Origin of the sequence: Arcicella rosea (assembly GCF_014204325.1) — a bacterium.
GTDB classification, from domain to species: Bacteria; Bacteroidota; Bacteroidia; order Cytophagales; family Spirosomataceae; genus Arcicella; species Arcicella rosea_A.
This window is the reverse complement of record NZ_JACHKT010000029.1, coordinates 1-57,671: the sequence shown is the minus strand read 5'-3', so window position 1 is coordinate 57,671 and position 57,671 is coordinate 1. Positions and strand designations below refer to the sequence as shown.

General features: G+C 35.6%; 47 protein-coding genes (1 of these 47 running past the window's edge). 19 read left to right on the top strand and 28 right to left on the bottom strand.

Translation table 11 applies throughout. The features are described 5' to 3' along the window. A protein-coding gene (locus tag HNP25_RS16935) for a TM2 domain-containing protein (protein ID WP_229202899.1) crosses the window boundary here: on the bottom strand, positions 1-15 show its 5' portion. The gene continues 345 nt to the left of window position 1, outside the view; only the first 15 of its 360 coding nucleotides appear in the window; it begins with the start codon at positions 13-15; its stop codon lies beyond the left edge, outside the window. Beyond that, on the bottom strand, positions 12-302 hold the full coding sequence (locus HNP25_RS16930) for a DUF2752 domain-containing protein (RefSeq protein ID WP_184136055.1): 291 nt from the start codon (positions 300-302) through the stop codon (positions 12-14). The genes HNP25_RS16935 and HNP25_RS16930 overlap by 4 nt, the downstream gene beginning before the upstream one ends. Before the next feature lie 331 nt (positions 303-633). On the opposite strand from HNP25_RS16930, the gene HNP25_RS16925 reads away from it, so the two are divergent. The 5 genes from HNP25_RS16925 (at position 634) to HNP25_RS16905 (ending at position 4,771) form a co-directional block, all read left to right on the top strand. Further along, positions 634-1,065, top strand: coding sequence for an HYC_CC_PP family protein (locus HNP25_RS16925; protein ID WP_184136053.1), 432 nt, complete (start codon positions 634-636; stop codon positions 1,063-1,065). A gap of 105 nt (positions 1,066-1,170) precedes the next feature. Continuing rightward, positions 1,171-3,429: a TonB-dependent receptor gene (locus HNP25_RS16920; RefSeq protein ID WP_184136051.1), complete on the top strand. Its 2,259-nt coding sequence runs from the start codon at positions 1,171-1,173 to the stop codon at positions 3,427-3,429. Between the two features lie 6 nt (positions 3,430-3,435). Beyond that, positions 3,436-3,999, top strand: coding sequence for a helix-turn-helix domain-containing protein (locus HNP25_RS16915; RefSeq protein ID WP_184136049.1), 564 nt, complete (start codon positions 3,436-3,438; stop codon positions 3,997-3,999). A gap of 66 nt (positions 4,000-4,065) precedes the next feature. Continuing rightward, a complete protein-coding gene (locus HNP25_RS16910) occupies positions 4,066-4,290 on the top strand; it encodes a hypothetical protein (protein ID WP_184136047.1) in 225 nt (74 codons plus the stop codon). A gap of 133 nt (positions 4,291-4,423) precedes the next feature. Beyond that, positions 4,424-4,771, top strand: a complete 348-nt coding sequence (locus HNP25_RS16905) for a heavy-metal-associated domain-containing protein (protein ID WP_184136045.1) — start codon at positions 4,424-4,426, stop codon at positions 4,769-4,771. 66 nt (positions 4,772-4,837) lie between these two features. Here HNP25_RS16905 and HNP25_RS16900 read toward each other — a convergent pair whose 3' ends face one another. From HNP25_RS16900 to HNP25_RS16875, 6 genes are all read right to left on the bottom strand, one after another. Further along, complete coding sequence (locus tag HNP25_RS16900) at positions 4,838-5,347, bottom strand: GNAT family N-acetyltransferase (protein WP_184136043.1); 510 nt, start codon at positions 5,345-5,347, stop codon at positions 4,838-4,840. After that, positions 5,319-5,624, bottom strand: a complete 306-nt coding sequence (locus HNP25_RS16895) for a type II toxin-antitoxin system TacA family antitoxin (protein WP_184136041.1) — start codon at positions 5,622-5,624, stop codon at positions 5,319-5,321. The genes HNP25_RS16900 and HNP25_RS16895 overlap by 29 nt, the downstream gene beginning before the upstream one ends. A gap of 323 nt (positions 5,625-5,947) precedes the next feature. Next, positions 5,948-6,790, bottom strand: a complete 843-nt coding sequence (gene accD, locus HNP25_RS16890) for an acetyl-CoA carboxylase, carboxyltransferase subunit beta (protein ID WP_184136039.1) — start codon at positions 6,788-6,790, stop codon at positions 5,948-5,950. A gap of 214 nt (positions 6,791-7,004) precedes the next feature. Continuing rightward, on the bottom strand, positions 7,005-9,635 hold the full coding sequence (locus HNP25_RS16885; protein WP_184136037.1) for a T9SS type A sorting domain-containing protein: 2,631 nt from the start codon (positions 9,633-9,635) through the stop codon (positions 7,005-7,007). Positions 9,636-9,826: 191 nt separating this feature from the next. Further along, positions 9,827-11,269, bottom strand: coding sequence for a RagB/SusD family nutrient uptake outer membrane protein (locus tag HNP25_RS16880; RefSeq protein ID WP_184136035.1), 1,443 nt, complete (start codon positions 11,267-11,269; stop codon positions 9,827-9,829). 28 nt (positions 11,270-11,297) lie between these two features. Continuing rightward, positions 11,298-14,306, bottom strand: coding sequence for a SusC/RagA family TonB-linked outer membrane protein (locus tag HNP25_RS16875; RefSeq protein WP_184136034.1), 3,009 nt, complete (start codon positions 14,304-14,306; stop codon positions 11,298-11,300). Positions 14,307-14,641: 335 nt separating this feature from the next. Between HNP25_RS16875 and HNP25_RS16870 the strand changes: the two genes are divergently transcribed. From HNP25_RS16870 to HNP25_RS16850, 5 genes are all read left to right on the top strand, one after another. After that, a complete protein-coding gene (locus HNP25_RS16870; protein ID WP_184136032.1) occupies positions 14,642-16,396 on the top strand; it encodes a phospho-sugar mutase in 1,755 nt (584 codons plus the stop codon). A gap of 128 nt (positions 16,397-16,524) precedes the next feature. Continuing rightward, positions 16,525-17,241 carry a hypothetical protein gene (locus HNP25_RS16865; RefSeq protein ID WP_184136030.1) on the top strand — a complete coding sequence of 239 codons (717 nt, stop codon included), beginning with the start codon at positions 16,525-16,527 and terminating at the stop codon, positions 17,239-17,241. Then, complete coding sequence (yidD, locus tag HNP25_RS16860; protein WP_184136028.1) at positions 17,222-17,656, top strand: membrane protein insertion efficiency factor YidD; 435 nt, start codon at positions 17,222-17,224, stop codon at positions 17,654-17,656. The genes HNP25_RS16865 and yidD overlap by 20 nt, the downstream gene beginning before the upstream one ends. Before the next feature lie 68 nt (positions 17,657-17,724). Beyond that, on the top strand, positions 17,725-18,552 hold the full coding sequence (locus HNP25_RS16855; RefSeq protein WP_184136026.1) for a tetratricopeptide repeat protein: 828 nt from the start codon (positions 17,725-17,727) through the stop codon (positions 18,550-18,552). Next, complete coding sequence (locus tag HNP25_RS16850; protein WP_184136024.1) at positions 18,500-19,372, top strand: hypothetical protein; 873 nt, start codon at positions 18,500-18,502, stop codon at positions 19,370-19,372. The genes HNP25_RS16855 and HNP25_RS16850 overlap by 53 nt, the downstream gene beginning before the upstream one ends. A 64-nt stretch (positions 19,373-19,436) precedes the next feature. Here HNP25_RS16850 and HNP25_RS16845 read toward each other — a convergent pair whose 3' ends face one another. The 5 genes from HNP25_RS16845 to HNP25_RS16825 form a co-directional block, all read right to left on the bottom strand. Beyond that, positions 19,437-19,880, bottom strand: a complete 444-nt coding sequence (locus HNP25_RS16845; RefSeq protein WP_229202898.1) for a TM2 domain-containing protein — start codon at positions 19,878-19,880, stop codon at positions 19,437-19,439. 126 nt (positions 19,881-20,006) lie between these two features. Further along, positions 20,007-21,608: a peptide chain release factor 3 gene (locus tag HNP25_RS16840; protein ID WP_184136022.1), complete on the bottom strand. Its 1,602-nt coding sequence runs from the start codon at positions 21,606-21,608 to the stop codon at positions 20,007-20,009. A 154-nt stretch (positions 21,609-21,762) separates the two neighbouring features. Next, positions 21,763-23,241: an APC family permease gene (locus HNP25_RS16835; protein ID WP_184136020.1), complete on the bottom strand. Its 1,479-nt coding sequence runs from the start codon at positions 23,239-23,241 to the stop codon at positions 21,763-21,765. A gap of 223 nt (positions 23,242-23,464) precedes the next feature. Continuing rightward, entirely contained in the window at positions 23,465-26,419 is a 2,955-nt protein-coding gene (gene secDF / locus HNP25_RS16830) for a protein translocase subunit SecDF (protein ID WP_184136018.1), read from the bottom strand. Between the two features lie 126 nt (positions 26,420-26,545). Then, entirely contained in the window at positions 26,546-26,908 is a 363-nt protein-coding gene (locus tag HNP25_RS16825; protein ID WP_184136016.1) for a hypothetical protein, read from the bottom strand. Between the two features lie 119 nt (positions 26,909-27,027). Between HNP25_RS16825 and nadC the strand changes: the two genes are divergently transcribed. Next, positions 27,028-27,882 (top strand): carboxylating nicotinate-nucleotide diphosphorylase, encoded by an 855-nt coding sequence (gene nadC / locus HNP25_RS16820; protein WP_184136014.1) that lies wholly within the window; start codon positions 27,028-27,030, stop codon positions 27,880-27,882. A gap of 102 nt (positions 27,883-27,984) precedes the next feature. Then, positions 27,985-28,974 (top strand): quinolinate synthase NadA, encoded by a 990-nt coding sequence (gene nadA, locus HNP25_RS16815; RefSeq protein ID WP_184136012.1) that lies wholly within the window; start codon positions 27,985-27,987, stop codon positions 28,972-28,974. A 56-nt stretch (positions 28,975-29,030) separates the two neighbouring features. On the opposite strand, the gene HNP25_RS16810 is transcribed toward nadA, so the two are convergent. The 5 genes from HNP25_RS16810 to HNP25_RS16790 form a co-directional block, all read right to left on the bottom strand. Then, a complete protein-coding gene (locus HNP25_RS16810) occupies positions 29,031-29,747 on the bottom strand; it encodes a hypothetical protein (protein WP_184136010.1) in 717 nt (238 codons plus the stop codon). Next, the gene (locus HNP25_RS16805; RefSeq protein WP_184136008.1) at positions 29,744-30,487 is read right to left on the bottom strand and encodes an LVIVD repeat-containing protein; all 744 of its coding nucleotides are present in this window, start codon (positions 30,485-30,487) and stop codon (positions 29,744-29,746) included. Before HNP25_RS16805 ends, HNP25_RS16810 begins: the two co-directional genes overlap by 4 nt. Continuing rightward, the gene (locus HNP25_RS16800) at positions 30,484-31,017 is read right to left on the bottom strand and encodes an LVIVD repeat-containing protein (RefSeq protein WP_184136006.1); all 534 of its coding nucleotides are present in this window, start codon (positions 31,015-31,017) and stop codon (positions 30,484-30,486) included. Before HNP25_RS16800 ends, HNP25_RS16805 begins: the two co-directional genes overlap by 4 nt. Positions 31,018-31,214: 197 nt before the next feature. Beyond that, positions 31,215-31,679, bottom strand: coding sequence for a hypothetical protein (locus tag HNP25_RS16795; RefSeq protein WP_184136004.1), 465 nt, complete (start codon positions 31,677-31,679; stop codon positions 31,215-31,217). 180 nt (positions 31,680-31,859) lie between these two features. Then, complete coding sequence (locus HNP25_RS16790; protein WP_184136003.1) at positions 31,860-34,340, bottom strand: ribonucleoside-diphosphate reductase subunit alpha; 2,481 nt, start codon at positions 34,338-34,340, stop codon at positions 31,860-31,862. Between the two features lie 740 nt (positions 34,341-35,080). On the opposite strand from HNP25_RS16790, the gene HNP25_RS16785 reads away from it, so the two are divergent. The 4 genes from HNP25_RS16785 to hemC all read left to right on the top strand — a co-directional run bounded on the left by HNP25_RS16785 (position 35,081) and on the right by hemC (position 39,069). Beyond that, positions 35,081-35,326 carry a type B 50S ribosomal protein L31 gene (locus tag HNP25_RS16785; RefSeq protein WP_184136001.1) on the top strand — a complete coding sequence of 82 codons (246 nt, stop codon included), beginning with the start codon at positions 35,081-35,083 and terminating at the stop codon, positions 35,324-35,326. Positions 35,327-35,656: 330 nt separating this feature from the next. Continuing rightward, the gene (locus HNP25_RS16780) at positions 35,657-36,811 is read left to right on the top strand and encodes a GlmU family protein (protein ID WP_184135999.1); all 1,155 of its coding nucleotides are present in this window, start codon (positions 35,657-35,659) and stop codon (positions 36,809-36,811) included. A gap of 162 nt (positions 36,812-36,973) precedes the next feature. Next, a complete protein-coding gene (locus HNP25_RS16775; protein ID WP_184135997.1) occupies positions 36,974-38,083 on the top strand; it encodes a DNA polymerase III subunit in 1,110 nt (369 codons plus the stop codon). A gap of 56 nt (positions 38,084-38,139) precedes the next feature. Next, entirely contained in the window at positions 38,140-39,069 is a 930-nt protein-coding gene (gene hemC, locus HNP25_RS16770) for a hydroxymethylbilane synthase (RefSeq protein ID WP_184135995.1), read from the top strand. 108 nt (positions 39,070-39,177) lie between these two features. On the opposite strand, the gene HNP25_RS16765 is transcribed toward hemC, so the two are convergent. Then, the gene (locus HNP25_RS16765) at positions 39,178-39,651 is read right to left on the bottom strand and encodes a GDSL-type esterase/lipase family protein (protein WP_229202897.1); all 474 of its coding nucleotides are present in this window, start codon (positions 39,649-39,651) and stop codon (positions 39,178-39,180) included. Positions 39,652-39,963: 312 nt separating this feature from the next. Between HNP25_RS16765 and HNP25_RS16760 the strand changes: the two genes are divergently transcribed. Both HNP25_RS16760 and HNP25_RS16755 read left to right on the top strand, forming a co-directional pair. Continuing rightward, entirely contained in the window at positions 39,964-40,674 is a 711-nt protein-coding gene (locus tag HNP25_RS16760) for a peptidylprolyl isomerase (protein WP_184135993.1), read from the top strand. A gap of 19 nt (positions 40,675-40,693) precedes the next feature. Next, positions 40,694-41,599: an SDR family oxidoreductase gene (locus HNP25_RS16755; RefSeq protein ID WP_184135991.1), complete on the top strand. Its 906-nt coding sequence runs from the start codon at positions 40,694-40,696 to the stop codon at positions 41,597-41,599. A gap of 131 nt (positions 41,600-41,730) precedes the next feature. Here the strand turns inward: HNP25_RS16755 and HNP25_RS16750 are convergent, their stop codons facing one another. The 7 genes from HNP25_RS16750 to HNP25_RS16720 all read right to left on the bottom strand — a co-directional run bounded on the left by HNP25_RS16750 (position 41,731) and on the right by HNP25_RS16720 (position 53,842). Next, positions 41,731-43,446 carry a GMC oxidoreductase gene (locus HNP25_RS16750; RefSeq protein WP_184135989.1) on the bottom strand — a complete coding sequence of 572 codons (1,716 nt, stop codon included), beginning with the start codon at positions 43,444-43,446 and terminating at the stop codon, positions 41,731-41,733. A 142-nt stretch (positions 43,447-43,588) separates the two neighbouring features. Further along, a complete protein-coding gene (locus HNP25_RS16745) occupies positions 43,589-44,119 on the bottom strand; it encodes a gluconate 2-dehydrogenase subunit 3 family protein (protein ID WP_184135986.1) in 531 nt (176 codons plus the stop codon). 367 nt (positions 44,120-44,486) lie between these two features. Beyond that, entirely contained in the window at positions 44,487-46,730 is a 2,244-nt protein-coding gene (locus tag HNP25_RS16740) for a GH92 family glycosyl hydrolase (protein WP_184135984.1), read from the bottom strand. Between the two features lie 137 nt (positions 46,731-46,867). Beyond that, entirely contained in the window at positions 46,868-48,451 is a 1,584-nt protein-coding gene (locus tag HNP25_RS16735; RefSeq protein ID WP_184135982.1) for a RagB/SusD family nutrient uptake outer membrane protein, read from the bottom strand. 137 nt (positions 48,452-48,588) lie between these two features. Next, complete coding sequence (locus tag HNP25_RS16730) at positions 48,589-51,939, bottom strand: TonB-dependent receptor (RefSeq protein WP_229202896.1); 3,351 nt, start codon at positions 51,937-51,939, stop codon at positions 48,589-48,591. 286 nt (positions 51,940-52,225) lie between these two features. Then, on the bottom strand, positions 52,226-53,230 hold the full coding sequence (locus tag HNP25_RS16725) for a FecR family protein (protein WP_184135978.1): 1,005 nt from the start codon (positions 53,228-53,230) through the stop codon (positions 52,226-52,228). 54 nt (positions 53,231-53,284) lie between these two features. Next, complete coding sequence (locus tag HNP25_RS16720) at positions 53,285-53,842, bottom strand: sigma-70 family RNA polymerase sigma factor (protein ID WP_184135976.1); 558 nt, start codon at positions 53,840-53,842, stop codon at positions 53,285-53,287. A gap of 446 nt (positions 53,843-54,288) precedes the next feature. On the opposite strand from HNP25_RS16720, the gene HNP25_RS16715 reads away from it, so the two are divergent. Next, entirely contained in the window at positions 54,289-55,146 is an 858-nt protein-coding gene (locus tag HNP25_RS16715; protein ID WP_184135974.1) for a sugar phosphate isomerase/epimerase family protein, read from the top strand. 573 nt (positions 55,147-55,719) lie between these two features. Here HNP25_RS16715 and HNP25_RS16710 read toward each other — a convergent pair. Continuing rightward, the gene (locus tag HNP25_RS16710) at positions 55,720-56,484 is read right to left on the bottom strand and encodes a ThuA domain-containing protein (protein WP_184135972.1); all 765 of its coding nucleotides are present in this window, start codon (positions 56,482-56,484) and stop codon (positions 55,720-55,722) included. A gap of 32 nt (positions 56,485-56,516) precedes the next feature. Then, entirely contained in the window at positions 56,517-57,503 is a 987-nt protein-coding gene (locus tag HNP25_RS16705; RefSeq protein ID WP_184135970.1) for an aldo/keto reductase, read from the bottom strand. Positions 57,504-57,671: the final 168 nt, after the last annotated feature.

The following is a 57,671-nucleotide window of genomic DNA, read 5'->3' as shown; positions in this document are numbered from 1 at the left end:
TAAGTTCGGATTCATAGTTTTGTATGTTTAAATGTTGGTAAGTATTTTTTTGTTAATATAATAATTCTGTGAATAATCACAATCAATGCGAAAATGCCAAGTGGATGACTGTCAAATGATTGTTTGAAATTTCCGTGTAATAAAAACGAAATAGCATGACCAATTCCGCAACCCGGACAAAATGAAAATCCTAAATTTTTTATCGGACAAAGCGTAAAATGATTTTCCAGAGGATTATCCAAAAACAACCAGATTAAAGCACCCAGCCAGAAAATTAGTTCGATATTGAATTTGTGTTTCATTGTGAATCAAAGGTGGATTGATTTTCTGAATATTGGCTATAATTATACACCAATTGTCTTTTTCATGGGTGAATACTTCGTTTTTAAGGATGAAAATATTTATACTTCTTAAATCAGAAAATTATGCAACATTATCAGAAACAAATATAAATACTTGTAATGTTGTAAATGTGTATCTTTGTGGAAGCTTTTAGCATTCGGATTTCAGTCGTCGGCTATCAGTTTTAGTTTAAAAGTAAGATTTAGCATCAGGTATAAAAGCAGTTTTCTTTTTATATTTTATCCGAAAGCTTATGGCAGACGACTAATAGCTTTATTCTTAAAGCCAAAAATGAAAAAAATACTCATACGCATATTTTGCCTTTTGATGGCGTTCCAAGTGCTTTTCGCAAGCGTTGGATTTGCTATGTATGAGCATCTTTGTAAAATTAGTGGCAAAAGTAAAATTACTTATACTCAGCCCAAACGCTCTTGTTGTGCCAGTAAAGCTAAGATGACCAATAATTCATCTAAGACTACCATCAAAAGAGCGAAGTGTTGTTCTGATGCGGTTACGCATTATAAAATTTCGCCGAATGCTTCGCAAGGAGTACATTTAGATTTTCATTTCCCTGCTTTCGATTGGCTGGCAGAAACGCCTGTTTTACCTACATTTTCTTGGGCTTCACAGTCGGTTTCTTTTAAAATTCCACATTACTACAATACTGCTCCGCCTTTGTTTGGGCGAGAACGCCTTATTTTCATCCAGTCTTTCTTAATCTGATTTTTTGTTAGAATCTCAAACGTTATCTTTCAGGTAATTGTGTTATCTTATTGTTGATAAATAAGCAAAAGCCTCTTCGTTTTAAAATTTTAACATCAAAAAATCATGAATTCTACTGTCGCTTTAAAAAGACTCTCTGGATTTATTGTCCTTATAATCAGTAATATAGTGTTTAGTTTTCAAACTTTTTCTCAAAGTGGAGAAATTGTTCGTGGAATCGTTTTAGAAAAAAAATCTGACGGGAAAAAAGAAGCCATTATCGGTGCAACACTCCGTTGGCAGAATGTACAAAGAGGTACTTCATCTGATGAAAAAGGAGAATTCTCCTTATCAAAAGCTCCACAAAATCATCAATTAATCGTTAGTTCAGTAGGTTATAAAACTGATACGTTGATGGTTCATTCCTTAGCATTTTTAGAGATTTATCTCAATCCAGAAAATGCGGCTTTGGCGGAAGTTGTTGTAAAAGCCGAAGCTACTTCTATGGATAGAATGAATCCTATTCATACCGAAATCATTACTTCAAAGGCTCTTGCCAAAGCGGCTTGCTGTAATTTATCCGAAAGTTTTGAAACCAACGCTTCCGTCTCTGTAAGTTATTCAGATGCCGTAACAGGGGCAAAGCAAATCCAATTATTAGGTTTATCGGGCAATTATATCCAAACGAATGTTGAAAACATTCCTGCGATTCGTGGATTAAACAGCACTTTTGGTTTGAATTATATTCCCGGTACTTGGATTTCTTCGATTGATGTTGGTAAAGGGGCTGGTTCGGTAGTAAGTGGCTACGAGTCGATGACGGGTGCTTTGAATGTGGAATTAGCTAAACCTGATGCAGCCGAAAAATTGTACTTGAATACTTACTTGAACAGTCAGGGTAGGGGAGAAATCAATTTGAATTTAGCCAATAAAATCAATGAAAAATGGTCTGTTGGTTTGTTGACGCACGCCAGTACTTTGCAAACGAAGTTAGACCCAAACAAAGATGGCTTCTTAGACTTACCACTTTACATACAATACAATGCCATCAATCGTTGGAAGTACCAAAGTGATAAAATGATGGCTTCTTTTGGAATTAAAGCACTTTATGAAGATCGTTTGGGCGGACAAGTAAATTTTAATCCTGATACCGACCGCAATACTGCCAAAGCTTATGGTTTTGGAAGTACTACCAAACGCTATGAATTCTTTAGTAAAACCGCCAAACTCTATCAAACAAAGCCTTATCAAGGTTTAGGATTTATCGTCAATGGAGTTTATCATGATAACGTCTCTTATTTTGGTTTTAAAAACTATTCTGGTACTCAAAAGGGTTTGTACGCTAACTTAATCTATCAAAATATTTTCGGAAATACCAATCATCAATACAAAGCTGGTTTAAGTTATTTGTTAGACGATTATAATGAAAAGTATCTTGATTCTACTTTCAAAAGAACCGAATCTGTACCGGGTGCTTTTGTAGAATATACTGAAACCATTCCTGAAAAATTAACGCTTGTTTTGGGCGGAAGAGTAGATTTTCATAATCTTTATGGAACAAGATTTACGCCTCGTGTGCATTTGAAATATGATATTACTTCTGAAACGCATCTTCGTTTAAGTGCAGGAAAGGGTTGGAGAATGCCCAATGCCATTGCTGAAAACTTCGGGATGTTAGTCAATTCTAGACAACTGTCTGTGCCAGAAGTTATTCGTCCAGAAGAGTCTTGGAATTTCGGGGCGAGCTTGAGTAACGATTTTTATCTCTTTGGCAAAAAAGGAACAGTCATTTTAGATGTGTATAGAACCAACTTCCAAAACCAATTAATCGTAGATATGGAAAATGCTGATTTAGTCCGTTTCTATAATTTAAAAGGTCGCTCATTCTCGAATAGTTTTCAGGCAGAAGTAAATTATGCCCCAAGTAAACGCATCGAAACCAAATTGGCTTATCGCTTATTTGATGTTCAAAACGATGTTTTGACACCAACTGGCGAGCTTACTTTGTTGCCGAAACAGTTTGTAAACCGTGAAAGAGTATTATTCAACATTGCGTATGCCTTGCCTTATAACAAATGGAAGTTTGATTTCACTTGGCAATGGAATGGCAAGCGTCGTATTCCTAATAGTAGCGAAGGACACGTTCATTCTGCGACTTCTCCTTCTGTTTTCGCTCCTGCTTTTTCAAATATTAATGCACAGGTTACGAAGGCTTTCTTGAAATGGGAAATGTATGTGGGAGGAGAAAACCTAAACAACTTTACCCAAAGCAATCCGATTATTGCGGCGAATGACCCTTTCGGTAGAAATTTCGATGCCTCAATGGTTTGGGGGCCAGTTATTGGGCGAATGATTTATGTGGGGATGCGTTATAAAATTAAATAGGCTGTCATGAAATTATACATCAAAAATATGGTTTGTGACCGCTGTAAAATGGCGGTTAGCCAAATACTTACTCAGCTAAATATAGAAGTACAACAAATGGAACTGGGTGAAGTAAGCATTAAACAGGATTTAGACGAAAATATCCAAATTACTTTAGCGAAACAATTAGAAAGTATTGGCTTTGAATTATTGGATGATAAACGTAAAAAGATTGTTGAGAAGATAAAGAATGTAGTGATTGAAATGGTGCATCAGTCAGGTACGGATGTTGATAAAATTACGCCTTCTTTTCTGATTTCAGAACGTGTTGGCAGAGATTATAAGTATTTAAGTACGCTGTTTTCGGAAGTAGAAGGAAAGACGATAGAACAATATTTGATTTTCCAGAAGATAGAAAAAGTGAAGGAATTATTAATTTACGATGAATTGACATTAAGCCAAATTGCCGACCAATTGCATTATAGTAGCGTTCAACATTTATCGAATCAGTTCAAAAAAGTAACGGGACTAACACCCAGTCGCTTTAAAGAATTGCAAAATCATAAAAGAAAAGCCATTGATGCGATTTAGGTTTCTGAACAAGCTCTGTTAGTAAGTTTTGTTAACTTTTGAAAAGTTGACAAAACTAGAAATCGGATGCTTATATTCTCTGAGCGGATGGCTATATTCTCCGAGAAGGTGCTTAGATTCTCCGAGTGGGTGGTCATATTCTCCGAGGAGGTGCTTATATTCTTCGAGCGGGTGGCTATATTCTCCGAGAAGGTGCTTATATTCTTCGAGTGGGTGGTCATATTCTCCGAGAGGATGCTTACATTCTTCGAGTGGGTTGTCATATTCTCCGAGAAGGTGCTTATATTCTAAAAGCGGTAGCTTAAATACTTGAGTTTGAGCTTTGTCAACTTTCAAAAAGTTGACAAAGCTGGGAATAAAAACTCATCAGATAAAACAGAAACAAATTTTAAAAAACATAATAAACAATTAAACAAACAACAACATGAAAAAGAACATTTTAGTATTCGTCCTTTTATTGGTTTCAGTGTTCACTTTTGCAGAAACACCTAAGACAGAAACTGTAAAAATCAAAACTTCTGCCATTTGTGAAATGTGCAAAGAACGCATTGAGAAAAAATTAGCTTTTACTAAAGGAGTATCAGAATCTAATTTGAATGTAGAAAGTAAAGACAAAGTCGTGACAGTAACATTCAATCCAAAGAAAACATCTGTGGACAAAATCAAGAAAGCGATTTCAGAAGTAGGTTACGATGCAGAAGAAGTAGCAGCTGATGCAAAAGGTTATGACAAATTACCTTCTTGCTGTAAAAAAGGTGGTTCAGCTCACTAAGCGATTACCGTTATTACTCATTCCATGTGTCAAGTTCATGGAATGGGTTTTTATGGAAAAATAATTTTAATGCTCATTAAAAATCAAATCCTCAATTGTTTTCATTGGAAGAAACATTTTCCCAGAACTTGGTAGCAAAATAAAACCGTAAGATTCATAAAATGCTTGAGCTTTTGTATCAATGGCATCTACTACCACTGCAATTGTTCCTAATTGATTAGATAATTGATAACATTCATTGAGAGCATCTAAGAGTAAAATTTCGCCAAAGCCTTTTCCTTGAAATGACTTATCAATGGCTAACCTACCCAGTAATATAACAGGTAAATCTTCATAGCTTTTGGGTAGTTTTTTGCTCAATTCTTCTGGCAAAGAGTCTTTTTTGATTGCATTGGCAGATAATGTATAATAGCCTTTTACTGTCTGTTCATCATCCACTAAAACATAGCACACCGATAGTTTCCTTTTTACATCTTGGTTTGCTTGTTTACTTATATAATTATCTAACAGTGGTTGACCACAGCTAAATGTGTCTTTTTTATGTAGATTAGCTAATTTCTGAATCTGAGCTTGCATTTTGTTCTATAAATTTTTTGTAGTTTAATTGAGCTCTTTTCAATTTGCTATTAGGTTGTGGTGGATTTAATATCGCATCAACAAAAACTCTTTTATCTTCAAGCGACTTTAGAATTAAGTTGTTTTCTAATATTATCTCATTTGCTTGTTTATTGATACAATAAATTATAAACTCAGACAAATTTTTAAATCCACTAATTTCAGAAGCGTATTTAACGAACTCTTTTTGTTCTTTGCTAATCCGAACATCAATTCTATCGTTAATTATTGTTCCCATTTTTTTAAATCTTTAAATCTTTAATTCTTGTTTTTTGTTTAAGTTTTTATTTTTCTATCGTTTCTAATTTTTTTTAATCATATTTTTTTGTTTGAAGTTGATTGAGTTATTTCTTTTATTAGCCAATATTGTGCGACAGACGTATGACAAACTGAAAATATTTCAGAATAGACTTTCGAATTAGCAATGCAAATGTACGAATATTCGCCGTACATAATTTGATTATTAAAAATAATTTAGCTTTAAAAATACAAATGGGTTGCTGATTCAAAATCAACAACCCTTTTGTAATTTAAAAGCTCACCACTCAAGGCTTAAAGCTATTACGCTAACATTCCCAATAAAGAAGAAAGCTTATCTTTTAAATCTTTTCTATCTACGATAAAATCAAGGAAACCGTGTTCTAAAACAAATTCTGCACTTTGGAAACCTTTTGGTAAATCTTTACCAATGGTTTCACGAATTACTCTTGGACCAGCGAAACCAATCAAAGCACCGGGTTCAGAGATGTTGAAATCTCCAAGCATGGCATAAGAAGCTGTAACACCACCAGTCGTTGGGTCTGTCAATAAAGAAATGTAAGGAATTCCTGCCTCAGCTAATAGGGCTAATTTTGCAGAAGTTTTTGCCATTTGCATCAAAGAAAAACCTGCTTCCATCATCCTTGCACCACCGGATTTTGAAATCATCAAGAATGGGATTTTGTGTGCAAGTGCATAGTCGATACCTCTTGCAATTTTTTCACCTACAACCGAACCCATCGAACCACCAATAAATGAAAAGTCCATTGCAGAAACAACGATTTCAATATCGTTCACTTTACCGTGTGCAGTTCTAACGGCATCTTTCAACCCTGTTTTCTTTTCAGTAGCCTTGATACGATCTGGATATCGTTTTGTATCCACAAAATTCAAAGGATCACCTGATGAAAGCATGGCATCCAATTCTGTATATTTTGTTTGGTCAAAAAGTAGCTCGAAGTACTCTTGTGAGCCAATTTTCTCATGATAATTACAGTTTGAACATGTATAAGCGAACAAACGATGTTCACGAGTGTGCATTGCTTTTTTGCAAGATGGACACTGATACCAAAGCCCATCTGGAGCTTCACGTTTTGATTCTGTAGGGGTTAAAATACCCTTATCTTTTCTGGTAAACCAAGACATATTTTATGTTTGCTAAATTCAAATGTTAAAGATTGAAAGCCTTTTGTTCCAAGTTTGTGATGTCGCTTTATCCATTTTAGGAATGGAAAAATCTTCGCAAAGATAAGGTATTGCGATTCGACTTATAACATTTTTGTGAAAAATTGTATAAGTCACAACAAAAACGAGCCTGATTGAATACACAAAAAGGCTCGTTTGAATTTGTTCAAAAAGATTATTTTGCTAGAATTATCTTTTTATTGATTACTCCATTTTCAGTTTGAAGTTTCAATAAATAAGTACCATTTGATATTCCACCAAGGTTAATAATATGGTTGAATTCGTTTCCTGAGTTGTTATGTTGCTCGTTGAAAACAGATAATCCAAATATATTTACTACATTGATTGTTACGTTTTTGGTAGCTTTGGCAAAACTAGCTTTTATTTTGTATTCGCCAGTAGTTGATGGATTTGGAGAAATTGCTACTTCAATATCATTACTTATTTCATTACCCAAAACGGTAGGATTGGTTGGCGTAACAGGTTTACCTGATGGCCCTTGAATATTTAAGTTATCTACAGTCCAGCCCCAACCATGAGCTAATGGGTCAGCTAAAAGTCTGAAACGAACTAGAACATTATCACCCGCTCTAAAATCGCCAGAACTTAGCATATTGATTTCTCTTTTTCTGAAAAGATTAGGATTGCCGACTGTCTTAGAGTTTTGGTCTTTATCAAGATTCAATGCCGTCCAAGCTTTAGCCCATTCAGGGTCGTCGTTAGAATCCCAACCTGGTTGGAACCATTGCCAAGTTTTACCACCATCTTTAGAGCCTTCTACAACAACGTAGTCGAAGAACTCTCTATCTGGAAATACAGAACCAGCAGCACCTGTTTCTACTAAAACTACTTCGTCGAAATAGATTTTAGCTGTATCACTTCTCAAAGTAATTGGTCTTAACAATTGAGCAATGTAGTTTGAGAAAAGGTTTCCATCAGATTCAAATACTTCTTCCGAACCATTTTTATAAGGATGATCTGAATTTAAAGCTATACTAGTAAAATTGGTAGGTCTTGAAAAAGTAAAACCTTTCAAATAAAAATCTTCAGGAGCAGCAGGCGAAGTATCGAAATTATTATTGTAGGTATTCACTGCTGGGAATAATTTCAATACTTTGAATTCGTAAAAACCAGTTTCTGGAGAGAATCTTGTATTTCTGGCTTTCGCTTTATCTTTTACGACGATACGATATTTTACAACATCATTTCCTTTGAATTGTGTTGAAGTGAATTTAAAACTGCCATCAAAAGTAATGGTTCTATCTTCAGTGGTGTAGGTCAATAAAATTGGTGCTTGCTTTACATCATTGATATAATATTCTACATAAGCACTATCAATCCCGATGTTATCAAAGGCTTGTCCTTGTGGTAATTTTACTTCTGTATCGGTCGTGTAAATAGAGTAAATATTGTTGGTATAGCCAATAACAGGTTTTACAGTATCAGCACCAATTGTAAATTGATAGAAATTAGTAAAGCCTTTGGTGCTCAATGGAGCTTCGGCTGGTGTCGCTAATTTTCTTCCTGCCAAATCTTCTCCTTGCCAATAATAACTAATTTGTCTTCTATCCGCTGATTTTGGAAGTGTGTAAGAATATAGATTGCCACTTTTAGTTAAAGGTACTTCCTTAGCATCTGCAATAAACTTGGAGGTAGTCATGTAAAGTTTTACAGAACCATCTTTAATAGCAGTATCTCCGAATACTTTAGCGGTAAACACATAATCTTTATTAGTATCTTCATTATCAGTGAATGGGTCATGAGTAATAGAGCTACTTTTCCAACCCATATCTGCAAAGAAATTTAAAATGATTGGTCCGAGGTCACGGGTTAATTCTCCCGCAGAAATGGATGGTGTCATCAAAGCATTTGGGTCACCGATACGATAAGTAGCTTGGTCAACGTGATAAATACTTGAACCTGCACTATAAGTTGTTGGAGCATACAATTTAGCTTGCTTGTTAGCATTAGCTTTTGTGGCTGATGGACTATTTAAAAATAATTTTCCGCCTACAACTTCCTTACGAAGGGCTTCTGAGAAGTTTTCTATTGAAGTAGAGTCGATTAAAGAAACGCCTGTACTGTTTACAATATAATTATCAAAAATACCTGCTGAACCTACAAAACTTCCACTTCCCCAACCTGCTACTGTTTCATTAGCTCCGAAAGTACCAATAAAGCCGAGTCCATGACCAAATTCATGCAAAACAACTGAATAGAGGTCATACTGTAATCGTGTTGGGGTAGATTCGCCAGTGTACCAGTCGGTACGGTCTGAATTGAAAGTAGCTACGATATCAGCTTGGTCTTCTCCATTCAAATCTTTTCTCGCCATTTTTTCAGCAAGAGCAATTGGATACCAAGTTCCAGCTTTTGCCGCCCCAGGAAAATTACGAAAGTAGGTAGAAGCACCCGCCGAACCTAAAACACCCGAAGCAAGACTTCTCCATCGCACCAATATTTTAATAGGCACATCAGAATTTAAAGCATTTGCCCAAGTAGCTGCCGCTCTTTCGAATATGGCTTTTACTTCTGTAGGCAAGTTTGAGCCTTGTTCATAGAATACTTGAAAGTTGGCTGTTTGGCTTGCTGCTTGACGAGTATTGGCTGCGAGCTTTTTGTCGGCTTCTAATTTAGCTTTCATCATCTCAGTATAACCCATTGGCAAAACACGTTCTTTAGCTTGCTCTGGTGTTTGGGCATAATCAACAATTTGAGTACCTGGAATAGACTCAATTTTGATTTTTTGAGAGAAACCTTGAATGCTTCCCACTATAAAGAAGGTAAAAAGTAATAATTTTCTCATATTCAAATGTTTTTAGGAGACTTATTAAATAGAAATTGAAGTGTTTGCTACACAAGATAATAACTATTTTTGATAGAAATTGATAAAGGATTTAGAAACGGTAGTTAATCAAGGAGTAAACAATATTTAAACGAAAAAAAAGGCTTTCTTTTTATATCAAGAAAGCCTTTTTAACAAATTTATTTTAAATATTAATAACCAGGATTTTGTGTAACATTTGCATTTGTACGAATCTCATTAGTTGGAATAGGCAATTGGAATTTAGCATCGCCAGCGGTCAAGGTTTTGAAACCATAAGTTGTTCCTGTTCCGTCGAATCTGTCCCCCCAATTTGAACGAGCAATAGACAATCCTTTACGTTTAATGTCAAAGAAACGATGTCCTTCAAAAGCTAATTCAAGACGTCTCTGTAAATCAATTTCTGTTTTCAATGCAGTACCACCTTCTTGGTTATCATCAGCGACAAAACCAATGTAACGGCTTGCTCTTAAAGTATTCAAATCTCTAAGTGCATCAGCATCTTTATTTAATTGAGCCAATGCCTCTGCACGATTTAATAATACTTCTGCAACTCTGATTACCTTAGGGTCAACTACGTTTGCATTACCTGTAGCACGTCCAAAATATTTGATGATATTGTTATATCTGAAACCACCGAAAGTACTTGAACCAATATATGCCGTTTTACGAACATCATTGTCTTTGTATAACCTAAAAAGTTCAAAATCAACAACATATTCTGAACGTACTCCCGATGCTGAACTTTGGCTGTATTCAACGCCAGGCGATACACCATCTTTGTCAACAATTTGTAATTTCAGTAATACCCCGTCATTACTTGCATCTTTCCAAATACTTGAGAAGTTAGCAAGAGAACCTGGGCTTGAACTTAATGCTAAAGACTGAGTAGCTGCATCAGCTGCTTTTTGCCATTGTGCTTCATACAAATACAAACGTGAAAGTAAGCCATAAACTGCGGCTTTGTTGAAACGATAAATACCATTTCCACTACCGATTAAGCTTGCAGCTTCTACTAAATCAGCTTCAATTTTTGCATAATTAGACTTAACAGTTTCACGAGCTGGTCTGGCTGTTGGGTCAGTACTTGTTACGAAAGGGACGCCTAAGTCAGCATCACTTGCTTGCGTAAAAGCTTTTCCGTATAATTTAACCATGTCAAAATGAGCGAGAGCTCTTACTGCTAAGGCTTCACCTTTGAAGTTATTTTTGGCAGTTCCATCAGGTAATTTATTGATGTTAACAAGAATACCATTAGCTCTACGAATTGAAGAGTATGCTTGTGTCCATAAATCCCAAGCGATGTCGCCATTATATCGCCATTCATGAAAAAAACGATTTGATAAACGACCAGTACGGCTCATGATAGCATTATCAGACATAACATCAGGAAGACTAATTGATGAGCCAGCATAGTATGAACCACCCGATAATCCGGATAATCCACCAACATTACGAGCATACATTCCTCGTGCTGCATTACCAAAATCTGTTTCAGTTTCAAATGCTTGTGAATCCGTTACTGAGTTGTATGGACTTAGTTCAAGTTCTTTATCACTACAACTTGTTACTCCTATCAGAGTAAAAATGCCAAGAGTTAAAATATATTTTTTCATATTTTGAAAGTCTATTTTGTGGATGAATTTAGAAGGTTAAATCAATACCGAATGTCAATTGACGAGCAACAGGATAGCTATATCCACGGAATAAACCTTGCGTTTGTCCACCTGTACTTTCTGCTTGTCCGAAACCAATTTCAGGGTCACCTTTTGCTTCAAATGCGTGATACCACCAGTTTTGAGCTTGTGCATAAATTCTTACAGATTGAATTTTTGCTTTTTTCGTAATACCTGTAGGAATTGTATAACCTAAAGTGACATTTCTCAAACGGATAAAATCACCTTTTTGTAAATAACGGTCTGTTGTATAACTAATGCCTGTTGGAACAGGAAGGACACCAGTATCACCAGCTTTTTTCCAATAATTCAAAGCATCTGCCGCTTGGTTATTATAAATGTATTCACCATCAGACGTTAAGTCATTCCACATAGAGTTGAAGATATAATTTCCACCTGAATAGTATAAATCAGCACCTAACGAAATACCTTTATAGCTAATATCTGTATGGAAATTACCAAAACGAGTCGCCAAGCGTGATTTCCCTTCTAAAATTACAGCATCACTTGGACTATAATTTTCTACAATTTCACCATTGATATTATAAAATTGTTGAGCACCCGTTGCTGAATTCACACCTGCATAACGAGTCATAAAATAAACATCAATTGGTTGTCCGATTTGAAGTTTGCTAAGACCTCCAGGACGGATAATTCCATCTTCTGTTAGTGCTGTAACCTTATTGTTGTTGATAGAATAATTCACATTCACATCCCATTTCAAGTCTTTTGTATCACGAATTTTATAACCAAGGGTAAATTCAACACCTCTGTTTTGTACTGCTCCCACGTTTTCTGTTCTTGATTGAAAACCAGTTGTTGAAGATAAAGGGCGGTCATACAGTAACGATGAATTGTTTTTGTTATACCAGTCTATCGTACCATAAAGACGATTATTCAATACAGAGAAGTCAATCCCAATATCAGTAGCTGCTAGTTTTTCCCAAGTTAAATCAGGGTTTTCTACTTGCGATGGAAAAGTCGCAGAAGTTAAACCGTAGCTATTGTAGCGATATAAACCTAATGAAGTATAATTACCGATACGGTCGTTACCTGTTAAACCATAACTAGCTCTGAGTTTTAAGGAATTGATAAAGGTTAAATCTTCAATGAATGATTCCTTATCTAAATGCCAGCCAGCACTAACAGCTCCAAATAAACCATAACGATTATTCAAACCAAAACGAGAAGAACCGTCACGGCGAGCGGATAAATCAAGGAAGTATTTTTGATTAAAATCATAATTGATACGACCAAATAATGAATACAATGCCCAATCTGATTTACCAGTAGATGCACCCGTTGGTGTTGATGAGTTATCTTGAGTACTTACTTTATCTGATGGAAAGCCTTTTGATGACAATGTATAGGTTTTTAGTCTATCTCTTGTAAATTCTATACCACCTAATACTTTGAAATTATGAGTATCATCAAAAGATTTAGAATAAGTAGCAGTATTAGTAAAAACATAATTAAAGCCTTGTGAACCATTATCTGTTTTTGAGCCTCTCGCTGCTGGGTCCCCAACATACTGATCTAGAATTGAGTTTGGTTTGATATAATATTCTCTGTAATAGTCCGTATAAGTTAAGCCGATTTGTGAACGAATATCTAAATCTTTGATAGGTGTTAAGGCTATGAAAAAACTACCTAATCCATTGACAACTGTTTGCTTTTCTGTATTGTTTACGATTGCCTCCGAGATACTAAATCCATTAACGGTAAGGTTATAGGTACCATCGTCATTGAATTCTGGTTCGTAAGGATTATAAGCATAAATGGCATAAAAAGGGTTTTGCACATTATAACGGTCTCTTTGTTCATTCGATTGGATTGATGCAAACTGTAAATTACTCCCAGTTTTTAACCATTTACTAGCACGGTATTCCAAGTTGATTCTTCCTGTGTTCAAATCAGAGTTAGAACCATTTACCAAACCACCTACTTTAGAAGTTTGTAAAGCGATGTTATATGAAAAAGCATCATTAGCACCACTAATTCCCAAACGATGTGTTCTTAATTGACCTTTCTGTAGTAATGTTTTGAACCAATCTGTTTTACCAGCAGATAATCTTGTTACCTCTGCTTGGTACTCTGCATCAGTCATAGTATTTACATCATCCAGAAAATAACCGTTGGTATAACCCAAGTCTTTTTCATAACGAAGCTTTTCTTCAAAAGTCATCATTTTGAAATTGTCAGGTGTTTTTTCTGAATATCCAGCTTGGAAAGAATAAGTAATTTTTGGTAAACCTTTTTTCCCTTGTTTTGTCGTAACCAGAATTACGCCATTGGCACCTCTTGAACCATAGATTGCCGCTGAAGAAGCATCTTTCAATACTTGAACATCTTCAATTTCATTGGGGTTAATCGTATTTAAAACATTGATACCACCTTGTGCTTCACTATTGGCAACTGGCACACCGTCGATTACGACTAGTGGTTGAGAACCCGCCGTTAATGAACCTTCCCCACGGATACGGATAAAGTTTTGTCCTGAAGGACGACCATTCACCGAAGTAATTTGTAAACCAGCCGCTTTCCCTTGCAAAAGATTGTCAAATGTTGAACCCCCAGCTTTTCCTTCTAAAGCTTTTCCTGAAATATTTGCTTGAGAAGCCGTAAGATTTTGTTTTTTTGTTGTTCCGTATCCAACCACAACAACTTCTTCGATGTCTGTAATATCATTTACTAAAGCAACGTTGATGATCGTTTTTGTTCCAACTGTAATGTCTTGTTTAATAAATCCAACAAACCCAAAGGTTAATGTCGCATTGTTTGGAACGCTAATTTTATACGAACCATCGGCTGCAGAGGTTGTTCCTTTGGATGTCCCTTTTACTGAAATACTCACACCTGCAAGTGCTGCTCCATCCTCAGAGGAGGTTACTTTTCCTGAGATTATTCTGTCTTGAGCCGCTATTTTGAGCGTTAAAGTCAGCATCAGCACAAAAATCATTAGTAATTTTCTGTTCATGTTGTTGATTTGGTTGTTTAATTTGAACGATTAGTTTTAATCTTAACTTTAAATCTTAAACTAGAAGAGTATAATGATGGGAACTAGAGTCTATTCTTAAATTATTAATAATAGATTAGCGAATTTTTATGAAGATTTATCTCAAAGATAACATTTATGGTGATTATTTAACTATGTAAAAACTATAAAACCCTATTTTTTATTTGGTAATTCCTAAAAAAAACCGTTTAATAAATCGCAGAACACTAAAGCAAAGGAACTCTATTCAATACAACAAATAATTTTTATATTTGTTGGTAGAAAAAATCTCAGACTTTAACTTAACAAATAATATTATGATTGCTAGCTTAGACGCACTTACCCAACAAAAGGTTGACACATGGCTTTCGGGAAATTATGATGCCGAAACAAAATCCAAAATCCAACAACTTTTAGATGAAGGAAAAGAAACAGAATTGACAGATTCTTTCTATAAAGACTTAGAGTTTGGAACGGGTGGAATGCGTGGAGAAATGGGAGTAGGTTCAAACCGTATGAATAAATACACTGTTGGCTCTGCCACACAAGGCTTTGCCAATTATTTGAAAGCTAATTTCTCAGGCGAAAGTATTAGCGTAGCGATTGCTCATGATTCAAGAAATAATGCTGCATACTTTGCTCAAGTAGCGGCTGATATTTTTTCGGCAAATGGTATTAAAGTGTACTTATTCAAAGAATTACGCCCAACGCCTGAATTATCATTTGCTGTTAGGTATTTAGGATGTAACGCTGGTTTGGTAATCACGGCATCGCACAACCCACGTGAATATAATGGCTACAAAGCTTATTGGAACGATGGTTCACAAGTGGTTGCTCCTCATGATAAAAATATTGTTGCAGAAGTAAACAAAATTCAGTCTGTAGATGAAATCAACTTTTCGGGAAATCCAGATTTGATTACTTCAATTGGCGAAGAAATTGATGCAGAGTATTTGAAAACAATTCAGTCCAATTCTATCAATCCTGATGTAATTACTCGTCAGAAAGATTTAAAAATTGTTTATTCTTCAATTCATGGAACAGGAATTACACTTGTGCCAAAAGCTTTAAAATTGTTAGGTTTTGAAGATGTAAACGTCGTTGAAGCACAAGCAGAACCAAATGGAGACTTCCCAACAGTAATTTATCCAAACCCTGAGGAAACCGAAGCAATGACTTTAGCCATGAATTTGGCAAAAGAAATAGATGCTGATTTGGTAATTGCTACCGACCCAGATGCGGATAGAGTAGGAGCAGCGGTTAAAAATCCAGCTGGCGAATGGGTACTTTTGAACGGTAACCAAATGGCAAGCTTGATTATTTATTACTTGTTAGATGCTTGGAAAAAAGCGGGTAAATTGACAGGAAAAGAGTTCATCGCAAAAACCATCGTTACGACGAATATCATTGATAAAATGTGTGAAACACAAGGTGTGAAATGTTATAACACTTTGACTGGCTTTAAATTTATCGCTGCGGTAATTCGTGAATTAGAAGGGAAAGAGAAGTTTATTGGTGGAGGAGAAGAATCGTATGGCTACTTAATTGGTGATGCTGTTCGTGATAAAGATGCCATCGCTTCTTGTGCAATGATTGCTGAATTGACGGCTTATGCAAAAGATAATGGCAAATCATTATTCGATTTCTTGACGAGTATGTACATGGAAAATAATTTCTATTATGAAGGCTTGATTTCGTTAACGAAAAAAGGAAAAGCTGGTGCTGAAGAAATTCAAAAAATGATGGCTGATTTACGCAGTAATGTTCCAGCAACAGTAGCAGGTTCAGAACCAGTAACCGTAATTGATTATACGAACCTTACTTCAACCGATTTGAAATCTGGAGCGATTACCAATATTCCAACAGGCTTGGGTATGGAAGCATCCAATGTAATTCAATTGGTTTTAGCAGATGGAACAAAAGTATCTGCTCGTCCTTCAGGAACAGAACCTAAGATTAAATTCTATGTTTCGGTAAATGAGCCTTTAGAAAAAGCAGAAGATTTTGATGCTGTTCTTGCGAAATTGAAACAAAAGGTTTCAGCGATTCAAGAGGATTTGGGTTTAAAGTAAATAAATCATAAAATAATAGTGATGTAAGAACCATCGTTTTTGCATCACTATTGTTTTTATAAATTAGGTTTTGCCTAATTTAATTCTCACCAAGAAACTGAACCTGAAATCCCTATTTCATTTTAACTATGCTTAATAAAAAATCAACCATCGTTTTTGGGTTTCTGATAACCTTCTTCTCACTAGCTTTTATTTCCTCTAGTAATATCAAAAAAATAGGAGCATCGATGATTTCTCGTTCAGTGAGAGCTGGGAAAACCGTTACTGTAAAAGCTGATATTTTTTATCAATTAGCTGGGGGCAAAATGATTAGTCATTATTCTCTACCAAGTAATCAGTATATCATCAATACTTCAAAAGGGGAAATTTCTATTTACGATCCTGTTAAAAATACAGTAATTCAACAAGTGAATTATCTTTTTAGTACAGAGACTTCTCAATTTTATTATTTCCTGAATAACCAAAAAGCAGATTTAGGTTTAAGAGCGATGGGATTTATTAATAAAAATACCAAATTCGAAAAAAACTTAATGATAAGTACTTGGACTGCTCCAGCACGATTGGCGAAAGATATTAAGTCTGTCGAGTTAGTTCATGATGGTGCGAATCCAATTTATACGAAGTACATCGGTGGGAATGGGCAAGTAATTAAAAAGATGTATTACTACAACTATCAAAACTTTGGTGGACTTGATTTCCCGCTTACTGTTACTCAAATAGATTATTTTTCTGCTAAAGATTCTGTCATTGCAAAGACAACATACGCTGACATAAAAGTCAATGAAGCTGTGAATAGCAAACTTTCAGATTTTACGATTCCTGCCAATGCAAAAGTCCTTAAATAAAGTTTCGGTACATGTGATTTTGTTAGCTTTCTTTTTTTTACTTGTTCGAGAAGTTAGGTCTCAAAGTTTAAAAACGGATTTAACATATTTGATTCAAAAAGACAGTAGTGCAAAACTTTTGGTTCAAACACAAAAACCTAAAACATTCAATCCGATATTACTATTTTTGAATGGTTCATTAAAGGTTTATCAGAAAGTAATATCTCCACAATTTTCAGCCAATTGTTTATACGAACTTTCATGTTCAAGGTTTAGCCAATCTGCTATTCAAGAATATGGTATCGTAAAAGGACTGGCTCTTACTGCTGACCGCTTGGCTAGATGTAATAGAATAAGTGGAACTACGATTAATCCATTCAGAGTAAACGAACAAGGTAAAGTAATAGATTCTCCAAAGATGTATAAAATAGAATAATGGAACTACACAATTCTCTTTTTAGAAAATCGGCCTCAAAAAGCATAATCTTAATGTTTTTGGTCTTTATGATGCCTAAAATCGCTTGTTCTCAAATTAAAAAAGATAGTTTGTTTTTGCATTATTTATTAGCCAAAGATGAACATCGTGATGCTATTACTTTAATTTCTCAATTACAAACTCGTTATCCAGATACTACGCAACAACGATTGGAACTTCCATATTGGAAAGGATTAGCTTTTTACTCACTCAAAAAACTTGATTCCTGTACTTTTTACTTTTCAAAAGTAAACGCTTCGAGTCAATACTTTAAAAAATCAGTATTCTTGTCAGGCATATCATATAGTTATCTTCGTAATATTAATCAGGCTCAAAAATTGTTTCTGGCTGTTGATGCAAAAGATAGCCTTACTAGAGCTATTCGTACTTTTGAGTTGGCGGGGCTTAATCTTCTAAACCGTAACCTTAGTGTATTTGATTCTCTTAAGAACCATTTTTCAGAGGAATACTATCCACTCCAAAAGCAACAAAGTAATTTTAGCGATTACAGAGAAATTATTCAGAAACAACAACGGAAGTCGCCATTGAAAGCCGCTTTACTATCTGCTATTTTACCCGGAGCAGGGAAAATATATGTAGGAGGGCAATTAGGACAAGGCATTTCAACATTTATACAAAATGCTATATTGGGTCTGCAAGCTTACGAAGGTTTGCGAAAAGACGGAGTATCAAGCCCTAGATTTATTATTTATGGAGGTTTGTTTAGCTTATTTTATTTAGGCAATATTTGGGGAAGTGCTTTGAGTGTAAAAATCAAAAGACAAGAATTTAACGATAAGATAGATGAACAAATATTATTTGATATGCACATTCCTTTGCGTACTATTTTCAACTAAATCTTATACGCAGAATTTTCGGGAAGGTGATAGCTTGTTGTTGGACAAACAATATGATGTTGCTCTGTTGGCTTATGAAAAGAATTACTTTGAATTAGTAGAATTTCCAGATACTACACTTTCAGCAATTAGCTTACAAGAAGCGAAAAATGCTTGTTTATTGAGGAAAGTCCATTGCCTGAAAGCGATGGGAAAGTTTGAGGAGGCTGGGAAAACAGCTTTGAGATTCGATTTGGCAAACTTATCAGATTCAAGTCAGTTTATTTTGCGAAATGAGTTAATTGTAAATTATTATTTATCAGGATTTTATGAGGATGCACTTAGCCAGATTCAACAATTAAGATTTTTTGTGAAAGATTCTTTACTAACACAAAATAGCAAACTGTGGGAAATACTTTGTTTAACACAACTTAAACGTTACCCAGAAGCAAAAGAAGTATTTGGTGCTTATGCCAGTGCAAAAAATGTAAAAATGAATATAGATTCCGTTTTTGCATTTGAAAAATCAAACAAATTTAAAAGTGTGAAAAAAGCAGCGACATTGGCTACTTTTTTACCCGGAGCAGGAATGCTCTATGTTGGAAATACTACAGAAGGTTTAGTTTCATTAGGCTTACAAATTGCCACACTTGGTTTTGGCTTTCATAATATTTCCAAAGGATATTATTTGTCTGGTTTTTTTACTGGCTTTGGCTTATTTCAAGCTTTTTATTTTGGCGGAATCAGGCGTACAGAATTATTAGCAGAACAAAAGAATCGCCAATTGATAGACTTATATACAACGAAAGTAACGAAGGCATTAATAGCACTTGAAAACTGAAAAAGCCAAGGACAAATACTTGTTCTTGGCTTTTTATTAAGTAAAATATGAAGATTATTAAATTCTACCACATAAAGAATTTAGGATTGTCCTCATATTTTGAAATACCTTCGTCGTTAACTAATGCGATTAACAACACTACCCAGTCAACAAAAGCTACAATACCGCAACCTCCCAAAGTTAGGATATAACCTACTCCAGTTAATGTTGCTGTACCCATGTAGAAACGGTGAATACCCAAACCTCCTAAGAAAGTTGATAATATAAATGCTGTTGCTGCATTTTTACTACCAGCTACTGAAGTTGTAGGTAAGCTGCTTGTTGTAGCCAATACATTGTTAGATGTCTCGGCATTAACAGTTGGTATTAAACTTGCTACTTCAACACCATTGCCTAATGTTGCTTCTATGGTAGCATCATTAGCTAAATATTCACTTGGCGTAGAAGCGAATGATTTTGAACATACTGTTAAAAACAGCATAGAAGATAAGATGACAATTTTTTTCATGGAAAAGACAGGATTTTAAGTGAGTTCTAAATCTTTTAAGACAACAATATAGCTAAAATACTGATAAGTGTTGTTAACAAATTTTTAAAACTTATTATACGGTCGATTTTCTTTGAAAAGTTATAATTATGCTTCCACCGCTCGCTTAAATTCTGAAGTAAAGTGGAATTGAATATCAGGATTATTTTGGATATTCATTCTTAAAATCCATTCTGATTCTGCTAAGAATACAAAGTTTCCATCTTTATCTTGAGCAATGTTTTGTGCTTTTAAGCGAACAAATTCTGTCAGTTTTTTCTCGTCATCAGAAGTTACCCAACAAGCTTTGGCAATATCACGGTGGTCAAAACGACATTTCGCTCCGTATTCATGTTCCAAACGATATTGAATTACTTCGTATTGAAGTTCACCGACTGTTCCTACAATTTTTCTGTTTCCCAAATGTGGTTGAACGAATAATTGTGCAACTCCTTCGTCTGTCAATTGCTGAATGCCTTTTTCCAATTGTTTTGATTTCATTGGGTCAAGGTTCATTAATTCCTTGAAAATCTCTGGGGAGAAACTTGGAATACCTTGGTATTGCATTAATTCTCCTTCCGACAAAGTATCGCCAATTTTAAAATTTCCAGTGTCATATAAACCAATTACATCGCCTGGAAAACCTTCGTCGATTACTTCTTTTTCTTGTGCCATAAAATTATATGGATTGTTGAAACGAAGATTTTTATCTAAACGAACGTGTTTATAAAATTTATTTCGCTCGAATGTCCCCGAACATACTCTCAAGAAAGCAATTCTATCACGGTGTTTTGGATCGAGGTTGGCGTGAATTTTAAAGATAAAACCAGTGAATTTTTTCTCTTCTGGTTCTACAATTCTTACATCTGTTTTACGAGCTTGCGTACTTGGAGCAATTTCGGTGAAAGTATCTAGCAATTCTTGTACACCAAAATTATTGACTGCCGAACCAAAGAAAACAGGAGCTACTTCGCCAGAAAGGTAAACACTTCTGTCAAAATCTCCATAAACACCTTCAATCAATTCGATGTCTTCACGTAATTGATTGGCATCTTTTTCGCCTACTTTTTTATCTAATTCTTCCGACCAAATATCAACGGCTACTACTTCTTTTTCAATCTTCGTTTTGTTGGCATTGAAAATATTTAATGATTTGTCATAAATACTATAAACACCTTTGAAGTTTGAACCTATGTTGATAGGCCAAGTAAGCGGACGTACTTTGATATTCAACTTCTGTTCTAATTCATCTAATAAATCAAATGGATTTTGTCCTTCTCTATCCATTTTGTTAATGAAAACAATGACAGGCGTATTTCTCATACGACAAACTTCCATCAAACGTTCAGTTTGCTCTTCCACACCTTTTACGCAGTCGATAACCAAAATTACCGAATCGACAGCCGTTAAAGTTCTATAAGTATCTTCAGCAAAATCTTTGTGACCAGGCGTATCAAGAATATTGATTTTCAGGTCATTGTACTCGAAAGTCATTACAGAAGTAGCCACCGAAATACCTCTTTGGCGTTCAATCTCCATGAAATCGGAAGTTGCTCCTTTTTTAATTTTGTTTGATTTTACCGCACCAGCCGTTTGGATAGCTCCACCAAATAAAAGTAATTTTTCGGTAAGCGTCGTTTTTCCCGCATCGGGGTGAGAGATAATACCGAAAGTACGGCGTTTATGTATTTCTTCTTGTATGGTTGCCATTGTCAATCTATAAATGAGTGATTGAGTACTTTAATACATCTCAATCCTGAAAATCTTTTAAATAATTTGCAAAATTACTCATAAAAAAAGAAACCTCACAGAATTTTGTTTTCTGTGAGGTTTTAAAATCAAACTAAAAGAATAATATGTTATTCTACTCGTTGAGGTTACTTTTGCTTTTACTATAAATAAAGTAAACTACAAGACCAATTCCCATCCAAACGAATGCAAATAATTGAGCTTTGCTATCTAATAAAGACATCAATGCGACATTGGTAATAATACCAAGTGGAGCAACTAACATCAATAAAGGAGTTTTGAAAGGACGCTCACGATTAGGTTCACGTTGACGTAAAATTAATACCGCTAAACAAACCATCGCAAAGGCAAAAAGCGTTCCGAAGCTAGTCATATCGCTCAATACACCGATAGGAGTAAATGAGGCTACCAACGAAACAACTAAACCTACTAGAAGAGTACTTTTCCAAGGAGTTTGGAAAGTTGGATGAATTTTACTGAAAAAATCTGGTAATAAACCATCTTTAGCCATACCTAAGAAAACACGTGTTTGTCCAAGCATCATAACTAACATTACTGAAACCAAACCTACAGTAGCAGCCGTAGTAATGATAAATACCGCCCAAGGCTGTCCTACTTGGTCGAAAGCATAAGCCACTGGAGCTTTTAGTGCATCGCCAGTAATGTCTTTATAATTTAGCATACCAGTAAGTACTAGCGATACTAAAATATATAATAACGTACAGATTGCTAATGAAGCAATAATAGCAAATGGAATATCTTTTTTAGGATTGATAGCTTCTCCTGCTGAAGTAGAAACAACATCGAAACCAATATAAGCAAAGAAAATAGCTGCTGCTCCACTTAAAATACCTTTAATACCATAGGCTTCTTGCATTTTACCATCTGCGTGTTTCACCATTTCAGGCTCAGGAATAAATGGATGCCAGTTATCAACATTTACAAAGAATACACCTACAATAATTACAAATAAGATAGCTGATAATTTAAGAATTACAATTAGGTTATTTGTATTGGCAGCTTCTTTAACTCCTTTTACTAAAATCCAAGTAACTAGCCATGTAATCAAGAAAGCAGGTAAGTTAAAAGAAAATGCTGCGGGTTCTGTTATATTATTATCTATGGCATACTGGGCTCCAGAAAAAGGGTCGTTCGTTAAATAGTATGGCATTGTAATCCCAAAGAGATGCAGTAGCTTATTAAAGTAACCGGACCAGCTGACGGCGACAGTCATTGCACCCATTGCATATTCGAGAATTAGCCCCCAGCCAATTATCCATGCAAAAATTTCGCCCATTGTACCATACGCATACGCATACGCAGAACCTTCTACAGGTAACATCGAGGCAAATTCAGAATAACATAATGCAGCAAAAACACAACCAATACCGGCAACAACAAATGATAATGCCAAAGCAGGTCCAGCATGATAGTGGGCAGCAGTACCTGTTAATACGAAGATACCTCCACCAATGATACCTCCGATACCGATTGCAGTGAGGCTCCATTTGCCAAGCACTTTATTTAATTTATTGTTTTTAATATCAGCTTCATAAGCTGACATTGGTTTTTTACGCCAAATACTGTTGCTCATAGGGTTTTAGTTTTTTGTGTGAATTTGAAGTGATCTTTAGATTTTGGTTAGTTAATAAATCTGTTTTTTTGTTCAAAGAAATCCTTTCGAGATAAAAAACTATTAATACTTCATTCTACGAAAGTATATTTTGTTGAAACATCCTTGAAGATACAGAATATTTTGCCTCAAAACAAAAAAAGACCTGCAAGTCAATCAACTTACAGGTCTTTTGATATAGTATTTAAGCTTTTGCAGCAGGTTCAACTTTTTTCTTACCTGTACCTAAATCGATAACGATTGGCGCAGCTACGAAAATTGAAGAGTAAGCACCGAAAATAACACCGATAAACATGGCGAATGAGAAACCTCTTAAAATATCTCCACCAAAAATCAATAATACCGTTACTACCAAGAATACTGTTGTAGCTGTCATTACTGTACGGCTCATGGTATGGTTAATAGACTGGTTAATTGTTTTTATCATCAATTCTTTGTTGCTCAAATCGGCATCAAGACCAATTTCTTCACGAATACGGTCGAATACTACCACGGTATCGTTAATAGAGTAACCAATTACAGTTAATACCGCTGCAATAAAGATTTGGTCAACTTCTAATTCAAATCCGAAAAGGCGAGTAATACCAACCATTCCTAACACTACTAATGAATCATGTAAAAGGGCGATAATACCACCTAATGAATATTGCCATTTACGGAAACGTAATAAAATGTAAATGAAAATACCTACTAAAGCGTAAAGAATTGAAATGAATGATTGTTTTAAAATATCATCTGCAATAGTAGCACCAACTTTAGATTCTGAAACAATAGTTGGCTTGGCATCAGCAAATTTCTTCAAACCATTCTCTAAAGCTTTACGAACTTTCTGGTTTGCTTGAATCGTTTCGTCTTCTACTAAATATGCCGTAGTGATTTTTAATTTAGTATCACCATTAAAAGTTTTTACTTCAACACCTTTTCCTTCAAAGCTGTCTGCTAAACCATCTTTGATAGTTCCTGCTTCTACTGGTTTTGATAATTCAACTACGTAAGAACGACCACCTTTGAAGTCAACACCTAAGTTAAAACCACCTTGGATTGTTAATACGATAGCTCCAACAGCAATTAAACCCCATGAGAACCAGTATGAATACTTACGTTTTCCGATAAAGTCAAAGTTAAGTCCTTTGAAAAGGTCTTTAGAAATGAATGTTTCAAAAGTAACGTCTTTTTCTTTTCCTGCTTTGATTGCACGATTTGCCATCCAATCTACAAAAACATGAGAAACAAATACAGCAGTAAATACAGAGGTAACTAAGCCGATACACAAAGTAACACCAAATCCTTTTACAGAACCTGAACCAAAAATAATCAAAATAACCCCAATGATGATGGTTGTAACGTTACCATCAATAATAGCCGAAAGTGCTTTTTCGTAACCTAGTTTGATAGATTCTAATAAACCTTTTCCTTGGTGAAGTTCTTCACGAATACGCTCATTAATCAATACGTTGGCATCAACCGCCATACCTAATGTTAACACAATACCTGCGATACCTGGCAATGTTAATGCTGCTTGAATTTGTACTAATACCCCAGCAATGAAGAATACGTTAAAGAAAAGTGCAGCGTTAGCCATCCAACCTGGGTTACCATAATAACCAATCATGAAGATAACCACTAACAATAAACCCAATGCCATTGAAAAATAACCTTGGTTGATAGCCTCAGCACCTAATGAAGGACCAATAAAAGCATCTTCAACAATACGAGTAGGAGCAGATAATTTACCTGATTTAATTACGTTGGCTAAATCTTTTGCTTGTTCAACGGTGAATGAACCAGAAATTGATGAACGACCACCAGCGATTTCTCCGTTAATATTTGGAGCAGAGTAAACATAACCATCAAGTACAATCGCAATACGTTTTCCAACATTAGCAGCTGTTAAGTTTTTCCAAATTCTAGCACCCGTACCATTCATATTCATGGTTACTTCTGGGCGTCCGTTTTGGTCGAAATCTTGAGCCGCATCTGTGATTACTTCTCCATCCAATGGTGCTTTTTGTCCTTCTGCTTTTCTCAAGAATTCAAAAGGAATAATTTCGTCACCATTTGTAGCAGGAATTCCAATGGCATTCCAAGCAAATTGAAGACCTGAAGGGAACATAATTTTTACTTCGGGACGACTGAATAATTCATTTACACGAGCAGTATCTTTACGGAAAACACCCCAAGATCTTCCTTGGTTATCCAAAGGCAAAAACAATTTTGTAAGTGCCGAACCAGCAGTTGTATCTTTTACAGCAGAATCTTTCTTCGCTACTTTAGCAGTACCAGATAATTGACCAGCCAATCCGCCAGCTTTTGTAGTATCGGTAGAAGTTGTCGCCGTTGCAGTACTTGCTTTTTTAGCTTTTTCTTCCGCAGTTAAATATTCACCTAAAGAATTTAAGCCTGGTCCCCATTCAGAAATTTCAGCTACTTCGATAAATTCTAATTTTGATGCTGCTGATAATAATTTTCTAGCACGCTCAGGGTTATCAATACCCGGTAATTCTACTTGAATACGGTTTGTTCCTGGTAAACGTTGGATGTTAGGGTTGGCAACCCCTAATTTATCAATACGAGTTTGAACTGTTTTATAAACACGATCAACAGCGCCATCAATTTCATCGTTGATTACTTTCTTTACTTGTGAATCTGAAGAATTAGAATTTAATTTTTCACGATTTACAGAGTTAGCGAAAATTGATGCTAATTTTTGATTTGGAGCAATTTTAGCAAAAGCTTCGTAGAATAATTCATTGAAGGTTTTTGTTGAAGTTGCTTGTGCCTCAGATGCTGCTTGAATTGCTTTTTCAAAGTTAGGATCATTGCTTTTTCCTGACAATGCACGAAGAATTTCTACTGGAGAAACTTCTAACACTGCATGAAGACCACCTTCTAAGTCCAAACCTTTATGAAGTGCATAAGTAGTTACTTCTTGTAAAGTAAAGCCTAAGTAAATAGGTTGCTTCCAAAGCGAGTCAATGTAATGAGTTTTCTTTGCTGGATCTAATTCTCCAGATTTTGAAGTAGCATAATTAATAGCATCTTCACGAACTGAGCTTGCTTTCCAAGTAAACGAAAGGAAAAATAAACATAAGGCTGAAATAATTCCAGTCAGCCAAATTATGGCACTTTTATAACGCATTGTTGTAGGGAAAAAGTAATTGTGAGTAAATAAACGGATGATTAGGGTTGTAACATTCTAGCCGACATGGCAAAACGTCTTTGCTTTGATAGAAAATGTCTATCAATAAAATTTATCAAGAAAAAATTATGGGGCGTTGGTAACGATAAAATGCTCGAAAAGTACTTCGAGATGCGGAAGGCGAAATGCTAAATTTTGAACAGATTGAAAAGTGCGTTCAAACGATAAAAAAGCAAATTCACAAGGATGGAAAATGAATTCTTGTGCAAAATCAATATTAACAGGTACAGAAACCTGCATTACCGAAAGCTCAGAAACGGAACATTGTTTAGGGGTATGATTGTCCTGTTTTTGTTCTGTTTTTACTTTACTAAGCAAGTTTTGGCTTTTCGGCGTAGCACTTATTGTTTTACCAAAAACGGTAAAAACAATAACGAGCGACATCAAAAAGACGCTGAATAAACGAGCTATGTGGGTGTTTTTTTGCATTCTGAATTACAAAACTATCACTTTTTGTTTGGTAATTCCAAATTCTCACTTAAAATAATTGTTCCACCTGTTAGAAATTATTTCTTACTTTTGAGCCGTCATTCATAAACAGCGTAGAAATGTTTAATTATTTAGAACCATCATATATCAAAAAATTCATTCAAACTGCTCTTGCCGAAGATGTTGGTGACGGTGATCATACTTCATTATCGACGATTCCTGTAACAGCCACTGGACGAGCAAAATTATTGGTAAAAGAAGATGGAATGTTAGCGGGAGTCACTTTAGCAACGATGATTTTTGAAGAAGTTGATAAAGCCCTTGAAGTAAAAGTATTGCTGGAAGACGGCACGACGATAAAAAAAGGAGAAATTGTTTTGACGGTAGAAGGTTCTTCGCAATCAATTTTAAAGGCAGAACGCTTAGTGTTGAATTGTATGCAAAGAATGTCGGGTATTGCTACTTATACCGATTCGATGGTGAAATTGTTGGAAGGAACGAAAACCAAATTATTGGATACTCGTAAAACAACGCCAAACTTTCGCCTTTGTGAAAAATGGGCTTGTAAAATTGGCGGTGCCGAAAATCATCGCTACGCATTGTTCGATATGATATTGATAAAAGATAATCATGTGGATTATGCGAGAGGAATTCATAATGCCATCAAACAAGCAAATGATTATTTGAAAGAAACAGGACGTGTATTAAGCATTGAGATTGAAGTAAGAAACTTAGCAGAGCTTCGGGAAGTGCTAGTAATAGGACAAGTAAACAGAATAATGTTAGATAATTTTTCATTTGATGATTTACGTGAAGCTGTAAGATTAATTAATGGTAAATATCCAACTGAAGCTTCTGGTGGAATTAATGAAAAAACCGTTCGACAATATGCTGACTGTGGTGTAGATTATATTTCTTGCGGTGCTTTAACACATCATGTAAATAGTTTGGATTTAAGCTTAAAAGCTTACTAGAGTGATTGGTGATTTTAATAATATGTTACTTAATCACTCAATCAAAAATCACTCATTCACTCAATAAAAAGGTGTCTTTTCTCACGATATAAAATTTTAACAATGAATTTATTAGAAGAATCTCAACGAGTTGGCTACGTGAGTCGCTCTGTTCCGTTCAAAGGAGAAGATTTAAAAGAACAGATTTTAAAACTTAAAAAAGAGAAAAATGCGGTAATCTTGGCTCATTATTATGTTGATGCTGAAATTCAGGAAATTGCGGATTTTTTAGGCGATAGTTTGGGCTTGGCACAAGCAGCAGAACAAACCGATGCTGACATGATTGTTTTCTGTGGAGTACACTTCATGGGTGAAACAGCTAAGATTCTTAACCCGAATAAAAAAGTAGTATTGCCAGATTTAAACGCTGGTTGTTCTTTGGCTGATGCTGCTCCGAAAGAGGAATTTGCGGCTTTCAAAGCAAAATATCCTGATGCTGTTGTAGTGAGTTATATCAATTGTACGGCAGATATTAAGGCGATGACCGACATTATCTGTACTTCATCAAATGCAGTGAAAGTCGTTGAATCAATTCCTGCCGACAAACAAATTATTTTTGCTCCTGATGCTAATTTAGGAAGATATGTAGCGAAAAAAACAGGTCGTGATTTGATTCTGTGGGAAGGTGCTTGTATTGTTCACATAGATATTTCACTGGAGAAATTGAAAAAAGCGAAAGAAGAAAATCCCAATGCTTTATTGATTGCCCATCCTGAATGTAAGGAAGTGATTTTATCGCAAGCGGATTTTGTAGGTTCAACTACTGCTTTGTTGAGTTTTGTTCAAACATCAGATTGTCAGGAATTTATTGTGGCGACAGAGGCAGGTATTTTGCACAAAATGAAAATGGCTGTGCCTCATAAAAAGCTGATTCCTGCGCCAGCGAATGAAAAAAATGCTTGTGCTTGTTCAGAATGTCCATACATGAAAATGAATACGATGGAAAAACTCTACAATGCAATGTTCTATGAATTACCAGAAATTCAAGTACCTGAAGAAGTAAGAGTACCTGCTTTGAAGGCGTTGAAAGCAATGTTAGAAATTAGTAAATAAATAACAATTGAGGCTAACAAATCAGGATTTGTTAGCCTCAATTGTTATTAGACATTCTATAAAATTTGATAGCTCAATTTTAAAGACCATAAAAAATCCACACCTGTTAGTTTAAAGTTTAGTGGGCTATGAAAATTAAAGTATATCGTCCTTGGACGCCCATTCTCAGAGAAAACATGATCATTTGGTGCTAATGTGTATTTACCAGTTGTATTTGTATGAGTTGCTATCCCAATTCCTCCATACCATTCTAGCCAAAATCGCTCACTTATTTGTCCCATTACTCCTATTTTTCCATAAACTCCCCAAACGTTATAAATAGTATCGTCAGAAAGCTTTTCATAATACTTGTACCCATTATTCCAATTATTCCAAGAATTTCCTCCTCTACCAATAGTTGTAGTACTTGGATAAGTATTGGTGCGGTTGAAGAGTTCAAGCCCATAAAAAGAATTAATACGCTTGTTTTTCAAGGCAAATGGTTTTGTATATCTTCTTAATTCTACTCTGTATCGTTGTGATGTTTCTCCTTCATCATAACTACCCTTTGTGCCAGCTAATGAAATATCAGCATTGCCATAGGCATAATCAAATGCAATGGTAGTTCTAGCGCTAATATTGGTTTCAAGCCCAAGCTGAATAGCTGCATGTGTTCCAATGTACGTCAATGGTGCTATTTTGAAAAGTAAGTGTCGATGCGAAATGGTATCGCTTTGTGCAAATGTGAAGATTCGGCTAAAAGCTAAGCATATTATTAAGATAGAATATTTCATTCGATAGGTATTTTACTTAGAAGTTTTAATGTTTTTGGGTCGCTGTAATCGTATTGATAAATACCATTCTGACCAGTTACTATCAGTTTTTGTTGATTTAGAATAACATCATACGAAACTACATCAGTCAAAAACTCCTTTTCAACAGGATTTACGGGGTCTGATAAATCAAAAGATTTCAAACCAAAACTACCTTCACAAATAAATAAATTTTTTCCATCTACTGCTAATCCATGTGGATTTTTCATTGGAATAGATTTTACCAAAATAGGACTTGAAGGGTTACTTATGTTGACAATATCCAGAGAATTTACTCCTCTTTGGCAGCCAGTTCCACTCCTTAAAGTCACATAAGCATAATTATCTTGCACCACCACGGGGTCACAACTAAGTATATGCGTATAAGTAGAAAGTAAAACGGGATTGGCTGGGTCTTGGCTATTGAAAATTTTCATTCCAGTATTACTTCCAATAAAGAGCATGTCTTTATAAGGATAGATGGTTTCTAACCCAAAGCCCAAATTGATAGTTTTGATTTTTTGAGGAGAAGTATTCTTAATATCGAAAATAGACATATTGCTATTGCCTACTGTGTAAAGATAGCCATCACCTAAAGTAAAGCGAGCCATAGAACCGCCTGTTCCATTTCCAAAGGGAGATACCGAATCATTTGCTGTTTGTTGGCAACTTTGAAGGCATATTAATCCCCAAATACAATATAATAATTGTGTCTTTTTCATCTGTAACAATTTAGCGTGTAGTCAACTTGTAAAACTTTTTCCCAGCCAATTACTACTCCTTTATTACTGTCAACGCATTCAAAACGTACATTGGTAGTTGGTGGATAATTCTGAGATTCAAACACATCTTTTAGGCGATGTACTAGCTTGGCTTCCGAAGGCTTGCTAATGTTGATACTTATCAAATCTTTCAGGTTGTCGGCATACAAAATATCTCCTCTTATGGCAATATCTACATTGCTTGGAATTTGTAAAAAAGCAATTTTTTTAGGGCTTTTTGGGTCTTTATTATCAAAAATATGAACGCCTTTACCAAGCTCATTCACAAATAAAAACTGGTCTTTGATATAAATTTTACCAGGAGATTTTAATGGCTGAGGAGTGGTGATAAGTACTTTTTCTATTTCGTCAGCATTTGCATAAATAGGTCGGTAACCTTCGCTAGTTTTTGGAAATTCTGGGGGACTATCAAGGTGAAAACAACTGCTTAATAGCAGAACAAGGGATAAGTAGGATAGTAGTTTTGTCATGATTAACGTTTTTAGGGAGGTAAAGAATTATTCACTAATTTAGGTATTTTTGTGAATTAACCTTTATTTTTTTTGATTATTTTTTTAACATTAAAAAAAGCCATCAACAATATATGCTGATGACTTTCGATGTTTTGTTATATTTTACCTTAATCAAGATACTTATACTTCCTGATTGCTCAACTTCAGGCTCCAGTTTAGTAATTATCTTTCTTCTTCAGATAAATTTGAAACTGTTCTTCCGTTAGAATCGCTTTCATTTCTTTATCTCTTTCTTCTTTGATACCAAGTGCTTTTGTTCTGATTTTAGCACGTACTTCTTCTGTAATTGGAGGTACAATTTTCTTTACTTCTTCCGAAAAATCTAAACGTTTAAAGGCAAAGTTAATATTGGCATTTTCAACTTTAGGAATTTGCTCTTCTGTCAATTTTAATTTTTTTATCATCCAACGAGTATCCTCATTAGCCATTTTTTCGGGGTCTAAACTTTCTGGCTTTCTTTGCATACCCTCACCTGCTTGGGGGATTCTGCTTCTTCCTAAGCCTCCTCCGTATCCTCCTTGCCCATAGCCCTGTCCGTATTGTGCATTACTTTCATGAATATGTAAGAAAATAGAAAAGCATAAAGCGAGTAAAAGTGTTAAGTATTTTTTGGCTTTCATTGGGCAACCTGATTTGTTTTTGTGTTAAGCGATTTAATCATCATTAAAAGTATTATTATTTACTTCAAAGAATGAACAGTTAAATTAATAATTTTCTGTTACTCTTTTCAGTATTTTAGATGAAGTTTATAAAAAAAGCCCTCAATCTTTTGGAAAGAGGGCTTTTTGATACTGAAATGATTAAGACCCGCAGGCTTCGCATCCATCTGGATCGTCAATTGAGCATTGCATCGCCGACCAATTTTGTTCGACTACGCTGTCTAAGCCTCCTACAACGAGTGAGGCAGCTGATGATTTCGCTTGTGCTGCTTGTGCGGCATAAGCTTCATAACTCATCTCGTGCTCTTGCACAACATTTGCTTGCTCAATGGCCACTTCGGCTTGTTTCTCGACTGTAAACTTGATTGCATCGGCGGCAGCTTTTGTTCTGAGATAGTACATCCCAGTTTTCAAGCCTTTTTCCCATGCGTAGAAGTGCATCGAAGTAAGTTTACCAAAGTTCGGGTCTTGAATATGAATATTTAATGATTGCGACTGGCAAATATATGCACCTCTGTCGGCAGCCATTTCAATAATAACTTTTTGTTTGATTTCCCAAACTGTTTTATAAAGATCTTTTAAACTTTGCGGAATTTCAGCAATGTTTTGAACCGAACCGTTGGCAGAAATCAACTTGTTTTTCATTGAATCATTCCATAAGTTCAACTTCACCAAGTCACGAAGAAGATGTTTGTTCACTACAGCGAATTCTCCAGAAAGTACTCTACGTGCGTAAATGTTTGAAGTATAAGGCTCAAAACATTCGTTATTTCCCAAAATTTGTGAAGTCGAAGCCGTTGGCATCGGTGCTACTAATAATGAGTTTCTTACGCCATGTGTTTTAACTTTTTCTCTTAATTCTTCCCAATTCCAACGACCAGACTCTGGTGTAACTCCCCACATATCAAATTGGAAAATACCTTGCGAGATTGGTGAACCTGCCCAAGTTTCATAAGGACCTTCTTGAATTGCCAATTCCATTGAAGCCTCCATGGCTGCATAGTACATGGTTTCAAAAATATCTTTATTCAATTGTTTTGCTCCTGCCGATTCAAAAGGCATTCTTAACAAAATAAATACATCTGCTAAACCTTGAACACCTAAACCAATTGGACGATGACGCATATTTGAACGTCTTGCTTCCTCAACTGGATAATAGTTACGGTCGATGATTTTATTTAAGTTTTTCGCTGCAACCTTTGTTACTTTATATAAAGCTTCGTGGTCGAACTCTTGGAAACCTCTTTCGTTAGTTTTTACAAATTTTGGTAAAGCTAAAGATGCTAGATTACAAACCGCTACTTCATCTTTAGAAGTATATTCCATAATTTCAGTACATAGGTTTGAAGACTTGATTGTACCTAAATTCTTTTGGTTTGATTTACGGTTGGCGTGGTCTTTAAATAACATATAAGGCGTTCCAGTTTCTGTTTGAGATTCTAAAATCTCGAACCATAAATCCTGAGCCTTGATTACTTTGCGTGCTTTTCCTGCTAACTCATAGCTAGTGTAAAGTTTTTCAAATTCGTCTCCATAAGTATCAGCCAAGCCTGGGCATTCGTGCGGGCAAAATAATGACCAAGTATCATTATCTTTTACACGTTTCATGAATAAATCAGGAATCCACATCGCATAGAATAAATCTCTAGCACGCATTTCCTCTTTACCATGATTCTTTTTCAATTCTAAGAAATCGAAAATATCTGCATGCCAAGGTTCTAAGTAAATAGCAAATGAACCTTTTCTTTTTCCACCACCTTGGTCAACGTAGCGAGCTGTATCATTAAATACTTTCAACATCGGTACAATACCGTTTGAAGTACCGTTTGTTCCTTTAATATATGAACCCGTAGCACGAACATTATGAATTGATAAACCAATTCCACCAGCCGATTGAGAAATTTTGGCACATTGTTTTAATGTATCATAAATTCCTTCAATTGAATCGTCTTGCATCGTTAATAAGAAACAAGATGACATTTGTGGTTTTTGTGTTCCTGCATTGAAAAGCGTAGGAGTAGCATGAGTAAACCAACGTTCTGACAATAAATTGTAAGTTTCAATGGCTTTTTCAACATCATTTCCATGGATACCAATAGAAACACGCATCAACATGTGTTGCGGACGTTCAGCAATTTTACCTTCCATTTTTAGAAGATAAGATTTTTCTAAAGTCTTGAACCCAAAGTAATCATAACCGAAGTCACGGTCATAAATAATAGCAGCGTCTAATTCTCCTGCATTTTTTTTGATAATATCATACACTTCTTTTGATAAAAGTGCTGCATTTTCTCCAGTTTTTGGGTCTGTATAGTTATAAAGACGTTTCATCGTTGCTGAGAACGATTTCAAAGTCCCTTTATGCAAATTAGAAACAGCAATTCTAGCTGCAAGCACGGCATAGTCTGGGTGCTTGGTCGTCATCGACGCAGCTGTTTCTGCTGCCAAATTATCTAATTCGCTCGTGGTTACTCCATCATAAAGCCCAGTAATAACTTTTTTGGCTACTTCGAGGGGCTGCACAAAGAATGGATCGAGACTATAGCAAAGTTTTTCGATTCTGGCGGTAATCTTGTCAAACTTTACAGACTCACGTCTGCCATCTCTTTTAATAACGTACATATTAACTCGGGTTTTTTATTGTGTTCAGTTTTATTAAAATAAAGAAAGAAGGCTTGAATATAATCATTCAAAGAAATCAAATAATCATTCCTTGAGTGTATCGTTGAAACCATTTTGTGGGTGTTCTCTTCAACACAAAGCTTTTGTTTTTCATTCCTTAATATCCATTATTTTTTACTTAAATCATTGTTTTTTCTTGAAAATGAAAAATGATTTAAGAATTAATTCGGCTAAAATTTTAAGAATTTTTGTACTAGCAATCTCAAAGAAATCAAGGATTGATTCGATGTGCTAGATCTTTAAATAAAACAGAAACGTTAATAATGAATGATTTTGGTATGCACTTCAAAGATAACAATTTCTTAATCTATTCGCAACGAATAACAAGCTATTAAAAAGCAAGAAAAAATTAAACTATTTGTTATGTACAACAGAAATTCAAGCCTAGTGCCATTCAGCCAAGTATCAGCCTTGGAATAATTATAAAGAATTTTTTTACAAAAAAATCAGAATACTTTTTCTTGAAAAGTTAAATCAAATTACCTTAAAAAAGTTTTTGAAACCACCAAAAAAAATGTAATTTTGCACCCTCAAATAGAAAAGTGCTTTTGTCGATTGTTATCAGTAATTCGTTTAATTATATCTAAACATCTTGAATACTGTATCTCCCAATTTAGCAATCGACTCATTATATACAATCCAGAGACGGCGGGGAATCGTCTCAAAATCAAAATATTATCATGAAACAAGGAATTCATCCAGATTACAGACCAGTGGTTTTCCATGATTTGTCTGCTGATTACAAGTTTTTAACACAATCATGTGCAAAAACAACTGAAACAACTGAATTTGAAGGAGAAACTTATCCAGTATTCAAAATCGAGGTTTCTTCTGAGTCGCACCCATTCTATACAGGTAAAAATGTATTATTGGATACTGCGGGTCGTGTTGATAAATTCTACAAGCGTTTCGGTGGCAAGAAATAATTCTTCTACCCAATCGGTGTCGAAATTGAAAAAAAGCCTTTTAGAGCAATCTGAAAGGCTTTTTTTATGCCTAATTCATGGAATGTTGAAAAAAGAATCGGTTTTGTAAATTAAAAATCTAAATATTAATATTTTAAATTCGTAACTCATCATTCTTAATTCATCACTCTTAGTTATCGGTAATATATAACTTATATTTGTGGCGATTATTTGTTAATGATGAACAGATAACACTGAAAATTAGTGAAATGTAGTACTTTCATTAATTTTGTACAATTACAAATGCTTAACTAATCTTGCCCAGCGGATGGGATACTCCGTATTAAATGTATGAATTTTATACTCTTTGATGACCTCCAGATTCGTCAGTCTTTGTTGCCTCTAACTTTTACTCGTCCTGTCGGTGAAATTCGTATCGGAATACAAACCATCAGCGAAAAATGGCAGGCGTACCTACAAAGCGAAATTTCATTTTATACGCAAGATTATTTACAGACCAAGTTCCCCGTCATTTTGGCAGACGACAATGTATTTATTAATGGTGCCGTTTGTCCGACGCAAACTTTAGTTGAAGCCATTCAACAATTAGCACCCGATACTGCTTTGCTTCAAAGAGAAACCATTCTTGCTTATAGAAGTAAAGAAGCCAAGGATACTTTTGAAAATACGATTACTTTTGAGGGAACTGTACGAATCATTCGTCACGCCATAGATATTTATACACACAACGGCGAGCAAATTATTAATGATTTTCAGAGAATCACATCAGGAAGAACCTCGCAGCCCATCAACGACCGCTTTACGGCTTTTTATAATGAATCACAGATTTTTATTGAAGAAGGTGTTGATTTAAAATCGGTTGTACTCGATGCTACGCACGGTCCGATTTATATTGGCAAAGGCGCAAGCCTAAGCATTGGAGCTTTGATTCAAGGTCCTTTTGCCATTTGTGAAAATTCGGTGGTGAATATGGGAGCAAAAATGCGTAGAAATACAACCATTGGCCCGCATTGTAAGGTAGGCGGAGAAATCAGTAATTCCGTTATCTTTGGCAATTCAAACAAAGGACATGAAGGTTTCATGGGAAATTCTGTGATTGGCGAGTGGTGTAATTGGGGAGCTGATACCAATAATTCTAACTTGAAAAACGACTATTCAAAAGTAGAATTGTGGAGTTATGTAAGTAATCGCTACGAAAATACAGGTTCGCAATTTGTGGGTTTAATCATGGGCGACCATTCTAAATGTGGTATCAATACGATGTTTAACACTGGAACGGTTGTGGGTGTGAATTGTAATATTTTCGGAGCAGATTTTCAACCAAAACATATTCCTTCGTTTTCGTGGAGTAATGGAAATGGTACTTTCAAAACGTATCATTTGCGGAAAGCAAACCAAGTAGCTCGTGCTGTTTTGGAACGTAGAGGAAAAGAATTTGATGCTGTTGAAGAACAAATTTTGAAAGCAATTTTTGAGATGATTTGAAAATTTGGAAATTTGAAGATTTGAAAGTGTGGTAATTTGAAAATAAAATTTGAGTAAGCTACTTATTTTCAAATTTTCAAATCATCAAATTTCCAAATTCTTCCACTTTTTCAAATCTTCAAATTTTCAAATTCTCCCACATTTTCAAATTGAAAAGAATAAATGTTATTTAAGGAAATCCCAGGTTTAAGTGCCATTAAAAATACGCTGATTCGTTCGGTGCAAATGAACCATGTGGCTCATGCACAATTGTTTCATGGAGCAATTGGCGGAGCAAACTTGGCTTTGGCTTGGGCTTATGCTACTTATATCAATTGCGAAGACAAGACCGAAACTGATGCTTGTGGGTCTTGTGCGTCTTGTATCAAAATGGCGAAAATGGTGCATCCTGATATTCACCATATTTTTCCGACTCCGAGTGCGAAGGAAACCGTTTTGGAATTATTGCCCACTTGGCGTAAGTTTTTGATTGAAAGTCCATATAGAAGTTTAACGGATTGGTTGGAGTTTACGGGTGCAACTGGCAACAAACAAGGAATTATTCCTATCAAGGAAGCTCATAATATTATTGAGAAAATCTCGCTCAAGGCTTTTGAAGCAGAGTACAAAATCTTGATTATTTGGCAACCAGAATTAATGAACATTGAGTCGGCGAATTCTTTATTAAAAATTTTAGAAGAGCCGCCTACCAAAACGCTGTTTATTCTCGTATGTAACGATACCAACAAATTATTAACAACGATACTCTCCAGAACGCAAAGAGTAATGATTCCTGCTTTTTCGGATGAAAATACGGTTGAATACCTTACCGAAAAAACAGGAGTAAGCATGGAAAGAGCCAAACAAATTGCATACTTATCCGAAGGAAATATTTCAAAAGCAGTAGCTTTAACTACGCACGAAGGACAAGTACAGCACGAATGGTTTGCTAATTGGATGCGAATGGCGTACAAACCAAATGTGCAAGCTTTGATAAAATTGGCTGATGAATTTGACGCAATGTCGAAAGAAGACCAAAAAGGCATGATGGAGTACGGCTTGAATATTTTTAGAGATTTGTTACTTTGGAAAAACGGAGCAGAAGCTTTGGTAAGATTAGAAGGAGAGGAACTTACTTTTGTACAAAATTTTTCAAAAGCAGTAAAAATTGAAGCCATCGAACTGATTGTACAAGAATTCAGTCAAGTATATTATTATTTAGAACGCAACGCAAGGGCGAAGATTTTACATTTAGATTTATCACTAAGCATCGCCCGATTGTTTAAAAGTTAGAAAAATCATTAACAATAAAAGCTCAAAGCTCACAGCTCAGGGCTAATAATCCAACCATGAGTACAATAAAATTAGGAACGAGAGGGTCAAAATTAGCACTTTGGCAAGCGTACTTCATCAAAGAAACATTAGAAAAAGGCGGTTTATCTGTTGAAATCGTCATTATCAATACTAAAGGAGACCAAATCTTAGACCGTTCTTTGTCGAAAATTGGCTCAAAAGGAGTATTTACGGAAGAATTAGAAGAAAAACTTCGTTCTGGCGAAATAGATATTGCACAGCATTCAGCCAAAGATTTACAATCGGAATTGGCGGATGATTTAGCATTAATTGCCTTTACCGAGCGTGAAAAAGTAAACGACGTTTTGGTAAGTTATGATAAAAGCTTATCGCTGGAAAGTGGAAAACCTTTTGTAGTAGGTACTTCTTCGACCCGAAGAGTAGCGATGTTGAAGCATTTTTATCCGCACATCAAAACCGTAGATATGCGTGGCAACTTGCAAACTCGCATGGGTAAATTAGAAAGTGGCGTTTGCGATGCTTTGTTGTTGGCTTATGCAGGAGTGCATCGCATGGGCTACGAAGAACATATCGCAGAGTTGATTTCATTAAATAAGTTTACGCCAGCCGTTGGACAAGGTTCTGTGGCGATAGAATGTGCCGTTTCGTTGGATGCTGAAAAGAAAGCAAAAATTCGTGAATTGTGTAATCATGCTGAAACGGAACAACAATTATTGGCAGAACGTGCTTACTTGAGACGCTTGCAAGGTGGTTGTAGTATTCCAGTTTTTGGCTTGGCACAAACTGCTGAAAATGGAGAATTGACTATGACAGGCGGCATCATCAGTTTAGACGGACAGGAAGTATTGAAAGAAAGAGTATCAGGAACAGATGCCCTTGAAATAGGCGAAATTTTAGCGGAAAAGATTTTAAGTTTAGGCGGAGATAGAATTTTGAAAGAAATTCGTGCGGGGCTAAACAGTTAGTGATTTGAAGATTTGAAAATGAGGTAATTTGAAAATTACTTATTGATAGATAATTGCTAAAAAAACATTTTCAAATCTTCAAATTCTCAAATCTTCAAATTAAAAAAACTACTTCAAAGCCTTTGCAATAGCTTCTTTCGCCAATTTCTCCATGATTTTATAGCAAGCAATTGTTGGATGTACGCCGTCTTCTGCCATTTCTTTGCTCAATCCATTTCTTTCATCTTTCAAAGGCGTGAAGTAATCAAGGTACACCAAGTTGTATTGTTTCGCCAATTGTTTAATGCCTTCGTTCAAAGCAATTCCCTTACTGGGTACATCTTTAATTTCCTTTCTCCACGGAAAAGCCGCCGCAGGCATCACCGAAGCCAAAATCACTTTAATATTATTTGCTTTGGCGATTTCGATCATAGATTTATAGTTTGCCAAAGTATATTCTTGCATATAATCGCCCGTATTTTCTGCAATGTCGTTGATACCAATGTTGATAATGACTACTTTTGGTTTCAAATCCACCACATCCTGACGAAAACGCAATAAAGTTTGTGGAGAAGTTTGCCCGCTGATGCCTCTTCCTAACAAGTACAGTTTTCAGAACCTGGGGCTTTGCCTGAATACAATTTGGTGACTTCCTGCGAGAAAGCAGAGGAACTGAGGAGTAATGAAAAAAGTAAGCTGTAATGTGTTTTTTTCATAGTTGTTAAAATTTGAGATTGTATTGAATCAGTTTCAAGACCTGACAAAATATACTTGAAGTTAATCATGATTTGCGAGTTATCAACATTGCTACTCTAAAACCTGTAGTGGTTTTTATGATTGCGATTCTGTGCATCAAGAAAAAAATAGTACATTTATTTTTTAACATTTCATCTCACTCAAATAGTCTCTTTTGACATGATTTCAAACAAAAAAACGCTTTTATTCTTACTTGCATCATTCATTTCTTTACAAACTTTTTCACAAAGTAAAAGAAAAGATTACCTCGTTACTTTTAGCACGCCTTTTGGTGAAATGCACGCAATTTTGCACAATGAAGCACCACAGCACAAAAAGAATTTCTTGAAATTGGTGAATAAAAAATTCTATGATGGTTTACTTTTTCATCGTGTTATTAAGTCTTTTATGATTCAGGGCGGAGACCCAAATTCTAAAAAAGCAAAAGAAGGAGAATTATTAGGAAATGGCGATGTAGGCTACAAAGTACCAGCAGAAATTACACCTGAATTATTCCATAAAAAGGGAGCTTTAGCCGCTGCTCGTGACAATAATCCAGAAAAAGCTTCTTCGGGTTGTCAGTATTATATCGTACAAGGTCAGGTTTGGAATGATTCAAGTTTGACAAAACAAATGGCGAGAAGTCCTTTGAGAACTTATACGGAGGAACAAAAAAACGTTTATAAAACCATTGGCGGAACACCACATTTGGATGGAAATTATACCGTTTTCGGACAAGTAATTGATAATTTATGGGTGGTAGATTCGGTAGCAAATCAGGCAAGAGATAAAAATAATCGTCCTTTAAAAGATATTCCGATGAAAATTACTTATAAAAAAATGCGTAAAAAGAAGATTACGAAACTGTACGCTTATAGTTTTGAAGAGTAAATCTTGAAAAGAGAATAATATGTCAGAAAAGAAAATACTCATCACAGGCTCAAATGGTCTGCTAGGGCAAAAGCTAGTTTCGTTATTGGCAAACCAAAACGATATTCATTTAATTACTACGGCTCGTGGCAAAAACCGACTACCATTTACAGAAGGCTACGAATATCAGGAAATGGATATTACAAATGCTGAACAAGTAGCAGAAGTAATTGAACAAGTAAAACCAAATGCCATTATCCACACCGCCGCTATGACGAATGTTGACCAATGTGAATTTGAAAAAGATTTATGTTGGGCAATGAATGTAAAGGCTGTGGAGTATTTGGTAGAAGTTTGTGAAAAGCACGATATTTACCTTTGCCATCTTTCAACAGATTTTATATTTGACGGAGCTGCTGGCCCATATTCTGAAGAAGCACAACCTAGTCCAGTAAGTTATTATGGTTGGACAAAGTATGCGGCTGAGGAAGTGGTGAAGCGTTCCAAATGTCGTTGGAGTATTGCCAGAACAGTTTTGGTTTATGGTATCGTTTCGGATATGAGCCGAAGTAATATTATTTTATGGGTAAAAAAATCTTTGGAAGAAGGCAAAAATATCAAAGTAGTTACCGACCAATTTCGCACACCAACTTTGGCAGAAGATTTAGCCAAAGGTTGTTGGTTGATGACTAACAAAGAAGCGGAAGGTATTTTTCATATTTCAGGAAAAGACTTTTTAACACCTTATGAAATGGCGATTAAAACAGCAGATTTTTTCCATTTAGATAAGTCATTGATTAGCGAAGCCGATTCAAGTAATTTTACTCAGCCAGCCAAACGCCCACCAAGAACGGGGTTTATTTTGGATAAAGCTATTGCTGAATTGGGATACAATCCAGTGAGTTTTGAAGAAGGTATTGCAGTTGTGGCAGAGCAGACGAAATAGAATTGTTGAATCCAAACTTATCACTAGGGCTGGACTTAAGTCCAGCCCTAGTGATAAGTTTGGATTCAACTCAACAAAAAAATCCCTACAAGAAACAATTCCTGTAGGGATTTTTATTGGATTGAATATTACTAAAGATTCAATTTCTTTAATTCTTTAACAGCAAAATCTGCTGCTCTTGCTGTTAAAGCCATATAAGTAAGCGATGGATTTACACATGAAGCAGAAGTCATAGCAGCACCGTCAGTCATAAATACGTTTTTCACAGTGTGTACTTGGTTGTGCGAATTTAGTATCGAAGTTTTAGCGTCACGTCCCATACGAGCTGTTCCCATTTCGTGAATAGCCATTCCTAAGTAAGAACCATTGTCATACGTTTTTACATTTTTCACACCTGATGCTTCTAGCATTTCTTTAGCATCGTTCATCATATCCACACGCATTTTCTTTTCGTTTTCACGTAAATCTGCATCGAATACTACTACTGGCAATCCCCACTTATCTTTAGTGGTTTTGTCAAGGTACATTTTGTTTTCGTAATACGGTAAAGTTTCACCGAAACCGCCTAAGCCCATCGACCAGTTACCCGGTTGTGTTACTTCGTTTTTGTAGTCAGCACCAAATGTAAGTTCTGCTACATTGCGTTGCCAGCCTTGGCGACTTGCTCCACCTTGGTAACCAAAACCACGTAAGTAATCACGTTTATCAGAACCGATGTTACGGTAACGAGGTACATAAATTCCATTCGCTCTACGACCGTAGTAATATTTATCTAAATCACCTTCCCAAGTACCAGAAGCACCCGTACGGAAGTGATGATCCATCAAGTTATGTCCTAATTGACCAGAATCATTACCCATACCTTCAGGAAAACGATTTGACGTAGAATTCATCATCAATGAAGTAGAGCCAATAGCTCCACCACAAACGAAAATGATTTTAGCGAAGAATTCTCGGTCTTGCATCGTTACTGCATCACGAACACGCACACCTGTTGCTTTTTTCTTGTTTTCATCGTACATGATTTCTGTTACGATTGAATCAGGACGTAAAGTTAAACGACCTGTTTTAGCTGCTGGAGGCAAAGTACAAGATTGTGTACTAAAGTAAGCTCCGAATGGACAACCCAAAGAACATTTGTTACGGTATTGACAAGAAGAACGACCAATTCCTAATTGTTCTTTTGCTGCTTCCGAAAGGTTGGCAACACGTCCCATCGTTAGGTTACGACCTGGGAAGTTTTTTTCAAGACGTTGTTTTACTTCTTTTTCCACACAGAACATTTCCATTGGAGGAAGGAATTCGCCGTCTGGCAATTGAGGTAAACCTAATTTTTCTCCTGAAATTCCAGCGAATTTTTCAACATAAGAATACCAAGGAGCAATATCTTTATAACGAATTGGCCAATCGACTGCGATACCATCTTTTAAATTTGCTTCAAAGTCAATATCACTTAAACGATAAGATTGACGACCCCACATGATTGATTTCCCACCAACAATATTGGGACGATACCAGTCGAAACGTTTTTCTTCTTTATACAATGAGTCTGAATCGTTCATCCAGTATTTTTCCGTCATTTCGTTGTATGGATAATCACGGGCTAATTTTGGATGAGATTCTTTTTGTTCTATCGTTAAGCGACCATTGTATTTCATTTCCCAAGGGTCTTTCATGGCATTTTCGTAGCCAGTAACGTGTTCTAATTGCTTACCTCTTTCGAGCATAAGTACTTTCAAACCTTTTTCAGTTAGCTCTTTAGCAGCCCAACCACCAGAAACGCCCGAACCAATTACAATGGCATCGTAAGTCATTCCTTTCACTGCATCTATATTCAAATTAGACATCTCTTGATATTTTTAAGCTGTGAGCGATGAGCTACTAGCTTTTGGTTTTATAAGATAAATTAGATAATGATTTTGAGGAATAACTGATGAATTTGGAGAACAAACACTAAAACTCATCATTCATAACTCTTAACTCATAATTTTACAACGCCCACGCTTTTTGTCCCGGTTTCAAAGGAACACAACCTTGGAATTTCCCCGGAATAGGCAAGTACTCTAACGCTTTAGTTGCACCAATTTCAGAAGTAAAATAGCCAGTTACTGTTAATTCTTTCATTCTCATAAAGAAAGGTTTGTCATTTACAGTGTTCAATTTTACCATTTCGTTTTTCTGAACTATATCTAATTCAATAAAACCTTTACCAAATTTAGTTTTGCTATCAGCATCTAATTTTGCCAAACCTGTATAAAACTTATCTTGATCTTCTTTTTTGTAACAATCACGCATTACACGTACAATAAATTTCTCAGCACCAGCAGCTTTTGCACCCGGAGTGTCAGTTGTTGGAATGATAATATCAGCTACTTCTGCTAGTAATGTTTCTTGCTCAATACTTACGGATACGCTGTCTCCTGTATTGATGATTTGTCCCATTACTCCTGCCATTAAAGGGGCTGAAAGCACACCTCCCATCAGAAGGGCAACTCGTTGGACGGCTTCTCTACGGTTCATATTTTAGTTAAATGATTGATTATTAGATTTTTATTGAAAGCTGTACGCAGTAGTTTTTATTAGATAGTAAAGTAAAGAAAAAAACAGTATCAATTGACGTTGAACTAAACTTTTTAATGAAATAATTTAATGCTACCCTGTGTTGTTATGGAGTTTATGAGTTTAAGGTTTATGGAGTTTATGAGTTTACGGTTTATGAGGTCATAAGTATGAGTTTACGGTTTATGAGGTCATAAGTATGAGTTTACGGTTTATGAGGTTTTAAGTATGAGTTTACGGTTTATGAGGTTTTAAGTATATTTTAATGGTTACAAAGTTTAGTTTTGAAACTATAAATATTAATCTCATGAACTCATAAACCTTAAACTCATAAACTTTTATGGCTACTCATTTTCAATGCTAAAATTCCACCTGCCATAATTTGTTGATGCGTCAAGAAATTTTGAGTGAATGGTTTTCCGTTGAGTGTTGCTGATTGAATGTAAGGTGTTTTGGCAGAGTTGCCTTTGGCGATGATTTTAAAGGTTTTTCCATTTGGTAAATTCAAAGTCGTTTCTTCAAATGTTGGGCTACCAATGATATAATTTGGCGTACCCGGACAAACAGGATAATAGCCCATCATGCTGAAAACCAACCAAGCCGACATTTGCCCGCCGTCTTCATTTCCACTCATTCCGCCAGCAGTAATATCGTATTCTTCTCTGATAATCTGGCGTACTTTTTCCTGTGTTTTCCAAGCCTGATTGGCAAAAGGGTACAAATATACAATCTGATTATTCGGCTCGTTTCCGTGCCAATAATAACCTTGTTCGAACAATGTGTCTAATTTTTCAATGAAGCGTTTTTTTCCGCCAATGTGTTTAATCAAACCCTCCACATCTTGTGGAACATAGAAAGTATATTGGGCTGGTGAGCCTTCGGTAATGAAACTACTACGCTGTGCAAATGGGTCGAAAGGTTTAATCCAAGTACCATTGGCATAACGTCCACGAGCGTAGCCAGTTTGTGGGTCGATGACGTTTTGATAATTTTTAGAACGTTTCATCAGCGTTTCATAATCCGCTTTTTCGCCTAATTTTTGGGCTACTTGTGCCAATACAAAATCATCATAAGCGTACTCTAAAGTACGTGAAACTTGTTCTCTTTTATGAAATGCCTGCCAAACAGAATCTTCTAAAGGAATATAATTGTACTGTAAATAAGACGATAAGCCTCTTCTGCCTTTTCCTTCTTCATAACTTTTTTGGTCTATATTTACTTCAAAAGCATTTTTTCGCATGAATTGGTAAGCCGTTTTTATATCAAAACCTTTGATGCCTTTGATGTAGGCGTCGCCAATGGCAGCGGTAGCGTGGTCGCCAATCATGGCAGCGGTATAATTATTCCAGCATGGAAAAATGGGCAACCAAGTGCCTTGTTCAGCTTTTTTAACCAAAGATTGCATCATATCTGCCGTTATTTTTGGTTCTAATAAAGTATGCAAAGGATGTACCGCACGATAAGTATCCCACAGATTATAATCTTCATAATAATCAAATCCTTTGGCTTGATAAATGTTATCATCATCGGCAAAACCAGTGTAAGTACCATCAATATCCGAGAATACTCTTGGAGTAAGTTTGGCATGATAGAGGGCTGAGTAAAACAAGGTTTTATCATACTCCGAACCTTTTACTTGAATTTTGCCCAAAGCTTTGTTCCAAGCGTTATTGGATGCTTGGCGAGTTTTGGGAAAATCCCAATGATTGATTTCACTTTCTAAATTTTTTCTGGCTCCTTCCAAACTTGTGAAAGAAGTACCGATGCGTACTTTTACTAATTTATTGCCAAATTGTGCGTAAGCACCAACAGCTTGTTTTTGTCCGTTTCCTTGTGCTTTTGTTATGTTTGAAGTGATTTCATTGTTTTTCCAAACGCCAAAATCAGTAAAAGGTTGGTCGAATTGGATAACGAAATAACCGCTAAAACCTGCTGGTTTTCCAACACCTTGATAAATTCGGTGAACGGGATTATAACCTACGATTTCATTTTTTTCGGGATGAATTTCTACAAAACCTTCGCCTTCATCTGAATTTGGTTCAACAACAATATAATTTTCTTGATTTTGACTGAAATTAAACTGTAAAAATCCAGCACGAGAAAGAGCCGTCATTTCCGCTTTAATGTTGCCATTTTTCAGCGTTACTTGGTAGTAAGATGGTTTTACAATTTCTGTTTTTCGATCAAAATCACTTCCTCTGTCGGTCGTATTTATATTTAATTTTCCAGACATTGGCATGATGGTAACACTTCCGTAGTCTTGCACGCAACTGCCATTCATCCAGTGTGTTCCTCTGAAACCTTGAATTTTAGTATCGTTATAATAAAATGGCGGAATACATTTTAATTCGGTTGCTCTGGTTTGAGGAGTCCACGAAGTCATACCTTGTGGCACGCCAATGGCTGGTACAATTTGCCCTTTCATTTCTGAACCTGCTTCACTGTGTTTCTTGGCACTTTCTGTGGTACTTGGTGCTGAACCAATCAGCGGATTGACATAATCTGCGGGCTGTTTTTGTGCTATACTTCCGAAAGGCAATAACAGTGTAAAAAGAATTTTTTTATAATTCATGTTTATTTAGAATATGTTACTAATACGTTTTATGGTGATTTTTCAGCTTGAACAATAACGATTATTTGAAAAAATAGCTTTGCATCAAGAAAATTCCTTGATGCAAAGCTATTGATAATTAGTCAGTCAAATAAATTTTAATAACCAGGGTTTTGCGTTAATGATCTGTTCAATTGCAAAGCATTGGTTGGAATTGGGAAAAGGCGTTTTTTAACATCTTTATCCGTTTTTGCAGCCCAAGTATCTTCGTATTTGCCAAAACGAATCATATCATTGCGGTGCCAAGTTTCCCAAGCAAATTCTCTTGCTCTTTCTTCATAAAGTTGTTGTAAAGTAACTGAAGTCCAAGCGGCTGAAGTTGTACGTTTACTTCTTACTTCGTTTACTAATGAGATGGCTGTTTGTCCGTTTGTCGCAGAACCACCTCTAGCAATTGCTTCAGCTTTCATTAACAATACATCGGCATATCTGAAAATGGGTACATCGTTATTTTGGTTTCTAGTTGCCGAAGTACTATCAGCATAGAATTTGTTGTTACGATAACCCATATTCCAAGCTTTTTCATCATTACCTAAATCGAATGTTGCAGGTTTTTTAATTATAACATCTGGCGTTATGTCAACTTGATAAGATAGACCTACTCCAGCATCTGCACCTTGATAGTCTTCGTCAAAGCCTTTTTTAGTTGTGCTTACCATTACTGGATTGCCTTTGTAATCAAATTGTTTTCCAGTAATCCATTGCTGATTTCTTACATCTTTTGCATCGTTGAAGTACTTATAAAATTCTGGAAGTGTACTTGCTGCTGAACTTGGTGTAAAAGGCAAGCTGTATTTCGCACGCAAAGATCTTGGTAGTGAGTATCTAGCATAAAACATATAACCGTTAGGAGCGGAGGCATCATAAGGAATAGCGAAAATAAATTCCTTGATTTGCGGCCCATTATTGATAAAAAACATTTTACGATAATCACTTTCAATAGCGTATTTTCCAGAACTGATAATATTATCACAAGCAATAATGGCATCGTTCCAACGTGGAGTACCTGTATAAACCTCAGCATTCAAATACATTTTTGCTAAAATAGCATAAGCTGTGAATTTATTCGGACGACCATAAGTTTCTTGACCAACCACAGCACTAAGGTTTGGAATACTTTCTTGTAGTTCTTTCTCAATAAACTTAAATACCTCTGCTCTTGGGCTTGTTTTTGCTGTTGTAGTATCACCAAATTTAGTTGAAATAGGTACATTTCCCCATAAATCCATCATCATAAAATAACACATCGCACGCATGGTTCTTAGTTCTGCCAAACTCGTTGATTTAGCAGGAGATTCTGGTGCTTTTGAAATCAAGAAAATGTTTTGATTACTTGTACTAACTGTTGTTGTTAACCAGTTCCAAGAACCTTGTACGTGTGCATTATCAGGATTCCAAGTGTGTTTATGGTGTTGTTCATAACGTCCGCCATCAAACCAGTTTCCACCACGAGCGGGCAAAATAGCTTCATCGGTACTTAATGACTGTAAAAACCAATACTCAACCGCAAAACTTTGTCTGAATGAATTATAAGTTGGACCAGCCGCCTGAATAAATTGTGTTTCCGTTTGCGGAAAAATCTCTGGCGTTAATGCGGTCGTTACGGGGATGTCTAAGTCATGGCAGGACATCAACCCAGCTGCACTGGCAATGGTTATTAAGAATTGAAATATTTTTTTCATCTGTTGCTAGAATTAATAGTTTTGAACAGTACTTCTTTATTAGCCATTTTTCAGAATTTTTAAACTTCTGTTAATTTGGTAAAAAGCTCTTACTCATCGCTAGGGCTTGAAGTACAGTTTGAATAATTTTATTGTTCTTAAAAAGAAGCTGATAACCCAAACAAGAAAGTACGAGTTTTAGGATAAAAATTATTCGAGTCAACACCTGGGGCTACTCCGCCTTGATTGATTTCAGGGTCGATACCTTTGTAACCTGTAATCACAAATAAGTTATTGACAGAGGCATACAAACGAATACGCTTGATTTCTTTTGTAATATTTTTGAAGGAATAACCCAATGTAGCATTATCCAAACGTAAATAACTTCCGTTTTCTAAGAAACGAGATGAGTAACGATAAGAGTTGAAATCGTTTGCTGATTCTTCGGCCACTTCAACAGGAATGTTAGTAAATCTGGCAGTACTTGGTCTGAACAAATCAGCACGAGTAACGTTCATGATTTTATTACCTAAAACAGCTCTCATGAAAATATTCAAATCAAAGTTTTTATAAGTGAAGTTGTTCGACCAACCCAATAATAATTTTGGTTGAGCATTTCCCAAAGCTTTGTAGTCTTTTACGCTAACGGGTTTGGTCGTAAGTTCACCTTTTGCATTGTAATATTGCGAAACGCCATTAGCATCTTTTCCAGCATATTCATAAGTAAAAAATTGCCCAATTGGTTGACCCGCCACAATTAATTGAATGGTTTCACCAGTTTGTCCACCGCCATCAGGTTGTACAATTTTTACAGAATCTGTTTTCAGCGTTGAATTTGAAAGACTGACAATCTTGTTTTGATTATGTGCTAAATTGAGGGTTGTATTCCAAGAAAAGTTGTTGGTTTTTACGGCATTAACATTCAAGGTAAATTCAACACCTTTATTGCTCATTTTTCCAACATTGGCCGTTAATGAACCATTTGGATATAACACAGTACTTACTGGATAGGTCCAAATCAAATCAGAAGTTGTTTTATCATATACTTCTAAAGTACCGCTTACTTTTCCTTTAGCAATGGCAAAATCAAGACCGATGTTAGCGGTAGCAGTTTTTTCCCATCCTAAATCTGGATTTTCATTCTGTAAAGCTCCGATAGCAGATTGTTGGCTTCCATTGTAATAAAAAGTACCAACATTACCGTAAATCAATTTGGTTGTATATGGACTGAAACCTAATGAGTTTCCAGTTGTTCCGTAGCTCATACGGAGTTTAAGTTCACTAAATGCGTTTTGTTTTTCCATGAATGCCTCTTGGTCGATTCTCCATGCAAAACCAACTGCTGGGAAATAACCCCATTGTCTGTTCAAACCAAAGACCGATGAACCATCTCTACGTACAGAAGCCTGTAAAAGGTATTTGTTTTTGTAGTTATAGTTAAAACGACCAAAATCTGAAATCAAACGTACTTGTTGGTAATTATCACCGCCATAGTTTACTCTGAAAGAATTGACTGCATAAGGGTTTCCTAAACCTAAATTGTTATAACCAACGGCATCAACAGGGAAGTTGGTGCTGGTTGCTTGAAAACCGTCGCCATTGATACTTTCTTGCCAAGAATAACCTACAACGGCGTTTAATGAATGGTCGCCGATTTGCTTATCCCAAGTAAGATACGTTTCTAATAAACTCTGAGTATTCTGATACGCATTTCTGGTAGCCAAACCATTTGCACCCACTAAATTGATGAAAGATGGGTTTCCTGGAGGTTCTGGTGTGCTACGGATGTTATTATAATATTGGGTATAATAACTGTTGTAGTATGCTCCATAATTTGTTTGAAAGTTTTGGTACGAGAATTTTATATCATAAGTAAAACCTAAAGGAAGTTTTAACTGTCCGAAGAAAGTTCCTATTAAACTCTTGTACTTCAAACGTTCTTCTGCGTTTTCGATTAATGAAACAGGATTATAATAACTTGATTTACTAAAGTTATCATAAAAAGAACCGTCTTCATTATGGATAGGAGCCGTCGGTAAATAAGTCAACATTTGGGCTAAAACAGTGTTTCTATAAGGAACCCATTTTGCATCACTTACCGAATTGGTTACTGATAAACCCAATTTCAACTTATCATTAAACGCTTTTTGTTCGATTGATAATCTTGCGACAACACGATTTAAAGCACTTGATTTAATGACACCTTCTTGGTCGAAATAGTTAATACTTGCATTATAAATTGTATTCTCGTTTCCACCACCAAAAGAAATATTATGGTTTTGGCTAATGGCTGAACTACGTTGTACGGCATCTTGCCAATTGGTATTAGCACCTAAATCATCTTCTGGGGATAGAGCTTGTCCATTTTTTGTTAAAAATGTTTTCAACTGGTTGGCGTCCATCATTTCATACTGCTTAGATACTTTGTCGATTGCCATATATGAACTATACGAAACCTGCATTTGTCCTTTATTAGCACGTTTGGTCGTAACCATGATTACTCCATTAGCAGCACGGTTACCATAGATTGCAGTTGCAGCAGCATCTTTCAAAATATCCATTGTGGCAATATCATCTGGAGCAATCAAAGAAATATCTGCACCCGGCACACCGTCAATAACGAATAAGGGTGATTGTGCACCATCACGTAATGAAGAAGCTCCACGTAAAATGATAGCCGCCGCACGGTTAGGGTCACCACTTCTTGTGATGTTCAATCCTGGTACTTTTCCTTGTAATAACTGACCAACATCACTGATGGCACCTCTGTTCATATCTTCTGGTTTGATGGTTGTAATAGCACTTGTTAAGTTTTTACGAGACTGCGTACCATAACCAACTACTACAACTTCTTCCAAACTTTGGTTTTCAACCAACATCGAAACGTTGATTACCGAGCGACCAGCCACCGCAATTTCTTGTTTCTGATAACCCACAAATGAGAAAACCAAGGTGTTGTTACCGTCTGGCACTGCAATTTTATATTGACCTTTGTTGTCTGTTGCAGTACCTCTGTTGGTATTTTTTACCAGAACCGAAACGCCAGGTAATACTTGTCCCTTTTCATCGGTGATTGTTCCCGTGATACTTTGTTCGGCGATTATTTCGTTTGGGATGATTGTTTGAATATTTTCTTTTTCAGTAACCGTCTTTTTACGAAGAAGAATACGATTGTCCATTACTTCATACGAAATATTTAATGGACTAAGAAGTTTCTCTAAAACCTTTGATAATTTATCATCAGTAAAATCAAAAGACACAATTTGCTCTGCCTGAATGGCATTTGGACTATACACAAACTTTACATCTGCTTTCTTCTCTATCAGGAATAATACTTTTTTAACAGTACTCGTCCCAGTTCTTAGCGTAATACTTTTATTGAGTACCTCTTGCGAAAAAGCATTGTTGGCGAGGGAAATTCCGCAACAAATAATCGAGAGGAATAATTGAGTAATGGTAATTCGCATCGCTTTGGAGAGAATCTTTTTAAATGATAATTTTTTTTTCATACTTTTAACTGTTTTTAAACTGTGAAATGTGGAAAAACAAACCCTGAACATCGTCCTGATGTCACCGAATTGGCGTTTGGTGGGGTTTCTTAGGCCGGTAATGCTCGTAACATTATCGGCTTTTTCATTTGAAAGCGACTATGTTTTCATGGAGTTAAAGGGAATTAAGCGTTTTGAGTTATGAGTTATGAATTTGGAATTTTAAGTTGTGAATTGTGAATGATGAGTTGTGAATCGGGAGTAAAAATTATTAATTCACAATTCATAACTCATCATTCACAATTCTTCACTGACATCCTGTACCGTTGATAAAAATCACCGTTCCACGCTGTTCGTAAGTAGCGTTGACCGATTTACAAATTAAATCAAGCTGGTTATGTAAAGAAATTTCGTTTAAATCTGCGGTGAATACACATTTATTGAGTTCATGATTTTCAACTACAAACTCTATTTGATAAGCTTCTTTCAAACGTTCTAATACTTCTGTAAGTGGAGTTTCTTCAAAAATGAAATCTAATGTTGTAGCAGGAATATTCACGATAACTGGATTTTCAACCAAACTTGGAATCAGTTTTTTCGTTTCTTTATCAAAAACAATTTTCTGGTTTGGGGTTAGAATTACGCCATTTTTATGAGTAACATTATCTTCTGAATTTTCATAAACCGATACTCTTCCTGTAGCTACTAAGACTTCAATCGCTTTTGAATCATCGTAAGATTTGATGGTGAAACTTGTGCCTAATACTTCTGTCACTAAATCACGGGTATGTACAATAAATGGTTTTGAAGGGTTTCTTTTTACTTTGAAAAATGCTTCACCTTTTAAATAGACACTGCGGGTTTTATCGTTGAAATGTTCTGGATAACTAATGCTGCTTTCTGCTTTCAGTACGATTTCACTGCCGTCTTCTAATTTAATTTTTTGTGGTTTATTAGAGGTATTTTTTACTTCAATTACGCCTAAATTGCTGGCGATACTTTCTGTGAATGAATGGCTGTATGCCGTAGTTTTTTGATAATAAAATATGCCAAAAATACCTATAATCAAGGAAGCCGCCACGGCAACAGCCGTCCATTTGAAGCGAAGTACGGTTTTATTTTTAGGAAATAAACTTTGTTGAATTCTTGCCCAAAGCTGTTGTTCAATATTGCTTTTTTCGTTTGAATTCAACCTAAGTTCGCTATGTTTTAGCATATTATCCGACCACTCCCTTATTATCGCTTCTTCCTCTTTTGTGCAAGTGCCCTCAAGGTATTTTTCTAGTAATTTATCGAAATCGTATTGGTTCATCTTTCGTATTTGCTGGAATTTGATGTGAAATTGTAAACAATAGGCATTGAAGAATTAATTATCAGCATGATATACTTTTAAGTTTTCTCTAAGTACTTTCAGCGATTTGGTAATGTGATACTCTACCGCTTTTTCACTTAGAGCTAAACGTTGGGCGATGTCTTTGACAGATTGATTTTCAAATCGACTCATCTTAAATACTTCGCAGGTTTTTTCTGGTAATTTTTTCAATACTTCATCTACTGCTTTTGATAAATCTGCAAAATGTACAATTTCTTCTGTAGAGAACGACTGCCTGATTTCATGGAAAATGATGTACTCCTGAAATTTTCTATTCGTGATTTGGGATTTGATATAATTGGTTGTTAAGTGTTTTATCGAAACCACCAAGTAGGCACTCAAAAAACGAATATTCAACTGTTCTCGTTTTAACCAAAGACTTTCAAACAAATCATGAACAAGCTCTTCAGCTTCTTCTTTAGTGCCTGTTTCGTGATAGGCAACGCCAAAAAGTTTGTACCAATAGCGATGATAGATTTCCTCAAAGGCTTTTTTATCGTCCCTCTTCAGAAAGTCTATCAATTGTTCATCGCTTAGTTGTGAATGCTTCATGTGATTGTTCCGGAATCAATATTTGATGTATAGTCAAACAAGTCGCCAAAATCCCTAAATGATTTTAAAAAATATTTTTAAAATGCAATTTATGCTTCTATTCTGTATGCTTACATTCAGAAAAGGGTAGATGTTGATTTTCTACGCAATATTTTTAAAGAATTATCTATTATCTCCTCCATTTAAAGCTTTGAAGCATGCAAAAACTACTTGTACTTCTGTTATTCTGTATTGTTTTTGTGGAATCTGCTCAAGCACAAATCGACAAAAAGCCATTCAAGAAACCAAAAGCCTGCTGTAATTGCTGTTGATTTTAGTGGTTTTTCGTGTCGAACTAAAGAACAAATTGCTAAAACGGCGGAGTTTTTACACAAAAATGAATCTGGCTTACGTCTCTTATTTTTTTAGCATTCAATCATCCAATTCAATTATAAATTTCACAAATCATGAAAAAACAATTTTATACTATCGCTCTTACTTTGCTGTTCTTGGTGAGTATCGGCGATACTTTTGCCCAAAAAGCAAAACCATTATTTAACTTTCCATTTGGTGTGCAAGCTTATACTTTTCGTAATCATTTCCCTGTTTCTGTTGAAAATACTTTGGATAAAATCAAAGCAATGGGCATTACAGAGATAGAAAGTAGCGGAGCAAAAGGGATGAGTAATGCTGATTATAAAAAACTTTGTAACGACAGAGGTATTAGTATTCCTTCGGCGGGCTGTAGTTATGAACAATTGGAGAGCAACACGCAAGAGGTTGTGGATAATGCCAAGGCTTTGGGTGCAAAATATGTGATGTGTGCATGGATTCCCCACAAAGGCAATGAATTTACCATTGAGGATATTAAAAAAGCGGTAGCAGTTTTCAACAAGGCAGGAAAAGTATTGAAAGAAAACGGACTTACTTTCTGTTATCACGACCACGGTTATGAATTCAGACCTTATGAAGACGGAACACTTTTCGATTATTTGGTAAAGAATACCAATCCTGCTTATGTGTCTTTTGAAATGGATGTTTTATGGACACTTCATGGCAGAGCGAATCCAGAAGCTTTGTTACAAAAATATGGTTCTCGCTGGAAATTGATGCACGTGAAAGATTTGAAAAAAGGCATAGTAGGTGATTTTTCTGGACATACTCCAGCAGAGAATGATGTGGTTTTGGGAACAGGACAAGCCAATTGGCCAGCGATTTTGAAGATAGCCAAAAAGATTGGTATCAAACATTACTTTATTGAAGACGAAAGCGAACACGAATTAGAAAATGTGCCTTTGAGTATTACTTATTTAAAGGGGCTGTAAGATAGTATTCAGCGATGAGCTGTCAGTTTTGAGCATTTTTAGCGATTGATATGATGATGACCATTCCCTTCATAATTCATGTGAAAATCAAAAAATGTTTCTGAGTATTTTTCAGTGGAAAATACTCAGAAACATCTGTATCTAATCTGTTTCTGTTGGAAAATGCTAAGAAATACCTGTATCTAATCTATTTATATTGGAAAATGACTAGAAACACTTGTATCTATTCTATTTCTGTCGGAAAATGCTCAGATACACTTATATCTATTCTGTTTTTGTTAGAAAATGTTTAGAAACATTTGTATCCATTATGTTTCTGTGGGAAAATTTTTATAAATATATGTATCTAATATATTTCTATTGACAAATACTTAGAAACACTTGTATCTCATCTGTTTCTGTTAAGAAATGCTTAGATACAAATGTGGATTAGGTCAATCATTTTGGAACATATTATCATTGTATATACAAAGCCTTGTGGTTGTTCGGGCAAACAAAAAAATCCCCATATCGTTGATATGAGGATTTTTTTTGAGGTATAAACTCGAATCAATTCATTGAAACAGATAAGTTCTACAAACCTTTACCAGTAGCTGCCCAGTAAATACCGCCATAGATATGATCTAAGAAAGTTTGGTCAGAGAACGTCAATGGAATATGTCCTAAAGCAGTATAGAATGCTCTACCGCCATCGTAGTTATGGTACCAAGAAATTGGGTGGAATTTGCCCATTCCTTTTCCTTCGTTTGTTCCCCATTTTGCATAAGGCTCATAAGATTTTTCATCTACCGAAATCAAATAATGTAAATCTGTTGATTTTAGGTCGCCAAATTCATACCATTCGTCTGTCCAAAGGAATTTTTTAGGGAAACGCTCCATTCCTGGAAAGTTGCTATCTTCAACTTTCAAATAAGCCGTTTGCTGTGCAGGGTGAATTTTGAACATCATACCCACCATTTTAGTGTACCAAGTCCAATCGTACTCAGTATCCGATGCTGCATGAATTCCCACATAACCTTTTCCTGAACGAATAAATTTCTCGAATGCTGCTTGTTGTTCATCATTCAAAATATCACCAGTTGTGTTTAAGAAAATTACAGCACTGAAATTTGCCAAATCTTTATCGTTGAAAACAGTAGCATTTTCTTGCCAAGTAACCGAGAAATTATGGCGAGCCGCCAATTGACGAATCGCTGCTACGCCTTCATGAATTGATTCATGGTGAAAGCCAGCAGTTTTAGTGTAAAGCAACACTTTAAATTGCTGTGCGAAAGTGGTGCTAGTAAATGACAAAGCCAACAAAAATATCAGCGTACTTCTAAGGAGGTTATTTTTCATTTTTGAATTGTTAAGAATTAAGTTAGAATATACTACCACAATTGATGAACCAATGGTTTAATACGCTGTTGGTACACTTGATTGATACTAGAAACTTGTTGTGTTGTTAAGTCAGCAATGTTGAAAACATCTAAATTTGATAATACTTGTTCTGGACGAGAAGCCCCCGGAATAACTGTACTTACGGCATCGTGTTGTAAAATCCAACGCAAGGCGATTGGTGCTAAGTTCGGGTGTTCTGGAAATAAAGCCTTCAATTCATCCACAGCCGATAAGCCAGTTTCGTAGTCGATACCCGAAAAAGTTTCACCTTTATCGAAATGCTCGCCATTTCGGTTGAAATTACGATGGTCGCCTTCGGTAAAAGTAGAATTTTTAGAGAATTTTCCAGTCAATAAACCACTCGCCAAAGGTACTCTTACAATTACACCAATGTCTTTTTTCTTGGCTTGTTCAAAAAACAATTCAGCAGGACGCTGACGGAAAACATTGAAGATAATTTGTACCGAAGTAACGTTATCGTACTCGATTCCTTTCAAAGCTTCTTCTACTTTCTCGACACTGATACCTAGATTCAAGATTTTTCCTTCATCTTTCAAACGGTCGAATAATTCAAAAATCTCTGGACGATAATATACTTCCGTTGGCGGACAGTGTAGTTGAATCAAATCAAGGGTTTCTAAACCCATGTTGGTCAAACTATCTTCCACAAATTTGCGAAGTACCGCAGGTTGATAAGATTGATTTACATGAGGATTTAATTGACGTCCACATTTTGTAGCCACAAAAAGGCGTTCAGAACGAGTTTTTACAAACCTTCCAACTGCTTTTTCGCTTTCGCCATTGCCATAGACATCGGCAGTATCAATAAAATTAATACCAGCATCTACGGCAGTATTTAAAATAGCATCTGCTGTTTCATGACTAAAATCTGCACCCCATTTTCCACCTACTTGCCAAGTACCTAAACTGATTTCTGAGATGTCGAAACCTGTTTTTCCTAATTTTCTATATTGCATTGTTGGGTTCGTTATTTTTGTTTATCTTTTATTAGAAAAGCAGTGAGTTATGAGCTTTTTTTCTAAAATAACCTAAAAAGCTCATATCTTGCAAAAGATTTTTATTTGCTTAAAAAAGTACAATTTTGTATTTACTTCAAAATGGGATAAAAAAGTAATCTGTCATAT

Bases quoted from the DNA above. Each gene is read 5' to 3' on its own strand.
- HNP25_RS16745 (WP_184135986.1), bottom strand. From the start codon at position 44,119: ATGAACCGTAGAGAAGCCGTCCAACGAGTTGCCCTTCTGATGGGAGGT.
- HNP25_RS16730 (WP_229202896.1), bottom strand. From the start codon at position 51,939: ATGAAAAAAAAATTATCATTTAAAAAGATTCTCTCCAAAGCGATGCGA.
- HNP25_RS16795 (WP_184136004.1), bottom strand. From the start codon at position 31,679: ATGAAAGCCAAAAAATACTTAACACTTTTACTCGCTTTATGCTTTTCT.
- HNP25_RS16855 (WP_184136026.1), top strand. From the start codon at position 17,725: ATGATGCCTAAAATCGCTTGTTCTCAAATTAAAAAAGATAGTTTGTTT.
- hemC (WP_184135995.1), top strand. From the start codon at position 38,140: ATGAGTACAATAAAATTAGGAACGAGAGGGTCAAAATTAGCACTTTGG.
- HNP25_RS16725 (WP_184135978.1), bottom strand. From the start codon at position 53,230: ATGAACCAATACGATTTCGATAAATTACTAGAAAAATACCTTGAGGGC.
- HNP25_RS16880 (WP_184136035.1), bottom strand. From the start codon at position 11,269: ATGAAAAAATATATTTTAACTCTTGGCATTTTTACTCTGATAGGAGTA.
- HNP25_RS16825 (WP_184136016.1), bottom strand. From the start codon at position 26,908: ATGCAAAAAAACACCCACATAGCTCGTTTATTCAGCGTCTTTTTGATG.
- HNP25_RS16740 (WP_184135984.1), bottom strand. From the start codon at position 46,730: ATGAATTATAAAAAAATTCTTTTTACACTGTTATTGCCTTTCGGAAGT.
- HNP25_RS16905 (WP_184136045.1), top strand. From the start codon at position 4,424: ATGAAAAAGAACATTTTAGTATTCGTCCTTTTATTGGTTTCAGTGTTC.
- HNP25_RS16925 (WP_184136053.1), top strand. From the start codon at position 634: ATGAAAAAAATACTCATACGCATATTTTGCCTTTTGATGGCGTTCCAA.
- HNP25_RS16785 (WP_184136001.1), top strand. From the start codon at position 35,081: ATGAAACAAGGAATTCATCCAGATTACAGACCAGTGGTTTTCCATGAT.
- HNP25_RS16780 (WP_184135999.1), top strand. From the start codon at position 35,657: ATGAATTTTATACTCTTTGATGACCTCCAGATTCGTCAGTCTTTGTTG.
- HNP25_RS16835 (WP_184136020.1), bottom strand. From the start codon at position 23,241: ATGAGCAACAGTATTTGGCGTAAAAAACCAATGTCAGCTTATGAAGCT.
- HNP25_RS16800 (WP_184136006.1), bottom strand. From the start codon at position 31,017: ATGACAAAACTACTATCCTACTTATCCCTTGTTCTGCTATTAAGCAGT.
- HNP25_RS16845 (WP_229202898.1), bottom strand. From the start codon at position 19,880: ATGAAAAAAATTGTCATCTTATCTTCTATGCTGTTTTTAACAGTATGT.
- HNP25_RS16775 (WP_184135997.1), top strand. From the start codon at position 36,974: ATGTTATTTAAGGAAATCCCAGGTTTAAGTGCCATTAAAAATACGCTG.
- HNP25_RS16760 (WP_184135993.1), top strand. From the start codon at position 39,964: ATGATTTCAAACAAAAAAACGCTTTTATTCTTACTTGCATCATTCATT.
- HNP25_RS16790 (WP_184136003.1), bottom strand. From the start codon at position 34,340: ATGTACGTTATTAAAAGAGATGGCAGACGTGAGTCTGTAAAGTTTGAC.
- HNP25_RS16865 (WP_184136030.1), top strand. From the start codon at position 16,525: ATGCTTAATAAAAAATCAACCATCGTTTTTGGGTTTCTGATAACCTTC.
- HNP25_RS16910 (WP_184136047.1), top strand. From the start codon at position 4,066: ATGCTTATATTCTCTGAGCGGATGGCTATATTCTCCGAGAAGGTGCTT.
- HNP25_RS16710 (WP_184135972.1), bottom strand. From the start codon at position 56,484: ATGAAAAATAACCTCCTTAGAAGTACGCTGATATTTTTGTTGGCTTTG.
- accD (WP_184136039.1), bottom strand. From the start codon at position 6,790: ATGTCTTGGTTTACCAGAAAAGATAAGGGTATTTTAACCCCTACAGAA.
- HNP25_RS16720 (WP_184135976.1), bottom strand. From the start codon at position 53,842: ATGAAGCATTCACAACTAAGCGATGAACAATTGATAGACTTTCTGAAG.
- HNP25_RS16810 (WP_184136010.1), bottom strand. From the start codon at position 29,747: ATGAAATATTCTATCTTAATAATATGCTTAGCTTTTAGCCGAATCTTC.
- HNP25_RS16755 (WP_184135991.1), top strand. From the start codon at position 40,694: ATGTCAGAAAAGAAAATACTCATCACAGGCTCAAATGGTCTGCTAGGG.
- HNP25_RS16915 (WP_184136049.1), top strand. From the start codon at position 3,436: ATGAAATTATACATCAAAAATATGGTTTGTGACCGCTGTAAAATGGCG.
- HNP25_RS16705 (WP_184135970.1), bottom strand. From the start codon at position 57,503: ATGCAATATAGAAAATTAGGAAAAACAGGTTTCGACATCTCAGAAATC.
- HNP25_RS16920 (WP_184136051.1), top strand. From the start codon at position 1,171: ATGAATTCTACTGTCGCTTTAAAAAGACTCTCTGGATTTATTGTCCTT.
- HNP25_RS16885 (WP_184136037.1), bottom strand. From the start codon at position 9,635: ATGAGAAAATTATTACTTTTTACCTTCTTTATAGTGGGAAGCATTCAA.
- HNP25_RS16850 (WP_184136024.1), top strand. From the start codon at position 18,500: ATGAACAAATATTATTTGATATGCACATTCCTTTGCGTACTATTTTCA.
- nadC (WP_184136014.1), top strand. From the start codon at position 27,028: ATGTTTAATTATTTAGAACCATCATATATCAAAAAATTCATTCAAACT.
- HNP25_RS16840 (WP_184136022.1), bottom strand. From the start codon at position 21,608: ATGGCAACCATACAAGAAGAAATACATAAACGCCGTACTTTCGGTATT.
- yidD (WP_184136028.1), top strand. From the start codon at position 17,222: ATGCAAAAGTCCTTAAATAAAGTTTCGGTACATGTGATTTTGTTAGCT.
- HNP25_RS16900 (WP_184136043.1), bottom strand. From the start codon at position 5,347: ATGCAAGCTCAGATTCAGAAATTAGCTAATCTACATAAAAAAGACACA.
- HNP25_RS16805 (WP_184136008.1), bottom strand. From the start codon at position 30,487: ATGAAAAAGACACAATTATTATATTGTATTTGGGGATTAATATGCCTT.
- HNP25_RS16715 (WP_184135974.1), top strand. From the start codon at position 54,289: ATGAAAAAACAATTTTATACTATCGCTCTTACTTTGCTGTTCTTGGTG.
- HNP25_RS16875 (WP_184136034.1), bottom strand. From the start codon at position 14,306: ATGAACAGAAAATTACTAATGATTTTTGTGCTGATGCTGACTTTAACG.
- nadA (WP_184136012.1), top strand. From the start codon at position 27,985: ATGAATTTATTAGAAGAATCTCAACGAGTTGGCTACGTGAGTCGCTCT.
- HNP25_RS16870 (WP_184136032.1), top strand. From the start codon at position 14,642: ATGATTGCTAGCTTAGACGCACTTACCCAACAAAAGGTTGACACATGG.
- HNP25_RS16895 (WP_184136041.1), bottom strand. From the start codon at position 5,624: ATGGGAACAATAATTAACGATAGAATTGATGTTCGGATTAGCAAAGAA.
- HNP25_RS16750 (WP_184135989.1), bottom strand. From the start codon at position 43,446: ATGTCTAATTTGAATATAGATGCAGTGAAAGGAATGACTTACGATGCC.
- HNP25_RS16930 (WP_184136055.1), bottom strand. From the start codon at position 302: ATGAAACACAAATTCAATATCGAACTAATTTTCTGGCTGGGTGCTTTA.
- HNP25_RS16735 (WP_184135982.1), bottom strand. From the start codon at position 48,451: ATGAAAAAAATATTTCAATTCTTAATAACCATTGCCAGTGCAGCTGGG.
- secDF (WP_184136018.1), bottom strand. From the start codon at position 26,419: ATGCGTTATAAAAGTGCCATAATTTGGCTGACTGGAATTATTTCAGCC.